Origin of the sequence: Coleofasciculus sp. B1-GNL1-01 (assembly GCF_040220235.1) — a bacterium.
Taxonomy (GTDB): domain Bacteria; phylum Cyanobacteriota; class Cyanobacteriia; order Cyanobacteriales; family Coleofasciculaceae; genus Coleofasciculus.
This window is the reverse complement of the sequence record NZ_JAVJTO010000060.1, coordinates 1-57,671: the sequence shown is the minus strand read 5'-3', so window position 1 is coordinate 57,671 and position 57,671 is coordinate 1. Positions and strand designations below refer to the sequence as shown.

Below are 57,671 nucleotides of genomic sequence, written 5' to 3'. Positions count from 1 at the left end.
TCGGTTATGGTTATTGGCATCAACGGGAAGAGACCGAAAAAACATTCCGCGCCTATTTATCCGATACAGGTCAAGGACCTTTTTTGCGGACAGGAGACTTGGGGTTTTTGCAGAATGGGGAACTCTTTATTACGGGTCGATTGAAGGATTTAATTATTATTCGCGGTCGTAATCTTTACCCCCAGGATATTGAACGGACAGTAGAACGTAGTCATCCGTCCCTGAGAACAGGAAGTGGTGCAGCGTTTACGGTAGAGGTTGACAATGAAGAACGATTGGTTGTGGTTCAAGAACTGGAGTTTCGCGCCAAACCTAATATTGAGGAAGTAACCGCCGCCATTCGTCAGGCTGTGACTGAAGACCATGAAGTGCAAGTTTATGGAGTGGTTTTAATTAAACCTGGGAGTATACCCAAGACGTCTAGTGGTAAGATTCAACGTCGTGCTTGTAAAGCTAAGTTCTTGGCAGGCAATCTGATTGTCATAGAACGTAGTATCCTGAACGTTGCTGGTTTTGTAGAAACAATTCCTAGTCTTAATCGCGATGCTCTCCTATCTCTTCCACCGGGTGAGGGTCAGTTACTTCTAGAATCTTATCTTCAGAAGTTGGTGGCTCAGGTGATGCAAATAATACCGTCTAAAATCAACCTCCAGCACTCCTTAAGCAGTTTAGGATTGGATTCTTTAAGAGTCTTCGAGTTAAAAAATCGAATTGAAGTTGACCTGGAAGTAACGGTATCGATAGGGGACTTTTTTGAAGGATCAAGTATTACCCAATGGGCGATCAAGATACTAGAACAACTGAAATCTGCCGATTGTATACCATCACTTCCCCTTGAAAAAGCCACGACAGCCACTAATATTCATCCTCTCTCTTTTGCCCAGCAGAGGCTGTGGGTTATTGACCAATTAGAGCCTGGTAATCCGGCTTACAATATTTCATTTGCCATTCGCTTAGAAGGTTCGCTAAAGGTGACGTTATTAGAACGCAGCCTTAATGAAATTGTGCGTCGTCACGAGATTCTACGAACTACCTTTTCTATCGTCAATGGTCAACCCGTTCAAATTATCGCTCCTTCTTTAAGGGTAATTCTGTCGGTCGTTGATTACCAAGAACTTCCGGAATTAGAGCGTGAGTCTGAGGCACAGCGGGTCGCGACTCAAGAGAGTCAGCAACCTTTTGACCTAACCCACGGACCGCTACTGCGTGCCAAACTCGTGCGTTTAGGTCAACAAAAATACAGGCTTCTGCTAACCATGCATCACATTATTTTGGATGGATTGTCGGCAGAGGTGTTCATTCAGGAGATGGTAACGCTTTACAAAGCATTTTTGACCGAAAGTTCTTTGCCTTTACCTGAACTGTCCATTCAGTATAAAGACTTTGTTTACTGGCAACGGCAATGGCTTCAGGGAGAGCAGCTAGAAACCCAGCTTAACTATTGGAAACAACAACTAGAAGGTGTTCCCGCTGTTTTGCAACTGCCTACAGACCATCCACGACCGGCAGTTCAGACTTTTCGGGGTGCAAGCCAATCTTTAGAGTTACCCCAAACCCTAACTGATAAGCTGAAGGCGCTCTCGCGTCAAGAGGGTGTCACCCTATTTATGGTGCTGTTAGCGACATTTCAGACTTTTCTCTACCGCTACACAGGGCAAAATGACATTCCTGTAGGCTCACCCATTGCTAACCGCAATCACAGCGAACTCAAAGAGCTGATTGGTTTTTTTGTCAACACCTTAGTATTGCGTACTAACTTAGGAGGAAACCCCAGTTTTCGAGAACTGCTGGGTAGGGTACGTCAGGTGGCACTGGGGGCTTATACTCATCATGATTTACCATTCGAGCAGTTGGTGGAGACACTTCGACCCCAGCGGGATGTTAGTTATAATCCTCTATTCCAAGTATCTTTTACTCTCCAGAATGCTCCACAACTTGAGGAAATTCCGGGGTTAACCTTAAACCAGTTAAAGGTAGAAAGCCTGACCTCGCAGTTTGATTTAAGCCTGTTTGTTGAAATCAAACCCGGAGAATTGACTGCTTCCTTTGAGTACAATACTGATTTATTTGAGAATGCCACAATTACCCGGATGCTGGGACATTTTAGTAACTTATTAGAGGGTATTGTCGCCAATCCCGACCAACGCCTTTCGGACTTGCCCCTCTTGTCAAAAGCAGAGCAGCATCAACAGCTCGTGGTTTGGAATGATACACAGACAGAATATCCCAAAGATTTCTGTATCCATCAGCTTTTTGAAGCTCAAGTAAAGCGAACACCAGATGCAACTGCTGTAGTTTTTGAGAACCAGCAACTGACTTACCGAGAGTTAAACAACCGCGCAAATCAGTTGGCGCACTATCTGCAAAAGCTGGGCATGGCACCAGAGGTACTGGTGGGAATATGCGTGGAGCGATCGCTGGAAATGGTGATTGGACTCTTAGGTATTCTCAAAGCTGGAGGAGCTTATGTACCATTAGACCCCACCTATCCTCAAGAGCGTCTAGCGTTCATGCTGGAAGATGCTTGCCTGTCCGTACTCCTAACTCAAACCAAGTTCGCGAACGTACTGCCTCAACACAACGCTAAGGTGGTGTGCCTAGATGCCGACGGGCAAGTGCTAGCTCATCAGAGTCAGGACAATCCGAGCAGTGGTATAACCCTTGAAAACCTAGCATATCTTATTTATACCTCTGGCTCCACGGGTCAACCGAAAGGGGCGATGAATACCCACCAAGGCTTATGTAACCGCTTGCTGTGGATGCAGGATACCTATCCATTAACAGCCACAGACAGGGTTTTACAGAAGACACCGTTCAGTTTTGATGTGTCGGTTTGGGAATTCTTCTGGCCCCTGATTGTAGGTGCTCATCTAGTGTTAGCAAAGCCCGAAGGTCATCGAGATAGTACTTATCTTGTCGAACTCATTGCCAAAGAGCAAATCACTACCCTGCACTTTGTTCCCTCAATGTTGCAACTCTTTCTAGAGGAACCCTCTCTGAATGCCTGTAGTAGCATCAAGCGGGTTATTTGTAGTGGCGAAACACTCTCGGTTGACCTGCAAGAACGATTCTTTGCTCGTCTGAATGCAGAACTGCATAATCTTTACGGACCAACGGAAGCCGCAATTGATGTTACCTTCTGGGTTTGCCAGCCGGGTAGCAAAGAGCGAATTGTGCCGATTGGTCGTCCCATTGCCAACACCCAAATTTATTTACTGGATCAGCACTTACAGCCTGTTCCCGTTGGAGTTCCCGGTGAGTTGCACATTGGCGGTATTGGTTTGGCGCGAGGTTATCTCAACCGTCCGGAGTTGACAGCCGAGAAGTTTATTCCGAACCCCTTTGAACATTCAAAATTCAATCGTCTGTACAAAACTGGTGATTTAGCTCGCTACTTACCCGATGGAACGATCGAATTTCTCGGACGTATTGACAACCAAGTGAAGATTCGCGGCTTCCGCATCGAACTCGGAGAAGTTGAGGCGGTATTGGTTAAACATCCAAGGGTGCGAGAAGTCGTGGTTCTCGCACAGGAGGAGGACAGTGATGCAATGCAACTGGTAGCCTATGTCGTTTCCAATAGTGCTGACACTCCTACAACGGACGAACTGCGAAGCTATCTCAAGGAATGGCTGCCTGATTATATGGTGCCTTCTATATTCGTCTTGCTGGAGGCTCTACCGCTCTTGCCCAATGGCAAAGTCGATCGCCATGCCTTGCCTGCGTCTGAAGGTTTACGCCCAATGTTGACAGCGACTTATGAGGCGCCTCGTTCGGAAGTGGAACGTGCGATCGCGACGATTTGGCGAGACGTATTACACCTGGAAAAAGTGGGCATTAATGACAATTTCTTTGACCTCGGCGGTCATTCCTTGTTAATCATTCAGGTTCACAGCCAACTCCGGGAGCGTTTTAACTGGAATTTGTCAATTATAGAAATGTTCCAAAATCCAACGATCAAAACATTGGTGCAATACTTAAGCCAAAAGCAAAAGCAACAGCCTTTTTTTGGGGCAATGCGCGACCGAGTTCAGAAGCAACTAGAAGTCAGCCAGCGACGTAAACCCTTTCACAGATGAAATCTGAAGCCCAAACCCTGATACTAAAGAAAATTTGCCATGATTCAATCTTCATTCTTAAAGACCCAAGAGACTAAAATCATCAAAAATGAGCATAATCTGGGGCTTTTGGGACTCTCAACCGCACAAATCCTAGAAGAGTTTAAGTCCTGTGGATTCATTCTGTTTCGAGGATTTGAGGTTGACGCTCAAAAAATGAAAGCCTTTGCCGAACAATTTAGTTCTAGATTTGTTCGAGATGAAACGAGAAGACGTGTTGATTCTAGAGATGGGTTTGTTGGTTTGGTAGATGGAGGAACCCATTACATTAGTCCCCACTGTGAACACGCTAATTCTCCCTTTCGACCCGATGTTATTTGGTTTTGCTGTGTCGTACCCGTAGCACAAGGGGGTGAAACACTGGTTTGGGATGGCGTGCGGGTGTGGCAGGAAATGAGGGAAGAGTTAAGGACGTTGTTTATTGACAAGAAAATAAGGTTTTTTCAAAAATTCCCTGCTGCCGCTTGGAGACATTTTCTAGGAACAGGCTCTACGCTTGTTGATGTAAAGAGGACTCTTGATGGTCTTGAGGGAGTAAGTTATCAGATTAACCGCGATCAATCCGTTTCTCTTGACTATGTTTGCTCGGCTGTGGTAAAAACTAAATATGGGAATCATGAGGCATTTGCGAATAGCTTAATTTCAGAGTATAAAAATCCCAGGGGAGTCGTAACATTTGAAGATGGTTCACCGATTCCTGAGACAGTTATCAATGGAATTAAGGAAATCATGAATAGGTTAACGGAAAGGATACCGTGGCAATCCGGTGACCTAGCTATGATTGATAATTCAAGATTTTTGCATGGTCGTAGAGCCTTTAAAGATACGAGAAGACGAATTTTGACTACTTTGAGTTACCTTAAGTAAAACGTTAATTCCAGAAAAATCGTTGATTGGCTCAACCCGATAAATAAGAAAAAGAGAGTATGGAAGCTTACGGAACAGTGGAAGAAATAGCCATTATCGGTATGGCAGGTCGTTTTCCTGGAGCGAAAAACCTTGAAGAGTTTTGGAAAAACCTGCAAGCCGGATTAGAATCAATCTCAATTTTAACGGATGCTGAATTGATAGCATCGGGAATAGATCAGGCAGTTTTAAACAAATTAAATTATGTAAAAACTGGTGCAATAGTAGAAGATGTTGAATTATTTGATGCTTCCTTCTTTGACTTTAACCCTAAAGAAGCTGAAACAACCGATCCGCAACACCGCCTGTTCTTAGAGTGTGCTTGGGAAGCTCTTGAAAAGGCGGGCTATGATTCCCAAAGGTGTAAGAGTCGGATTGGAGTTTATGCAGGTGCAAGTCTCAATAATTATCTGTCTTTTGATGTAAACCATGACAAAGTAGGCTCAGCGAAATGCTACCAGACCTTGATTGGTAATGATAAAGATTTCCTCACGACTCGTGTTTCTTACAAATTAAATCTGACCGGACCCAGTATTACTGTTCAAACCGCCTGTTCTACATCATTAGTGGCGACAACACTGGCTTGCCAAAGTTTGCTCAATTACCAATGTGATATGGCGTTGGTTGGTGGGGTGTCAATCCGAGTACCCCAAAAAACTGGCTATCTCTATGAAGAAGGAGGAACGTTATCTCCCGATGGTCACTGCCGTGCTTTTGATGCCAAAGCACAGGGAATCATCATTGGTAATGGCGTGGGAGTTGTTGTTTTAAAGCGACTGGCAGATGCGATCGCTGATGGTGATTGTATTCAGGCTGTGATTAAAGGTGCAGCCATTAACAACGACGGTTCTTTGAAAGTTGGCTACACAGCGCCTAGCGTGAATGGTCAAGCCGAGGCGATCGCAGAAGCAATGATGCTGGCAAGAGTGGAGCCTGAAACCATTAACTATATTGAAGCCCACGGCACAGGAACAGCCCTGGGCGATCCCATTGAAATTGCCGCACTGACCAATGTTTTTCGTGCCAACACTGAGAAAAAGGGCTTCTGTGCCATTGGTTCAGTTAAAACCAATATCGGTCATTTAGATGCAGCCGCAGGCATAGCAGGACTGATCAAAACCGTTCTAGCTCTCCAACACCAGTCAATACCACCCAGCCTGAATTTCAACGAACCCAATCCCCAGATTGATTTTGCCAATAGTCCTTTTTACGTCAATACTACGCTAACCGAATGGAAAGCAGGATTAACCCCTCGCCGTGCTGGCGTTAGTTCTTTGGGTATAGGTGGAACAAACGCCCATCTGGTTCTCGAAGAAGCCCCAGTGTTGCCACCGTCTAGTCCGTCTCGCCCTTGGCAGTTGTTACTCCTGTGTGCCAAAACGGAATCGGCACTGGAAACTGCCACAGAGAATCTCGCCCAACACCTCAGGCAGAATCCTCACCTCAAGCTAGGGGATGTGGCTTATACCCTGCAAGTGGGACGCCGGGAATTCAACCATCGTCGCATGTTGGTGGGTCAGACGATTGACGATACAGTCAAGTTGCTCGAATCCCTAGAACCCCAGCAAGTTTTGACCCATTACCAAGAACCAGGCGATCGCCCTGTTGTGTTCATGTTTCCTGGACAGGGTACTCAGTATGTGGACATGGGTAAAGAACTATACCAAAGTGAGCCACAATTTCAGCAACAGGTTGACTACTGCTGTGAAGTACTCAAACCGCACTTGGGGCTGGATTTGCGATCGCAAATCTATCCGAACGAATCAGAAGCACTAGCAGCAGCCAAGACACTGAAACAAACTGACATTACTCAACCCGCCTTGTTTGTCATTGAGTATGCCCTAGCTCAGTTGTGGATGTCATGGGGTATTTCCCCCCAAGCCATGATTGGTCACAGTATTGGGGAATATGTTGCGGCTTGCCTTGCTGGTGTAATGTCTCTTGAAGAGGCTTTAGCACTAGTGGCTACCCGTGGGCGATTGATGCAGCAGCTACCCACTGGTGCTATGCTCTCCATTCCACGATCCCAGACAGAGATTAACACTTTACTCAGTGAAGGGTTATCCTTAGCTGCTACCAACGACCCCGCCTCCTGTGTCGTTTCGGGTTCCCATGAATTAATAGATGCGTTTCAAGAAAAACTCGCGGCTAAAGGCATAGACTGTGGTCGTCTTCATACCTCCCATGCCTTTCACTCCTCAATGATGGACTCTATTCTGGAGTCTTATAAGGAACAAGTCAAAAAAGTCAAGCTCAATCCTCCCAATATTCCCTTTATTTCCAACGTCACAGGGCAATGGATTACAGCCACAGAAGCCACCGATCCCAATTACTGGGCTAGACATCTACGACAAACTGTGAAGTTTTCGGCTGGCATTACCCATTTGCTCTGTGAACCCAATCACATCTTCCTAGAAGTGGGTGCTGGACGTACCCTGTCTACTTTGGTGAAAAAGCATTTCAATCGGGCAGATGAACCGATGATACTCTCTTCACTACGTCATCCTAAGCAGGAATACTCCGATGTAAAATTCTTGCTGAGTACACTGGGTAAGCTCTGGTTAAGGGGAGTTCCAGTAGACTGGTCTGGATTTTACGCTTCGGAATACCGCCACCGACTTCCTTTACCCACCTATCCCTTTGAGCGTCAACGTTACTGGATTGAACCCCAGAAAAAATCAAGGGATTCTGCTTCAGCAGACTATAAAAAGCCAGATATTGCAGACTGGTTCTATGTCCCCGTCTGGAAACAAGCGATTACACCGATTCGAGAACAGATAGAGCCAAAAAAATACTGGCTAGTCTTCGTCGATACGGGTCAAATCGGCTCACAAATTGTCAAACATCTAGAACTTGGCAATCAAGATGTCATCACTGTAGTCCCAGGAGAGCGGTTTAGCAAACTTGGCGAAGGCAAATATACTATCAATCCTCAGCAGCCGAATGACTACGACACCTTGCTCGAAGATTTGCAACTATTAGACCAAGTTCCTGACGAGATTATCCATTTATGGAGTCTCACACCGAATGAGCAGAGACAATCGGGAATCGAGTTTTTTGAAAGTTGTCAAAATTTAGGTTTTTACAGTCTGCTGTTTCTGGCACAAGCGATTGGTAAACAAGACATTACTTCTTCCATCAATATCCTGGTCGTCACTAACGATATTCACGACCTTACAGGTGTTGAACGATTAACTCCAGAAAAAGCCACTGTGTTAGGAATGGGCAAAGTTATTCCCCAAGAGTTTCCTAACATCACCTGTCGAAGTATTGATGTTGATCTTCCCGCTTCAGGAACTTCCCAGGAAAATCAACTGATAGACAAACTAATAGCAGAATTGACGGCTAAAGCATCTGAGTTAGTGGTTGCCCACCGTGGACATCATCGCTGGGTACAAACCTTTGAGCCAGTTCATTTGGATGAGAAGGTGGATGGATCAAAAACTCAGTTGAGGGAAGGAGGAGTCTACCTAATTACTGGTGGATTAGGAGGTATTGGTCTTGAGTTTGCCCAATATTTAGCTCAGACAGTGCGAGCCAAATTAATACTCCTAGGACGTTCGGCTTTTCCCAGTAGAGATGAATGGGAGACATGGCTAACAACTCATGATGAACAAGACCCAGTGAGTCGGAAAATACAAAAACTTCAGGTACTTGAAGACGTAGGGGCAGAAGTTCTCGTTCTCAGCGCTGATGTTGCTAGTGAGTCACAAATGCAAGCAGCGATCGCGCAATCTCTCGAACGCTTTGGTCAAATTGATGGAGTCATCCACGCCGCCGGACTTAAATTATTGAGTACGATTAGGGAACTCAATAGAATTGAGTCTGATCAGCAACTGAGAGCCAATGGACATGGACTGTTTGTCTTAGAAAAGGTTTTGCAGGGAATCGAGCTAGATTTCTGCTTACTTATTTCTTCCATATCCTCTGTTGTGGGGGTGTTAGGTATGGCAGCTTATCCGGCAGCACACCTATTCACCGATGCGTTTGTTTACAAGCATAATCAGGAAAACTCTGTTCGCTGGATTAGTGTTAATTGGGATAATTGGTTAACAAGGGAATTAGCCGAGCAATTAACGACTAGACCAGAGATATCAACTGAATTGTTCATGACACCTGAAGAAGGATTGGAGGTATTTAAACGTGTATTATCCTTAGATACAGTGACTCAAGTTGTAACCTCTACTGTCGATATCAACGCGAGAATCGAGCAGTGGACTAAGGGTAAATCTGTAGACGATAATCAAATCAATTCTCCTTCACTTTACTCAAGACCCAGTTTACAGAGTACATACATTGCTCCCAGAAATGAAGTTGAGCAAACTCTTGCCAATATTTGGCAAGAAATCCTGGGTATTGAGCAAATCGGCATCTACGACAACTTTTTGGAGTTGGGTGGGGATTCTCTGCTCAGCATTCAGATTACTGCCAGAGCCAATAAAATGAATCTGCGTCTGACTAATCAGCAGATATTTGAATATCCCACGATCGCTGAGTTGGCAGAGGTAGCCAGCAAAACCGAGACAATTTTAGCCGAACAGGGCATAATCCAAGGACGAGTCCCTCTAACACCGACCCAGCACTGGTTTTTTGAACAGAATCGACTTGACGCCCACCATTGGAACCAGGCAATTTTGCTGGAGGTGCAACAACCTCTGAATCTAGAGCGATTGGAGCAGGTGGTTCAGCATTTGCTCATACACCATGATGCGCTCCGTCTACGTTTTTTACCAGAGGAATCAAGCTGGAAGCAGGTTAATGCCAGTCCTAACGGCGTTGTCCCTTTCTCCAAAATAGATTTGTCAGCCCTATCACCTGAGTTGCAAGAACAGGCTTTTGAGGCAGCCGCTAGCGAGTTACAAGGGAGTTTTAACCTTGGATCAGAACCATTAGTAAGAGTTGCCTTTTTTGACCTGGGGTTGCACAAGCCAAGTCGCCTGCTGTTCATAATCCACCATCTGCTTGTGGATGTTGGCTCTTGGCGAATTTTGCTGGAGGATCTGGAAACAGCCTACCAACAGCTCAGCCAGGGTCAAGCGATTCAGCTTGCGCCTAAGACGACTTCATTCAAACAGTGGGCTGAACGGCTCACGGAGTACGCCCAGTCAACGGAATTGCAACGGGAGCAAGTCTATTGGTTGGCAGCCTCTCGTGAATGGGTATCACCACTGCCAGTGGATGATCCAAGGGGTGATAACACTGTAGCATCAGTTCAGACTGTGTCAGTAAGCCTGAGTGTGGAAGAGACACAGACGTTACTAGAGACAGTCTCAGCCGCCTATCGAGTGCAGATAGAGGACGTGCTGCTTGCCGCCTTAGCACAGGCTTTTGCCAAGTGGACTGGAGTGCGATCTGCGCTTCTCCCAAGGGGAGACGCCAAGGGCGAACGCAGCAGCGCTTCGCTATCGCTGTTGGTTGACTTAGAAGGAAATGGACGGGACGTCATCTTTGATTGTGTGGATGTGTCACGGACAGTAGGCTGGTTTACCACTATTGCCCCCGTGCTTTTGGACATTGGGGAAGAGGCTCAACCCCAAGAAGCCTTGAAGCAGGTGAAAGAGCAACTCCGTAACTTTCCGAATCAAGGCATTGGCTACGGTGCGCTGCGCTACCTGAATGAGGATGAGATCATTACCGAACAATTGCGATCGCTCCCAGAAGCAGAGGTTCTGTTCCTCTATCTCGGTCAATTCGATCAAACTTTACCTGAGTCTTCGTTATTCGAGATGTCTCAACAATTTAGCGGCTCAACTTGCAGTCCCCGTGCCAAGCGAAGCCATCTGTTCGAGATTAATGGGTCGATTGCCCAGAGTCAGCTAAGAGTGGATTGGAGTTATAGCGGGAATGTACATCAAAGGGAAACAGTTGAGGGATTATCTCAAGAGTTTGTAGGAGTGTTGCGATCGCTGATTACCTCCTGTCAATCATCTTCAGTAGAAAACTATACGCCTTCTGACTTTGCACAGTTTAAGTCCAGCCAATGGAACCAAGCTGACCTCGACAACATTCTGGCAGCTATTAATCAATCTGAAGAATTAGATGCTCCCTAGTATCTATATAAATCCTCATTCATCTGTTCAATCATTCTCCTTCATTCAGTTCAGCTAAATTTACCCATAGATCAGACAAGCATGAACAATAGTTTAGAAGAAGCCCTATTAAAGGGAATTAGTCCTCAGACTCAAGAATTTTATCATCTCTATATCCGTCACCTGAATGGACGGATATTCCCCGATAAGTTTCATGAGTATATTCAATCCGCCTATAAAGCGCTTAAAAATCGAGAGTCTTTCAAAACGATAAATAAATATTGCACGTTCATTGGGTCAACGAGAAGTGGTCACAGTCTAATTGCTTCCTTAATAGATGCTCATCCAGAAATGGTCATCTCTGACGAATTAAATGCCATACGATACCTAAAGGATGGATTTAGTCAACAGCAACATTACTCGTTAATTATAAAACTGTCCCAAATCAATGCCCAAGAAAATCGAGAAATGGGAGGATATTCTTATGGGATTTCTAACCAATGGCAAGGACGATTTAGAGAACTTAAGGTCATTGGAGATAAACAGGGACCCGGTGCAACGCTGTGGTTGTATCTAAATCCCAATTTATTCAAGTCTTTATGCACTAAATCCAAACCCTCATCTCAGTTTATTCATGTCATCAGAAACCCTTATGACACCATTACTACATTGATGAAAAAAACCAATCTTCTTAAAAAAGAATCTCTCAACCTCAAATATCCATTCTATCGATATTTAAATAAAAAAACGTTAGATCTGGAAACCACAATAGAGCTATATTTTTTGCTATACAAAGCAGTTGCAGGACTTAAAGAAAAACTCAATTCTAGTAAGTGTTTGGACATTTATTACGAATCATTTATTGAAAATCCAAAAGACCACTTAATAAAAATTTGTAATTTTTTAGAAGTTGAACATCCGAGCGACTACTTAAAAGATTGTGCAGATTTTGTTTATAAATCTCCCCCTAAAAGCAGGCATGGGGCAGATTGGACTCCTAAATTAATTGACCGCGTGAGAATAAATATGGAGTTTTACCCATTTTTTAGTCGCTATTCTTATCAAAACTAATGAACCATTTTTTTAACTAAGTAATCCGTGCAAAGTCTACCCAAGCCGTTAAGTCAATTTGAAAACTCTTGTTCCTAGGCTTAGAAAAACAATGAAAAACGTCGAAGATATCTACCCACTTTCACCCATGCAGCAGGGGATACTGTTTCACACCCTCTATGCCCCAAAATCGGGAATGTATTGTGAACAGTTCCACTTCACCATCCATGGAGACTTGAATATCTCAGCATTCAAGCAGGCTTGGCAGCAGTTGATAGATCGGCATCAGGTTTTACGAACCTTCTTCATTTGGGAAAATGTCAAAGAACCTATTCAAGTAGTGCAGAAACAAACAAAGCTACCCTGGGAACAGCAAGATTGGCGAAGGTTAGCAACACTCGAACAACAAAAGCGCTTAGAGGATTTGCTTAAGGAAGATCGAGAGGGGGACTTTAAACTTTCTCAGGCACCACTGATTAGGTTAGCTTTAATCCAGTTAGCTGAAGATGAATATCAATTCATCTGGAACCGCCACCACCTGTTAATGGATGGATGGTCTACACCTCTAATTTTCCAGGAACTCTTTGCTTTTTATAAAGCCTTTAGCCAAGGTCAAACTTTGCACCTAGAGCAACCCCGTCCTTACCGGGACTATGTAGCCTGGGTACAGCAGCAGGATTTATCTCAGGCTGAAAAGTTCTGGCGGCAACGGCTCAAGGGCTTTACTACAGCAACTTCTCTGAGGGTCGATCGCAAGCCGAGCAGCTCGGTTCGCCAAGGCAACCATTATGACAATCAAAACATTCAACTATCGATAGCAACAACAGCAGCATTGCGCTCTTTTGCTCAGCAGCAACAGCTAACGCTGAACACGTTGATGCAAGGAGTTTGGGCGTTGCTTCTGAGCCGTTACAGTGGCGAGAGCGATGTGGTCTTTGGAGCTGTCATGTCCGGGCGTCCGCCCACTCTAGCAGGAGCTAATTCAATGGTGGGGGTGTTTATTAATACCCTGCCAGTGCGAGCGTACATCAATTCAGATGAATTGCTCTTACCTTGGCTAAAGCAGCTTCAAAAACAGCAAAATGAGGTGCGTCAGTACGAATATAGCCCACTAATAGAAGTGATTAAATGGAGTGATATAGCCCCTGGGTTGCCTCTGTTTGAGAACATATTGAACATTCAGACGTACCCCAGTGATTTTGCCTCGCAACAGCTAAGCGGTAATCTAGAAATTTCTGAAATTCGTACTTTTGGGCAAACCCATTATCCCCTAACGGTGTCGGTGGAAGTGAATTCAGAGTTATCCCTAGAGATTTTCTATGATCGCGATCGCTTCGACAGCGACACAATATCTCGGATGCTGGGGCATTTTCAAACTTTGCTAGAAGGTATTGTTGCCAACCCTGAGCAGTGTCTGGCAGACTTGCCTATCTTGACAGAGGCAGAACGGCAGCAACTCCTGGTGGAGTGGAATGCTACACAGGCGGATTATCCCCAAGATTTGTGCATCCATCAGCTATTTGAAACTCAGGTGGAGCGGATGCCTGATGCCATTGCCGTAGTATTTGAAGACCAACAGTTAACCTACCGAGAACTCAACACCCAAGCTAATCAGCTAGCGCACTATCTACAAAAGCTGGGCGTAAGGTCAGAGGTACTGGTGGGTATCTGTGTAGAGCGCTCCTTGGAAATGGTCGTCGGACTGCTGGGTATCCTCAAAGCCGGGGGAGCTTACGTGCCGCTCGACCCAACCTATCCATCGGAGCGGCTAGCCTTCATGTTATCGGATTCCCAAACACCGTTACTGCTGACCCAAAAGCAGTTACTTCAACGACTGCCTGAACATCAGGGGCATATCATCTGTTTAGATGCAAAAGGGGAAGCTTGGGAAATAATTAGCCAAGAAAATCCTGTGAGCAACGTCACACCGGAAAACTTGGCTTACGTCATTTACACATCAGGTTCTACAGGGAAACCCAAAGGGGTGCAAATTTCTCACAATGCCGTCGTCAACTTCTTGAAGTCGATGGAGTGTAAGCCAGGATTAACAGAGTCTGACACCCTCTTAGCGGTTACTTCCATATCATTTGATATAGCTGCCCTAGAACTGTACCTGACCCTAATGGTTGGTGCACGGCTTGTATTGGTCAGCCGCGAAGTAGCCACGGATGGTAAAAAGCTTAGTGCAAGGCTGACTGCTGCTGGTGCTACTGTTATGCAAGCTACTCCAGCTACTTGGCGAATGCTTCTGGCTGCTGAGTGGCAAGGTAGTTCTCAGTTGAAAATCCTTAGTGGTGGAGAAGCTTTACCCAGTGATCTGGCGAAGCAGTTACTAAAAAAAGGTGCTTCCGTTTGGAATCTTTATGGTCCGACGGAGACGACTATTTGGTCAACGGTTCATAAGGTAGAAGCGACAGAACGATCGGGTGCCTTAGCGAGCATCGGACGACCAATTGCCAACACCCAGATTTATTTGCTCGACTCCCAAGGACAATCTGTACCTATTGGTATTCCTGGTGAGTTACACATCAGCGGTGCTGGACTAGCACGAGGCTACCTCAAACGCCCAAATCTGACCGCTGATAAATTTATTCCCAACTCCTTTGCGTATCTTGATGACCAACCGACGAGAGTTTACAAGACGGGTGACTTAGCTCGTTATCTCCCAGATGGAACAATTGAGTACCTTGGTCGCATCGACCATCAGGTAAAAATTCGCGGCTGCCGCATTGAGCTAGGAGAGATTGAAGCTGTACTGAGCCAACACCAAGCCGTGCAACAAGCTGTGGTTATAGCTAGGGAAGATGAACCTGGCAACCAGCGCTTGGTAGCGTATTTGCTGGCTCAGGCATCGTTAGATGGCATCATTCACGAACTGCGTAACTTATTAGAGGAAAAGCTACCGAATTATATGATGCCGTCGGTCTTTATGCAGTTAGAGGTGCTACCGCTGACACCCAACGGCAAGATAGATCGTAGTGTTCTGCCCGCACCTGATATCGCTAGCTCCTATCTGAAAAGCTCTTTTGTCGCACCTCGCGATTCCCTTGAACAAGAGCTAGCTAGGATTTGGACTCAAGTTCTTGGTCTCAAGCAGGTAGGGGTCTACGACAATTTCTTTGAGTTAGGTGGACATTCACTCTTGGCTACTCAGGTGATTTCTCTCCTACGAAAAACCTTCAAGGTAGAACTGCCGCTACGCTGCTTGTTTGAGTCACCGACCATAGCTGGACTGGCTAAGGGCATCCAAGAGCTAATGAAGGCAGAACTAGAACACAAAGCTTATACCATTGAGCGTGTCTCCCGACAAGCCAAGCAACCCCTGTCCTTTGCTCAACAGCGACTGTGGTTACTAGAGCAACTACAGCCAAACAGTGGTATTTACAATACTCCTGCTGCCGTGCGCCTAGTTGGGGAACTCAATGTCACTGTACTAGAACAGAGTTTCAATGAAATCGTGCGTCGTCACGAAGGTCTACGAACGACCTTTTCCCAAACTGATGGGCAACCCGTTCAAGTGATAACCCCAGCCCTCAATCTGAGCCTGCCCATAATAGATATTTGCGATTGGCCAGAAGCTGCACGAGAAGCTGAGGTTCAGCGCCTAGCTCGTCAAGAAGCCCAACGCCCTTTCAACCTGGTTCAAGGACCACTTCTGCGATACACTCTCCTACGCCTTGACGAGAAAGAGCATGTCCTATTGTTCACAATTCATCACATTGTTTCAGATGGTTGGTCAATAGGCGTGTTGGTACGAGAGTTCGCCGCACTTTACGAAGCCTTTTGTGACGGTCAGCCCTCTCCACTACCAGAACTGCCTATCCAGTACGCAGACTTTGCCGTTTGGCAACGACAGTGGTTGCAAGGAGAGGTACTGGAAGCCCAACTCGCTTACTGGAAGCAGCAATTGGGTGGTAATCTACCTGTGCTGCAATTGCCTACAGTTCGTCCTAGAGAAGAAGTAAAAACCAACCGAGGTGCTACTCAATCGTTCCTAATTCCCGCCAACCTATCCAAAGCGCTCCAAGCACTCTCGCACCAAGAGGGAGTTACCTTATTCATGACTCTGCTGGCAGGTTTTCAGGTACTGCTACAACGCTACACCCATCAAGATGACATTGTTGTCGGTACTGATGTTGCCAATCGTAATCGGGCTGAGATAGAGCCATTGATTGGTTTTTTTGTCAACTTGCTAGTCTTGCGTACCGACTTGAGTGGAAACCCCAGTTTCCGAGAGTTGCTTAAACGAGTACGGGAGGTAGCCTTAGGAGCTTATGCTCATCAAGATTTACCCTTCGACAAATTAGTAGACGCTCTACAGCCTAAGCGAAAATCGAGCCACACCCCTCTATTTCAGGTGTTGTTTGTACTTCAAAATGCCCCGATGCCGCCTTTGGAGTTACCAGGACTAACGCTAAGCCTTCTGGAGGTCGATAACGAAATAGCAAGGTTTGATTTGGTTTTATTTCTGACAGAAACGGATCAAGGGATTGAAGGAAAGTGGCAGTACAATGCTGACTTGTTTGAAGCCGCCACGATCAACCGTATGTCAGGTCAGTTAGAGACGCTACTCAAGACCATTGTGGCGCAACCTGATGCCAGAATAAATACTCTAGACATGAGTACGGAAACTGAAAAAGAACAACAAGCTGTGAAAAAACAGAATAAAATCACAAAACTCAAGCAGTTTTTGGCAGTTCAACCTCAAGCTGTAGACTTATCACAAGAGAAACTGATAAAGACGGGTTATTTACCGACCAAGGAAACATTGCCTTTTGTAATTAAACCGAATATTGAAGAGGTTTGTGTAATACAATGGGTTAAGAGTAATCGGGAATTAATAGAGAGCAAACTCTTAAAGCATGGCGCTATTCTTTTCCGAGAATTTGATATTAACTCAATCTTTGAGTTTGAAAGGTTAGCTGAAGCTATTTGTCCAAGTTTATTTGGAGAATACGGTGATTTACCGCGTGAAGGAGTTTCTGGAAAAGTTTATGGCTCGACCCCCTATCCTTCCGACCAGGCTATCTTATTTCACAACGAAAGTTCTCATCTGCACTGCTGGCCCCAAAAAATCTGGTTTTTCTGTGTGCAACCGTCTCAATCAGGGGGAGAAACGCCGATAGTTGACTGTCGGAAAATCTTTCAATTACTCGATCCAAAACTGCTAGAAATATTTGATAAAAAGCAGTTAATGTATGTCCGAAACTATACCAATGGTTTGGATGTAAGCTGGCAAGACTTTTTTCATACCACTGATAAGAAGAAAGTGGAGGACTATTGTCGCAAAGCATCAATTCATGTTGAGTGGAAACCAGATGGAGGCTTAAGAACTCGTCAGGTGCGTCCGGCAATTATCCAGCATCCTCAGACGGGTGAGTCGGTATTTTTTAATCAAATCCAGTTACACCATGCCTCTTGCCTAAAACCAGAAGTTAGGGAATCCTTACTCTCTACTTTCAGTGAAGATAATCTTCCACGGCATGTTTACTATGGTGATCACTCGCCAATTGAAGATTCTGTCATTGAAGAAATTATGGCAGTTTACCAAAACGCTCAAGTGAGCTTTCCTTGGCAGAGAGGAGATGTGTTAATGCTAGATAATATGCTGGCTGCTCACGGACGCAATCCTTACGTAGGCGATCGTAAGATTGTGGTGACAATGGGTGAAATGGTTCAAGGGGCTTAATTTACATGAGTATTAGGTAAAGAGGATCAAGAGCCTGCTTTATAGATCGTAAACAGCTAAATGAGTAGATGTGTATAAATGCAAAATCAAATTACTAAAGGCTTTCGACTTTCTCCTCAACAGAAGCGTGTTTGGTCATTACAGCAAAATAGTTCAGCTTACTGTGTCCAAGGCGCCCTTCTGCTAGAAGGTCATCTCAAACCAGAGATATTGAACTGTGCTTTACAGAACGTTGTCAATCGGCAGAGAATTCTACGTACAAATTTTAGCCGCCTACCTGGGATAAAAATGCCAGTCATGGTTATAACTGATAGCAGTAGCTGGTCGTGGCACAACATCAATTTGAGTGATTTGGAAGCGGAGGAACAAGATGCTAAAATTGAGTCCCTTTTTCTGGAACAGAGACTCCAAGGCTTTGACTTAGAGCAAGGAGCGATTTTGCGTTCATTTCTACTCAAGCTCTCAGCCACTAAGCACGTTTTGATAGTTAGCTTACCTTCCCTTTGTGGCGATGCTTGGACTCTCAAGAATTTGGTCGCTGAAATTAGTAAGGCTTACTCGGCTTACCTACAAGGTGAGGAAGTGTCCGATCCAGTGGTGCAATATGTTCAATTTTCAGAGTGGCATAATCAGTTACTCGAAGACGACGATGCTGAAGCAGGGAAAGAGTATTGGGAGCAGCAAGATTTCTCAAATGCAAACAGATTAAAGCTGCCTTTTGAGAGCGAATCTTTACCACAGTCAAAATTTAATCCTAGCTGTCTGAGCGTGACGCTTGGCTCTGATGTACTCGAAAAAATTGAGGCGCTGGTGCAGCAGTATGAGACTTCAGCGTCTGTCGTGCTACTCACCTGTTGGCAAATCCTGCTTTGGCGAGTTACAGGACAGTCAGATATTGTCGTCGGCACAATCTACGATCGCAGAGACGGAGAATATGAACCCCTGCATAACGTACTAGGGCTACTTGCTACTTGGCTGCCGATTAAAATTCACGTTGTACCAGATTTGCACTTCACAGAAGCCTTAGAACTCGTTAAAAAAGCGACGGTTGATGCTGAAGAATGGCAAGATTATTTTTGCTGGAATGAGGATAGAATAACGTCTCAAATTGGTTTTGAATGGGTTGAATGGTCGGACCAATGGTTGAGTGCTGGTGTTTCATTCTCTCTTTACAAGCAGTACACCTGTATTGAACCGTTCAAGGTTAAACTGACCTGTATTAGTAGCAACAACTCTCTGAGTGTAGACGTTCATTACGATACTAATTTATTCTCTGTAGATGCCATTCAACGCCTGTCTAGACAGTTTCAGACTCTATTAACCAGTGCGATTGAAAATCCAGAGGCGCTCATTAGTCACTTAGAGATGCTCACGCCTAGTGATCGCCAACAACTTCTGGTCGAGTTTAACCACACCCAGATTGATTACCCTCTAGATCAATGTATTCACCAACGCTTTGAAGAACAGGTAAAAAAGACACCGAATACTATTGCTGTTGTGTTTGAAGACCAACAGTTAACCTATGCCCAGCTTAACCAAAAAGCCAATCAACTGGCTCACACCTTGCAGCAACGGGGAGTCAAGCCAGAAGTGCTAGTGGGATTGTGGGTAGAGCGTTCCCTAGACATGATTGTCGGACTCCTGGGTATCCTCAAAGCCGGAGGCGCCTACTTACCCATCGATCCAGCCTTACCCATTGAGGCTCTAACCTTCCGGTTGCAGGATGCTCAAGTTCCCATCCTCTTAACCCAACAGTCGTTAGTCGAAACTTGTCCAACTCTTGCCGCACAGGTAATCTGTTTAGATACAGACTGGGATACTATGGCTCAACAGAGTGATACCAATCCCAGTAGTGAAGTCACCCGTGAAAATCTAGTCTACGTTATTTATACATCAGGTTCTACAGGCAAACCCAAGGGTGTCGCCGTTGAGCATCGGCAACTACTTAATTATCTGAACGGAATTATCAACCAACTCGACTTACCCAGAGGTGCTAGTTTCGCAACGGTTTCTACCTTCGCCGCCGATTTAGGTAACACTGCCATCTTCTCAGCATTGTGTACCGGGGGATCTCTGTCTATTATCTCCCAGGAGCGGTCAACGAATCCAGAAGCCTTAGCCGATTACTGCAACCATCATCCCATTGATTGTCTCAAAATTGTCCCGTCTCACCTAAAAGCGCTTTTAAGTGCATCTCACCCGGAGAAGATTTTACCCAAAAAGCACCTGATTCTGGGGGGCGAGGCGCTGAGTTGGATATTAGTGGAGAAACTCCAGCAGTATGCACCAACTTGCCAAATTGTCAATCACTATGGACCAACAGAAACGACAATTGGAGTCCTAACTTATTCCATCGAAGATAGAGCAATTTGGGAGCGATCGCAGACTGTCCCCATTGGGCGTCCTCTTGCTAATACTCAGGTTTACATTCTGGACGAGCATTTACAACCTGTCCCGATAGGTGTAGGCGGCGAACTTTATATCGGTGGAGATAATCTGGCGCGGGGGTATCTGAACCAACCCGACTTAACAAACGAGAGATTTATTCCCAACCCCTTTAGCCATGAGTCGGGATCACGGTTATACAAAACGGGAGACGTGGCGCGTTATCTGCCTGATGGCACAATTGAGTTTCTGGGGCGAATTGACCATCAACTGAAGATTCGCGGCTTCCGCATTGAACCGGGAGAGATTGAATCAACACTCGCACTTCATCCGGAAATTGAGCAAGCGATCACCCTAGGGCGGCATGACGAATCCGGAAACCAGCGTCTCATTGCTTACATTGTCCCCCATTCTCAGTCAGATATTTCGGTCAGTGACCTCCGGAACTTCCTCAACGAAAAGCTGCCGGAGTATATGATACCCTCCACGTTTGTACAGCTCAAAGCATTACCGCTCACCCTCAATGGCAAGGTCAATCGCCAAGCGTTACCCGCCCCAGACAACGTTAGACCGGAGTTAGAAGCGAAATTCGTTCCTCCCCGCACCCCCATCGAAGACACGATCGCCAGGATTTGGGCGCAGGTACTGGAAATTGAGCGAGTCGGTATTCATGACAACTTTTTTGAGTTAGGCGGCGATTCGATTATGAGCATTCAAATCATCGCCAGAGTTAACCAGGCGGGTTTACAGGCGACACCCAAGCAGCTATTTGAGTACCCAACTGTAGCGGGGTTAGCCGCCGTTGTCGGTACAACGCCAACCTTCGACGCGGAACAAGGTATGGTAACGGGTTCACTGCCTTTGACACCGAATCAATACGAGTTCTTTGAGCAGAAGCCTGATAATCCGCATCATTGGAGTCAAGGGTTACTCTTAGAAGTCCATGACGCCATGGTTCCGGCTCTCCTAGAGCAAACAGTGCAGGATTTGCTAGAACACCATGACGCCCTGCGCCTGCGGTTTATCCCCACAGAATCCGGGTGGCAACTGGTTAATTCTGGATGGGATGCCGACGAAACCGTGCCTTTCTCCTACATTGATTTGTCGGGTCAATCGGCAGCAGACCAAGACACTGCCATTGACACCACCATTTCCCAACTGCAAGCTAGCCTAAACCTGACGGAGGGTTCCCTATTGCAGGTGGCTCTATTTAATCTAGGTGAGAACCAGCCGCACCGCCTGCTACTCGTGATGCATCATTTAGTGGTGGATAGCGTTTCTTGGGGAATTTTGCTGGCAGATCTTCAGCAAGTCTACCAGCAACTCAGCCAAGGGCAGCTCGTTCAACTGTCTCCAAAAACAACCTCTTTCAAGCAATGGTCTGAGTATTTACACTATGCGCGATCCGCTCAACTCCAGCAAGAGCGCGACTACTGGCTACAAGCATCCCATCAATCTATCTCTCCCCTGCCTGTGGATGATCCAAACGGGGCGAATACAACGGACTGGGTTCAGACTATTGTAGTTTCTCTGAGTGTTCAAGAAACTCATGCCTTGTTACAGGACGTGCCAGCCGCGTATCGTACCCAAATCAACGATGTACTGCTCACCGCATTAGTACAAACCTTTAACCAGTGGACACAGGGACACTCCCTGCTGGTGGATTTGGAAGGACAAGGACGAGACGCGATCGCTAACGATATTGATCTATCCCGCACAGTGGGCAGATTTACAACCCGCTTCCCAGCACTGCTGACCTTAGAAGGGATTCTAGAGCCAGGGGAGGCACTCAAAGCCATTAAAGAACAACTTCGGAGTATTCCGAATCAGGGTATTGACTATGGTGTGCTGCGCTATCTGAACGAGGACAGGTCGATAGTTGCGTCCCTACCCCAAGCGGAGGTGAGATTCAGCTATTTAGACTCGTTTGAGACGGTGTTATCTGAATCCTCATGGTTTGAACCAATCAAGCCGATTCCTGGCATCAACCCCAGCACTAATCGACGCTATCTATTAGAAATCAACGGATTTGTGCTGGAGGAGCAACTCCAACTGGAGTGGACTTACAACGCCAAAATCCATCACCCGGAAACCATCCAACAACTCACGACACGATTTGTCGAGACATTGCGATCGCTCATCACCCATTGTCAATCTGCCAACGCTAGAGATTATACACCCTCTGACTTTCCCAAAGCGAATTTAAACCAAAAAGATCTAGATCAGTTCCTCGCCAAACTCAACCAAAGGACAAATAAAACAAGTTAACCCACATTCGATACCCTTAAGCCACTACTCAGCACTATTTTCAGGAGAGAAACGATGAAAACCGAAAACATCGAAGATATCTACGAACTTACCCCGATACAGAAAGGAATTCTCTTTCATAGTTTGTACGCTCCCGAGTTTGGGCAATATTTTTTCCAAACAAGATTTGCGCTCCAGGGCAATCTTAATTCTGTCGCCTTTGAGCAGGCGTGGCAGCAAGTCGTTTCTCGGCACACCATCTTGCGAAGTGGTTTTTATTGGGAAGACGTTGATAACCCCTTACAAGTGGTGTATAAACAAGTTAACCTGCCCCTAGAACAGCAGGATTGGCGAGGACTAGATCCCGTTGAACAAGACAAACGCTTAACGGCTTTTTTGAAATGCGATCGCCAACAAGGTTTTGATCTATCCCAAGAATGCCAAATGCGTCTAACCTTGTTTCGCTGCGCTGACCAGTATTACCAATTTATCTGGAGCCGACACTTTTTAATCGTGGATGGGTGGTCAGCCCCCATGGTACTGGATGAAGTGGTTCAGTTTTACGAAGCGTTTTGTCAAGGTCAAACGTTATCGTTAGCACCTAGCATTCCTTTCCAAAACTACATCGATTGGTTACAGCAACAGGACTTATCCAAGGCTGAGGTATTTTGGCGGCGGGTACTCCAGGGAGTAAAAGCGCCCACGCCGCTAACCCACTTATATGCTGACGATGTTGGCAGCTTGGCTAACCAAGATGAACAATATAATGATCAACAAATCATCCTATCCGAAGCCAAGACAGCCGCACTACAGTCCCTAGCAAAGCAGCATCAACTAACACTAAATACTTTAATTCAAGGAGCCTGGGCTATACTGCTCAGTCGTTATAGTGGCGAAAAGGATGTGGTCTATGGGTGTACTGTTTCTGGTCGTCCAGCCGATTTGGTCGGGGCAGAATCAATTGTAGGGATGTTGGTGAACACCTTGCCTGTACGAGTCAAGATAAATCCTGAACAGTCTCTGTTATCTTGGCTCAAACAGCTTCAGGCTCAACTGGTAGAAATGCGTCAGTATGAATATAGCCCTCTGGTAGACGTTCAAGGATGGAGTGATGTGCCACGAGGTATGCCTTTGTTTGAGAGCATCGTGGTCTTTGAAAACCTACCTGTACCTCCAAGTTTACGGGAGGGAAACAGAAGTATAGAAGTATCCAAATTTACCAACTTTTACAAAATAAACTATTCCATAACTGTGGTCATTATGCCTGGGTCTTCGTTAGTGTTGGGAATTAATTATGATTTCAGTTGTATTGATGTTGCTACGATTAACGGAATTCTTACCCACTTCGAGATAATACTTCATTGTATGGCAACTCATCCTGAAATCCCGATTAAAGACTTATCGATATTAACCCAAACGGAGCAGCGCCTCGCCTTAGAGTGGGAAAAGGAAATCACCTTCGATTTTGATTTTAAGGAAACATCCCCCATAGACCAAAACCAAGTACAGGTCAGTGTATAAAGCCGACTTCTCTATTGCATCCATTACACCATACGAAAACCGTGAGTAATACCATGAATATTTTTACCCAGCGTGAGTCAAATGTTAGAAGTTATTGTCGGAGTTTTCCTACCGTATTCCATAGAGCAAAAGGGTCTATGGTCTACTCAGAATCCGGAGTAGAGTATATTGATTTCCTATCGGGTGCGGGGGCGTTGAACTATGGACACAACAATGATTATATTAAACAACAAGTGATGTCCTATTTAGAAGCCGACTCTATTGCCCATGGCTTAGATTTATACACATCCGCCAAAGAAAACTTTTTAATTAAATTTTCCGAGAAAGTCCTCATGCCCAAAAACCTAGATTATCAAATCCAGTTTTGTGGTTCCACTGGCACTAATGCTGTGGAGGCAGCTTTAAAATTAGCCAGAAAAGTCAAAAAAAGAACAGGCATATTCTCCTTTATGGGAGCCTATCATGGCATGACCTTGGGCAGTTTAGCGGTTACGGGAAATACAGCAATCCGTTCAGGGACAATTGGCACATCAAATAATGTCACCTTTATGCCCTATCCCTATGGATTTATGAACAATTTTGATACGATAGGATATATTGAATCAGTCCTCAATGATGTCAGTTCTGGAATTAAGAAACCCGCCGCAATCATCTTTGAAACTGTACAAGCGGAAGGGGGAGTTGTTGTCGCACCGATTGAGTGGATGCAAAAACTCAGAGCGTTGTGTGACAAGCATGATATTTTATTGATTTGCGATGATATTCAAGTAGGTTGTGGTAGAATTGGTTCATTCTTTTCCTTTGAACGAGCGAATATCGTTCCTGATATTGTTGTCCTCTCAAAATCTATCAGTGGTTACGGATTTCCCATGTCCCTTTTATTAATTAAGCCAGAGTTAGATATTTGGAAACCTGGTGAGCATACGGGGACTTTTAGAGGAAATCAACTCGCCTTCGTTGGTGGAACAGCCGCTTTAGAATATCGAGAAATTACCAATCTTGAACAAGAGGTTAACATTAAAGAGACTTTTCTAAAAAAGTTTTTAAATGAGCAAATCGCATCAATTCATAACAAAATAGAAATACGTGGTATTGGTATGATTTGGGGAATCGATCTTGCCCAGTTTGAAGATGCCAGTTTGACCAAGCAGATAACTTCCCGATGTTTTGAACGAGGACTAATTGCTGAACGAGTGGGAAGAAATGATACCGTAATTAAAATCTTGCCCCCCTTGACTATTGAAATGTCTACTTTGCAAAAGGGGTGTTCAATTTTAAAAGAAGTATTTGATGAGTGCCTGATTTCAAAAGGGAATGAGCGACCAGTAACAGTGGTATAGTTAAAAATGGCACATTGAAATGACCAATTAAAAATGACCGATGATAGTCCTGAAACCCCAAAATCAATCCATGTTAACTCCTGAAGAATTATTTCACGAAAAAATCTACTGGTTAAACCAATTATCCGGAGAACTGCCGGAAACAAATCTCATACTGGATTATGTCAGACCATTACGGGATGAGGGCAATACTAAAAGTCTCAGTTTTGATTTATCCAAGGAATTATCAGCAGCCATCTTCAACTTCACTCAAGGATCTAACCTGTCCATTTACATAGTGCTGGTGTCTGCTTTAAAGTTAGTTCTACATAAGTACACGGGTAATAATGACATTATTGTCGGCTCACCTCTCTATAAACAAGCTAGTCATAGTGGTTTAACCAAGACAGTGGTTCCATTGCGGACTCTGGTAACCACTCAACTGACATTTAGAGAGTTTCTTCTTCACGTCAAAGATACCGTTGTTGCGGCTTATAGTCATCCCCACTATCCCTTGAGTGAATTAGTTCGCTTATTAAATCTGCCCCAGAGTCAAAATCGCTGTCCACTTTTTGATATCGTGGTTTTATGGGACAGGATTCATAGCACGAGTGATCTGGAAACGCTGAACAATGATATCACCGTTTCTGGTTTAGTCAAGGGTGAAAATATTCGTCTGACAATAGACTACAACGGTTCTCTTTTTAGAGAAAAAACGATCAAATTAATGAGTCAAAATTATAAGAATATCTTTGAATGCATTTTTGAGGATATCCACATTAAGTTACAAGATATTCTTTTCTTGAAAGAGTCTGACAGACACCAGTTATTAGAAGAATTTAATAATAATTCTAGAACCTATCCTTTAGATCAGACGATTAATCAATTATTTGAACAACAAGTTAAGCGAGCATCCAAGAGTAGAGCAGTAGTTGACAATACTCGCCACTTAACCTATCAAGACCTCAATAAGAAAGCCAATCAACTGGCTAAGTTATTACGAAACTTAGGCATCCAAGCCGGAGAGTTTGTCGGCATTTTAAAAGACCGGGATATCAATTTTGCGATCGCTATCCTGGCGATCTACAAGGCGGGTGGAGCCTATGTCCCCATTGATAGTACTTATCCCACCGATAGAATCAAGTATATGCTATGCCATAGTGAGGTGAGATTCCTGCTCACAGACTCCTCATTTTTACATCACTGGGCTGATCTAAGTGAACAGTGTTCGCACTTGAAATCTCTGATCTGCTTAGATGCTAAACCTGATCCTAGATTGAGGGATAAATTAGCAGGAATAAGTCTATACGACCCCCGGGATTTTGATCAGTTTACGACAGAAAATCTAGAAGCAGTCAATCGAGGAATTGACCCAGCTTATATGCTCTATACATCGGGTTCAACCGGATTACCGAAGGGAGCCATTATTAGACAGGATGGAGCAATTAATCATATCTATGCCCAATTTGAGGCGTTAGGCTTTACGGAAACGTTTAATTTCTTGCAAACAGCACCCGCTTCATCGGATATTTCAGTCTGGCAATTTCTAGCCCCCCTTCTGATTGGTGGAACAACAGTCATCGCTGACCGGGAAACAGTGTTTAATCCCGAAAAATTGTTCAAGGTGCTCAAATCAGAAAAAATTGCGATCGCAGAACTTGTTCCCGTTGTTCTCAGCAGTTTACTCAACTATATCTCCCGCTTACCGACTCAACAACGAGGGCTACCTGACCTGAAATGGATGATGGTAACTGGAGAATCGGTGTCTGTTGAGTTAATTAATCAGTGGCTGCATTTGTACCCTTCCATCCACGTCGTTAATGCTTACGGTCCCACCGAAGCAGCAGATGATATCACTCAGTTAATCGTTGAAAAGCCCTTACCCGCAAACCAACGCACAGTTCCGATTGGTAAACCTTTGGCAAACTTAACCCTCTACATCCTTAACCCTCAGATGCAGTTAGTCCCAATTGGGGTTCCTGGAGAAATTTGTGTATCAGGCGTTGGCGTTGGTAATGGATATTGGAAAGACCCAGAGAAAACAAATTTAAGCTTTGTTCCCAACCCCTTTTCTAATCCCAAAAAGACTAACCACGATTTACTCTACAAAACTGGAGATTTAGGCAGATGGTTACCTGATGGGACTATTGAGTTTCTAGGACGCATCGGTTCCCAAGTCAAGATTCGTGGCTTCCGGGTTGAACTGGGCGAAATTGAGGCAGTACTAAGTCAGCATCCGGCTGTGCAGGAGGGGGTTGTGGTGGTTAGAGAGGACAATCTTGGCGACAAGCGTTTGGTTGCCTATGTTGTTCCGAATTTTCATGGTCGATTGCTGCATGGAGATGGGGACAGCTCACGGTCAATTGAAGACTCAGCAATCACTAGTGAACTGTTGCCACAGTTACGGAACTTCCTGAAAGATAAGCTGCCGGATTACATGGTGCCATCAGTTTTTGTTCTGCTGGAGGCGCTGCCGCTAACCCCCAGTGGCAAATTGGATCGCAGGGCTCTACCTAAGCCAGATAATCTTCGCCCTGAATTGGAAGTTGCTTATTTGCCACCAGTAACTGAAGCAGAACGGATGATTGCCAGTATTTGGCAGAAAGTACTTAATGTCGAGAGGGTAGGTATCGAAGATAACTTCTTTGATATTGGCGGTCATTCATTAAGCATTCTTCAGGTTTATAGTCAATTGCGTGAAAAGTTTACAACTCATTTATCTCTTGTCGATCTATTTCAATATCCGACAATAAGTTCTTTAGCACAATGTTTAATCTCAGAAGGAAACAAATCATCTTACGAGGAAGATGTTGAGCGAATTCAGCAAATAGAAAGTGGAAAGTTGCGACTCAAGAAACGTTTGCAAAAAAGTCAAAATAGTTTATAGTTAAACTAGCTATTTTTTTAGGTAATTTATCAATGATTAATCCCAAAAAATCCAGTAAGACCACGGGTTTAGAAATAGCCATAATTGGCATGGTTGGTCGTTTTCCTGGAGCTAAAAACCTTGATGAATTTTGGCAAAATCTCCGAGGCGGCGTAGAATCGATTTCTTCTTTGACTGACCAGCAATTAAAGGATTTAGTTATAGATCCTAAGTTAGTCAGCGATCCTAATTATGTTAAGGCAGGTGGCGTAGTCAAAAATGTAGATTTGTTTGATGCGTCATTCTTTGGATTTACTCCCAGAGAAGCTGAAATCATGGATCCCCAACACCGTATTTTCTTAGAGTCTGCTTGGGAGGCTCTTGAAAGCGCTGGCTACAATTCAGAAACTTATAAGAAGTCGATTGGGGTTTTCGGAGGTCTAAGCGTAAATAGTTACTTATTTAATATTTATTCAAATCCGGAAATTATTAACAACGTAAGTCATTTACAAGTTTCTATTGCTAATAATCCAGACTTTGTAACCACACGAGTATCTTACAAATTAAACCTGGATGGACCAAGTTATGCAGTTCAAACTACCTGCTCAACTTCGTTGGTCGCTGTTCATTTGGCATGCCAAAGTCTGCTGAGTGGCGAATGTGATATGGCTTTGGCCGGTGGCGTTTCAATATCAAAATATGCTGGTTATTTGTATCAAAAGGGAGGAATTTATTCTCCTGACGGACGTTGCCGTGCCTTTGATGCCAAAGCAGAGGGAACTGGGATAGGCAAGGGGATAGGTCTTGTGGTGTTGAAGCGGTTAGAGGAGGCAATAGCAGATGGAGACTGTATCCATGCTGTGATCAAAGGTTCGGCGATCAATAACGATGGGTCTTCCAAAGTTAGCTACACTGCACCCAGCATAAATGGTCAAGTGAAGGTGATTAGATCAGCTCAAGTTATGGCTGAAGTTGAACCTGAAACAATTACCTACATCGAGACCCACGGTACAGGAACATCCCTAGGAGACCCTATTGAAATCGCAGCGCTCACAAAAGCTTTTCACACCAGTACGCAGAAGTGTGGCTTCTGTGCCATCGGTTCGCTTAAAACAAATGTAGGGCATTTAGATAATGCCGCTGGAGTGGGAGGTCTTATCAAGACTGTTCTAGCACTCAAGCATCAGCAAATACCACCCAGTTTGCATTTTGAGGAACCCAATCCCAAGATAGATTTTGCAAATAGTCCTTTTTACGTCAACACAACGCTGTCTGAATGGAAAAACAACGACATCCCTCGTCGCGCTGGAGTTAGTTCCTTCGGTTTTGGTGGCACTAATGCCCATCTGATTCTCGAAGAAGCTCCGGCAATTGAACCCTCTAGTCCTTCTCGTCCCTGGCAGTTGTTGTTGCTCTCGACCAAGACAAGTACGGCACTGGAAACCGCCACAGTGAATTTGGCGAATTGCCTCCAGCAACATCCCGATTTGAATCTTGCCGATGTTGCTCATACACTTCAGGTTGGTCGCCGAGATTTCGAGCATCGCCGGATGTTAGTGTGTCAAACTCTGGATGATGCAGTGCAGGCGCTGACAAATCTAGATTCGCAACGAGTTTTCACCCACTACCAAGAAGCCGGTAATCGCCCCGTGGTGTTTATGTTTTCCGGGCAGGGTTCGCAGTACGTCAATATGGCACTGGAACTCTACCAGCATGAGCCAATTTTTACTGAACACGTTGATGACTGCTGTGAACGGATCAAACCTCACCTCGGGCTAGATTTGCGTCATTTACTCTACCCCAGTACAACCCAGGAGCAAGAGGCGACACAACAACTTCAACAAACTCACATTACCCAACCTGCGTTGTTTGTAATTGAGTATGCGCTAGCTAAGTTATGGATGGCGTGGGGTGTGTATCCCGAAGTGATGATCGGTCACAGCATTGGGGAATATGTAGCAGCGTGTCTAGCGGGAGTTTTCTCCCTAGAAGATGCCTTAGCAATAGTAGCAACTAGAGGACGATTGATGCAGCAACTGCCCTCTGGCGCGATGCTGTCCGTTCAACTACCAGAACCAGAAGTGCAACCGTTACTGGGAGAAGACCTGGCGCTGGCAGGAAGCAATAGCCCTACTTCATCTGTGGTGTCTGGTTCAGCAGAGGCGATCGCACAATTGCAACAGACCTTACAAGAAAAAAGCATACCCTGTCGAAGGCTTCATACCTCTCATGCTTTTCATTCTCCGATGATGGAGCCAATGATTGAGCCATTTACAGAGTTATTACATCAAATCACCTTCAATCCTCCCCAAATTCCTTTTGTCTCGAATCTCACTGGAACTTGGATTACCCCATCAGAAGCAACAGATCCGAATTACTGGGCAAGACATCTACGACAACCTGTGCGTTTCAGTGCAGGAGTGACTGAGTTGCTCAAAACACCTGAGCGAGTTTTGCTGGAAGTTGGTCCTGGACGGACGTTGAGTACGTTTGCCAAGCAGCATCAGATCAATAATAACGGGGTGCTAACCTCGCTACGCCATCCCCAGGAGCAACAGTCAGATATCGCCTTTTTACTGAATAGCTTAGGTCGTCTCTGGTTAGCAGGTGTCAAAGTCGATTGGTCAGGTTTTTATGCCTATGAACGACGTCATCATATTCCCTTACCTACCTATCCCTTTGAGCGTCAGCGTTACTGGATTGAACCAAACCAGTCAACCTTCCTAGCAACGGCGCGTCAAGATCCGTTACACAAGAAACCAAATATTGCCGACTGGTTCTACATGCCAGTTTGGAAACAATCTATGCTTCTTGACTTCTACCAAGAAAGAGAGCTGGTAGAGTTAAAGTCATGCTGGCTAGTCTTTGTCGATGCCTATGGAGTCGGCTCAGAAATAGCAAAACGGCTGGAACAGCAGAACCATGATGTCATCACTGTGAGAGTGGGAGATCAGTTTAGCAAACTCAGTGAGTACGCATACACAATTAATCCCCAACAACGGGATGACTATGATGCCCTGGTTCAAGAACTTCAGAGTCGGGATTTAACCCCACAAGGGATTGCGCATTTTTGGAGTATCACAGCCAGCAATACTTTTCCTAGCAACAAGCTAGGCGAACAGACACAATCACCACATCAGTTCTTTGAAGATTGTCAAAATCTCGGTTTCTACAGTCTGCTCTTTCTGGCACAAGCACTAGGAGAACAGAAGGTTACTGAGCCTCTTCAACTCATGGTCGTAACCAGCAATGTACATGAAGTGACTGGCGACGAGAAGTTATTTCCAGAGAAAGCGACTGTGTTAGGTCCGTGCAAGGTAATTCCACAGGAATATCCAAACATAACATGCTGTAGCTTTGATGTAGTGATTCCTGAATCTGGGACAAAGCAAGCACAGAAACTGATAGACCACTTAATAAGGGAATTTACCGTACAGCCAAGTGATTTAGTAGTTGCCTACCGTGGTAATCATCGTTGGGTTCAGACCTTTGAAGCTGTCCGTTTAAATGATAGCAGTACAAGCAGAACACGTTTGAGGGAAGGAGGAGTCTACCTAATCACTGGTGGACTGGGTGGCATCGGTTTGGTATTGGCAGAATATCTAGCGAAGACAGTACGGGCTAAGTTGATCCTAATCGGACGAAAGGGGCTGCCTGAGCGCTCCCAGTGGGAGCAATGGCTAGCGACTCACGATCGGCAGGATAAAGTCAGCCAAAAGATACAGAAAGTGCGGACAATCGAGGAGCTAGGAGTCGAGGTTCTGGTCATTAGTGCCGATGTGACAAGCGAGCAACAAATGCAGACAGCAATTTCCCACACATATGAGCGCTTTGGTGAAATTCATGGTGTCATCCACGCTGCTGGGAATCTCGAAAATACACATTGTGCTATTCAAGAAACTTCTCAAACCGATAGTCATTTGCAATTTCAGCCCAAAGTGTATGGACTATTTGTCTTGGAAAAAGTTTTGCAAGGAAGAAATCTTGATTTTGTTCTATTAACATCCTCTTTAGCATCTATTTTGGGAGGCTTAGGATTCGTTTCCTATTCCGCAGCGAACATCTTTATGGATGCCTTTGCTTTCAAGCACGACCAGGCAGACTCTTGTCCCTGGATTAGCGTGAACTGGGATAACTGGGGGCTTAGGGAAGAAGAAAAGCAAGAAGCAGGGATTGGAGCCACCTTGTCTAAATTAGCTATGTCCCCAAAGGGAGGTGTGGAGGCATTTAGGCGTGTGTTATCAATGGCTGAACTCCCTCAAGTTGTTGTCTCGGCTGGAGACTTGCACACGAGGATTGACCAATGGCTTAAGCTTGAATCTTTACGAGATACAGAATACTCAAAAAAGAAAGATTCATTATCACTCCACTCGAGATCAAACTTGCGGAATGCCTATGTTGCTCCCTGCAACGAGGTCGAACAAACTATTGCGAATACCTGGCGACAAGCTGTTGGGATCGAGCAAGTAGGTATCCATGATGACTTCTTTGAACTGGGGGGAGATTCTCTAATGGCTATTCAAGTTATCTCTCAGTTGCGTAAAGAATTTCAAATAGAGCTGTCCCTACATAGTTTCTTTGAGAGACCAACCACCGTAGCTGGTTTAGCTGAGCGCGTTGAAGCAATTCGTTTGACTCTCGCCCAAGCATCAGGCTCTCCCATTGCTGCCGGAGAAGGAAGAAAGGAAATAGAGCTATGACTACGATTATAGCCTGAATGTAAAGCTTGGAAAGGAAGAAAGGAAATAGAGCTATGACGACGATTTATAAATTTTTATCTTACCTTTATAGTCTGGATGTAAAGCTTTGGGTTGAAAGCGATCACTTGCGTTGTAATGCCCCTGAAGAAGCACTAACACCAGATCTAATCGCTCAGATCTCTGAACGCAAAGCCGAAATTATTGCATTTCTCAACCAGGCTAATCTTGCCTCAAACAGTACGTCTCAGGCTATTCAACCTGTTTCGAGAGAGAGAAATCTATCTTTATCCTTTGCCCAGCAGCGGCTATGGTTTCTCCAACAGTTGGAACCCGGCAACCCTTTTTACAATGAACACGTAGCAATACAGCTAACAGGTTTGCTTGACGTGGCGTCATTGGAGCAGAGTCTCAACGAGATGGTGCAACGCCACGAAGCTCTGCGCACCACTTTCAAGATGGTGGAGGCGCAACCCGTTCAAATCATTGCCCCAAACCTGACCTTGACACTGCCCGTGGTAGATCTGCGCCAGTTGCCAAAAGCGGTGCAGAAAATGGAAGTCCAGGGCCTCGCGACTGAGCAAAGTCAACGTCCCTTCGACTTGCTTCAAGGTCCTCTGCTGCGCTGGATGCTGGTACAGCTAAGCGAACAGGAACATGTGCTGCTATTCAATATCCACCACATTGTCTTTGATGGCTGGTCATTGGGCATAATCATTCGTGAATTGTCAGCCCTTTACCAAGCCTTTTCTACCGGAAAACCTTCGCCGTTGCCTAAACTGCCAATTCAATATGCCGACTTCGCCGTCTGGCAGCGACAACAGTTGCAGGGAGAAAAACTACACTCCCAACTCTCTTACTGGAAGCAGCAACTGGAAAAAGCTCCACCCCTGCTGCCACTGCCAACAGACCGACCCCGACCACCAGTTCAGACTTATCGGGGGGAAAAGGAATCATTTCGGTTGCCCAAGAGTTTGACTGAGACCCTTAAGACTGTTGGCAAAAAAGCCGAGGCTACCCTGTTCATGACCCTGCTGGCAGTCTTCAAAATCTTGCTCTACCGCTACAGTGGGCAAGAAGATATCATCGTTGGTTCACCTATCGCTAACCGTAACCGAGCTGAAATTGAAGGACTCATTGGCTTTTTCCTCAACACCCTAGTACTACGTACCGATTTTTCAGGCAACCCGACCTTTGAGGAACTCTTAGGTCGAGTGCGGCAGGTGACGATGGAAGCTTATGATCACCAGGATTTGCCCTTTGAAAAGCTGGTGGAGGAACTACAGCCAGAACGGAATGCCAACTACAATCCGCTGTTCCAGGTGTCGTTTGTCTTACAAAATACTCCAAAAGTGAAATGTGAACTGCCTTGGCTGACCTTAACACCTGTTAAGGTTAAACGCACCAGGGCTTTGTTGGATTTGCGCTTGGATATTACAGAAACGGATTCGGGGCTAGAGGGTTTCTGGGAATACAACACCGATTTGTTTGATGCTGCCACAATAAGCCGGATGAGTGGGTACTTGCAAACCTTGCTCGAAGCGATCGCGGCTAATCCACAACAGCGAGTTGACCAATTGCCCCTGTTGAGTGAAGCAGAACGCCATCAGTTGTTGACCGAGTGGAATGATACCGAGAGTGAATATCCCTCAGATAAATGTATTCATCAGTTATTTGAAGAGCAGGTGAAACGCACTCCAGATGCGATCGCACTCGTTCTTGAAAACCAGCAGCTAACTTATCGGCAGTTGAACCAACGAGCCAATCAACTAGCGCATTATTTACGGTCTCTCTCTGTTGGTTCGGGAGTGCTGGTGGGAATCTGTATTGAGCCATCTCTTGATCTAGTAGTGAGTTTGCTGGGTGTTCTCAAAGCCGGTGGCGTATATGTGCCGTTAGATCCGAATTATCCGCAAGAACGACTGGTGTTCATGCTCGAAGACGCCAATGTGCATGTCCTATTGACCCAGGAGCCTTTGACTGAAAAAATTTCCCTTCAACACGCCCATATCGTCTGTCTAGACAGGGATAGGGATGCCATTGCTAAAGAAAGCGTCGAAAATCTAGATTGTCAAGCAACACTGGATGACCTGGCATACGCAATCTATACGTCCGGTTCTACTGGAAGACCCAAAGCCGTTCTAGGTAAAAATCGTGGTATCGTCAATCGCTTGCATTGGATGTGGGAAACCCTACCATTTGGGGCAGATGAGATTTGCTGTCAGAAAACGTCCATCAATTTTGTCGATCATGTTGCGGAAATATTTTCTCCCCTTCTCAAAGGGATTCCGCTCGTGGTTGTTCCAGATAATATACGAGGCGATATTCCCAGGCTAATGAGCCTGTTGAGCGATAACAAGATAACTAGAATTGTTCTGGTTCCCTCCCTGCTCAAAGCGATGCTGGACAATGCGCCCCAACAACTGACACAACTTCGATATCTCAAATATGTCTTTTGCAGCGGTGAAGCCCTACCACTAACGTTGGCTGAGGCATTTCACCAGAAACTCAGTTCTGCCAGATTGTTCAATATCTACGGCTCTTCAGAAGTTGCTGCTGACGTGACCTGCTTTGAAGTCAATTTTTGGGAAACACGGCAACGAATACTGCAATATTTCAAGCCAGAAGTTGTTCGTGGTGCAACCGAAAACCAGGTTCTTGGGGTTCACCAGAAACCGTTTACGAAGCCTGGCGTGAGTCCAGAAATGCTAGCTACAAAGTTTCAACGGAGCGAGTTGCCCTCATATCCTTTAACCGTTGACGACTATTACGATAAATTGTCCGAGGAGGTGCTTCCATATGCGATCGATACAGGCTCTCCTACATTCATCGGGCATATGACATCGGCTTTGCCCGATTTTATGCATGATATGAGCAAGATGATTTCGCGATTGAACCAAAATTTGGTGAAAATCGAGACATCAAAGTCTTTGATGTTTTTGGAACGGGAAGCGATCGCCATATTGCATCGTCTTGTTTATAACTTTTCAGGTGAATTTTACGAGGAAAATATTCAGCAAAAAAATAGAAACCTGGGTATTATAACAACCGGCGGTACAACGGCAAACATCAGTGCTTTATTGTGTGCGCGAAATTCGGGATTGTTAAACACAAAAAAATCCGGCAATTTATCAAAAGAAAGCCTTTATAAAGTTCTGAGTAAAAAAGGATATGACGATATCGTTATCATTGGCTCTCGGCTAATGCATTATTCTTTCAATAAGGCAGCTTCAATGTTAGGTTTGGGGACAGACAACATTGTTTTTATTGACAGTAATGATGACGGAAAATTAGACCTAAATTTGCTCAAAGAAAGAATCCGCGAATGTAGTAGAAATAAGCTATACATTCTGGCGCTTGTAGGCATCGCTGGAACAACAGAAACTGGTGAAATCGATCCTTTATTTGAACTGGGCGATATCGCGCAGGAATTCGGTATTCATTTTCATGTGGATGCTGCTTGGGGTGGTGCGACGATATTTTCCGAGAAGCATAAAGGAAAATTGAAGGGAATCAACAAAGCTGATTCGATAACTATTTGTGGGCATAAACAGTTATACCTACCTCAGGGTATTAGTGTTTGTCTGTTTAAAGATCCGCAGATGTTAAACTTTGCCGAGACCACAGCCCGTTACCAGGCTCAGCGAGATACATTTGACGTGGGACGATTCACGATTGAAGGGTCACGTTCGGCACTATCGTTATGCTTACACGGGGCACTTCATATTATCGGTAAAAGGGGATACGAGATTCTGATTGACAATGGCATAGAGAAAGCCCAATATTTTTCTAGACTGATTGAGCTATTGGAACCATTCGATCTCGTCATGGAACCAGGGTTGAATATCGTTAATTATCGATATATTCCTGAGAATTTAAGAGCGAAATCACAACAAAACTCCTTGAGTGACGATGACATCCAAAGAATTAATCAACTCAATACACAGATACAAAGAGAACAATTTGAACAAGGACTAACCTTTGTCTCTAAGAGCACTCTGATGGACACTGCCTATGGTAAAGACAAAGAAATCATTGTATTTCGGGCTGTTTTGTCTAATCCGAATACAACCGCTACAGATTTACAGAGTGTTCTTGAGGATCAACTGAGAATCGCCAATCAAATTGAAGCAAGAAGTCAAGGGAAACTTGATGGTATAAAAAATCTTCCCGTACAAAGAAGTGACTCAAGTGGTACAGAAACTGCTATCGTGAAAGAAGCGATACATTTGCAGTTGGCGGACGATCCAAAAGCAGATTTAGGAGAAGCTCTAGAAGACTATATGAAGAAAAATACGATTCCGATTGGAAAACCGATTTCAAACACACAAATTTACATACTGGACAAGTATGGCAATCTTTTACCACCAGGTGTTACGGGTGAGCTATATGTAGGAGGAGATGGACTAGCACAAGGGTATTTGAATCTGCCTGAGTTAACGCAGGAAAAGTTTATTCCCAACCCGTTTGCGAAGGAAATCGGGAAAAGTCAAAAGGCAGAAGAAGAAAGATTGTATAGGACTGGAGACCTAGCTCGCTGGCTGCCGGATGGCAATATCGAATTCCTCGGTCGCATTGACCATCAAGTAAAGATTCGCGGCTTCCGCATCGAACTCGGAGAAATTGAAGCCGTTCTCAACACCCACCCCCAAATCCAACAAGCTGTAGTCATTGCGACAGAAGACACTGCTGGTAACAAACGCTTAGTTACCTATATCGTTACTAGAGATGAATCACTCACCAGCAAGCAACTGCGTGAATTCCTCTTTTCAAAGCTACCCGAATACATGGTGCCTTCTGCCTTTGTCACCTTAGACACTCTCCCCCTAACACCTAACGGCAAAGTAGACAGAAAAGCACTGCCAGCACCAGATGGAGAAATCAGCCGAGAACATGAATACGTAGCACCCCGCACGGCAAGTGAAGAAATAATCGCCAACATCTTTGCTTCAGTTATAGGCGTACAAAAGGTAGGAATCCACGACAACTTCTTTGAATTGGGAGGACATTCTCTACTAGCCACTCAAATTATTTCTCGCATGCGCGAGGCGTTCCTGATGGAGTTGTCCCTACGCAGCCTGTTCGAGAAACCGACTGTGGCCGGTATATCTGAGCAAGTTGAAAATATACGTTTGACAACCCAAAAACAGCAAAGTTTTACAACTGCTGCTTTTGGTGTTCGAGAGGAGGGAATACTATGAAACCCATTGATGAATTCTTATCTTGCTTTCAAAGTCTAGACGTAAGGTTCTGGGTTGATGGTGAGCAGCTACATTATAATGCCCCTGAAGGAACGCTGACACCGACTCTGAAGTCTCAGCTACGAGAGCGCAAATCAGAAATAATCGAATTTTTGAAAAAAACTGATTTTGCCTCAAGTTTTAGTATTAAGCCAATTCTGCCTGTCCCAAGGGATACAGATTTACCCCTGTCCTTTGCCCAGCAGCGACTGTGGTTCCTCAACCAACTGGAAGGGTCAAGTGCCACTTACAACATACCAGGGGCAGTCCGCCTCAGTGGTAACTTGGATGTTAATGCCCTGCAACAAGCCTTATCAGAAATAGTACGCCGCCACGAAGTACTACGCACTAGCTTCCAAACTGTTAACGGCACACCCATACAGGTAATTCACTCAGAAGCCACCCTGAAGATAAATGTGGTGGACTTAGAGCCACTAGAAGTAACAGAACGAGAAACTGTCCTACACCAACAAGCACAACAAGAAGCCATTACCCCCTTTAACTTGGAGATAGCACCCTTAATTAGGTGCAGTTTGTTGCAGCTATCAGCAACAGAATCTGTAGTGTTACTGACAATGCACCATATTATCTCTGATGGTTGGTCGATGGGTGTATTTATCCAAGAACTGTCTAGTTTATATCAAGCTTTTGGTGCAGGAGAACCATCTCCCTTAGCCGAATTACCAATCCAGTATGCCGACTTTGCCATTTGGCAAAGACAGTGGTTGAGTGGAGAGGTACTAGAAGCTCAACTCAATTACTGGCTTTCTCAATTGCAGGGTGCGCCAGAATTGTTACAATTACCGACTGACCACCCTCGTCCAACTGTGCAAACTTACCGAGGGACGACTCACAGTTTTACTTTAAATACTGATTTAACCCAAAAGTTGCAAACCCTGTCTCGGGAGTCGGGGACAACTTTATTTATGACCCTGTTGGCGGCGTTTGCCACTTTACTCTATCGCTATAGCGGTCAATCAGATATTTTAATGGGTTCTCCTATAGCCAATCGCCACCGCCGTGAAATTGAATCTTTGATTGGCTTTTTTGTGAATACTTTGGTGTTGAGAACCCGTTTTGAAGATAATCCCAGGATCAAGGACTTACTGGCACAAGTTAGGGAAACCACACTCAAAGCCTACGAACATCAGGACGTGCCTTTTGAGCAAGTAGTAGAAGCCTTGCAACCCCAACGCTCCTTGAGTCATTCTCCTCTGTTTCAGGTGATGTTTATCTTGCAGAATGCACCGATGGGGGAAGTAGAGTTACCCGGTGTGACGTTGACTCCCTTAGAGCGGGAAAGCACAATTGCTCAGTTTGATTTAACCCTGTCAATGACTGAAACGACTCAGGGATTAGTGGGCGAATGGGAATACAATACTGACTTGTTTGATGGGTCAACCATTGAGCGCATGACAGCTCATTTTCAGAACTTGTTATCAGCCATTGTAGAAAATCCTCAACAAACTGTAGCTGAATTACCCTTGTTGAGTGAAGCAGAACGTCATCAGTTGTTGGTGAAGTGGAATGAGACCGAGAGTGAATATCCCTTAGAGAAATGTATTCATCAGTTATTTGAGAAGCAGGTAGAGAGAACACCGGATGCAGTAGCGGTAGTATTTGAAGAGCAACAGCTAACCTACCGAGAACTAAACGTCAGAGCCAATCAGCTAGCGCATCATTTGCAAAAGCTTGGCGTAAAACCAGAGGTACTGGTGGGAATCTGTGTAGAACGTTCCTTAGAGATGGTCGTGGGATTGCTAGGAATTCTCAAAGCAGGAGGAGCCTATCTGCCTGTAGACCCAGCCTATCCTCAAGAGCGTCAACGATTTCTTTTATCAGATTCACAGGTGTCGGTTCTGCTCACTCAGGAGGCTTTAGTCGCAAGGCTTCCCGATCTCAAATCGTCTGTGGTTTGCTTGGATGCAGACTGGACGTTGATTGCACAGGAAAGCCGCAAAAATCCAGTTAGCCACACTCGACCTGAGAACCTGGCTTATGCGATCTATACGTCTGGTTCCACCGGCAAACCCAAGGGAGTCATGATTCAACACCAGTCGTTGGTGAATTATACTCAGGCGGCGATGGCTGAATACGCGATTTCTTCTAGCGATCGCATTTTGCAATTTGCGTCCATCAGCTTCGATGCTGCTGCTGAAGAAATTTTTCCCTGTCTGGCACGAGGAGCAATGCTAGTCTTGCGAACCGACGAAATGTTGAGTTCCATCCCAGCATTTCTCCGATGTTGCGACGATTGGCAACTGACGGTACTCGACTTACCCACTGCATTCTGGCATCAAATGGTTGCTGAATTGCCAGCCCTGAATTTGACCTTACCGGATTGTGTGCGCTTGGTCATTATTGGCGGTGAAAAAGCGTTGCCAAAGCGACTCACTACCTGGCAGCAGCAGGTCGATCGAAGGGTACGCCTGGTCAATACCTACGGTCTTACAGAAGCAACCATCGTGACGACCGCTGTTGACTTGTCAGATCTTACAGATGTCGATATTTCAGGGCAAGAACTGCCCATCGGCAAAGCAATTAGCCATGCCAAGACTTACATCCTCGACCCATACTTACAGCCAGTGCCAGTAGGTGTTCCAGGAGAACTTTACATCGGAGGAGTTGGTGTCGCTAGAGGTTATTTAAACCGACCGGAACTCACAGCACTGGCGTTTATTCCCGATCCATTTAGTGAAACACCAGGAGCGCGTCTTTACAAAACGGGTGATCGCGTGCGTTACCGAACGGACGGAACAATTGAGTTTCTTGGTCGCCTCGATCGCCTGGTGAAAGTTCGGGGTTTCCGCATCGAACTCAGAGAAATCGAATCCTTCCTCAACACTCACTCCCAAATCCAACAAGCTGTAGTTATTGCCAGAGAAGATCTTCCTGGTAACAAACGTTTAGTTGCCTATATCGTTACTAGAGATGAATCACTCACTACTAAGCAACTGCGTGAATTTCTCTTTTTAAAGCTACCCGAATACATGGTGCCAAATGCCTTTGTCACCTTAGACACCTTACCCTTAACACCCAACGGCAAAGTAGACCGAAAAGCACTACCAGCACCCGATCTAACCAGATCTGAGGAGGAAGAAACTTTTGTAGCACCTCGTACTACTGTTGAGAAAGTCCTAGCTGAAATTTGGGCTAAGGTTCTCAGACTCGAAAAGATAGGAGTACACGATAATTTCTTTGACTTAGGTGGGGATTCCATCCTCAGTATCCAGATCGTCGCTAGAGCAAACCAGACTGGTCTGAATCTGACAATCAAGCAGATGTTTGAACACCAGACAATTGCCGAACTAGCAGCAGTGGCTGCCACGAACCGAGTTATTCAAGCTCAACAGGGGTTGGTGACAGGTAAAGTGCCTATAACTCCTATTCAGCACTGGTTCTTTGAGCAAAATCTTCCTGAGTCTCATCATTGGAATCAATCAATTTTACTGGAAGTTCGGCAAGCACTTGACCCGGCACTGTTGGAGCAGACAGTGCAGAAACTGCTCGAACACCACGATGCTCTGCGCCTGTGCTTTGTTCACCAGGAAACAGACTGGCAGCAGCTTGAGGTTAACCCTGATGAGTTAACGCCATTTACTCTGCTAGATTTGTCAACGGTTTCAGAGACAGAACGAGGGCTAGCCATATCGAAAGCTGCGACTGAACTACAAGCCAGCCTCAATCTATCCTCAGGACCACTGGTGCGGGTAGCCTACTTTAACTTAGGTGCCAACAAGCCTGACCGCTTGCTGTTGGTCATCCACCACCTAGCCGTTGATGGTGTCTCTTGGCGGATTTTGTTAGAAGACCTCCAGAGTGCCTACCAACAACTCAGTCAGGGCAAAGAGATTCAGTTGTCACCTAAAACAACCTCGTTCAAGTATTGGGCGGAAAGATTAAGGGAGTACGCCCAATCTGAAGCACTACAACAAGAGTTGGATTACTGGCTGAGGGAGTCTCGTCGGCAAATTGCCCACATCCCAGTAGACTTTCCTGAAGGCGATAATACTGTGGCTAAAGCGAGGAATGTGTCGGTAGCTCTGAGCAAGGAAGAAACTCAAGCATTGCTACAGGAAGTACCGGCAGCTTATCAGACTCAAATTAATGATGTACTGCTTACAGCGCTGGTACAAGCTTTTGCCCAGTGGACAGGGGTGTACTCACTGCTAATTGACCTTGAGGGTCACGGACGGGAGGAAATCTTTGATGATGTAGACCTATCACGTACTGTGGGCTGGTTCACTACTATCTTCCCCGTTTTGCTGGATATCGAGGAATCTGCTAGTCCGGGAGATGCTTTAAAGACGATTAAAGAACAGCTCAGAAGTATTCCAAATCGAGGAATTGGCTATGGCGTTTTACGCTATCTCAAGGGTGAGGAGACAACGTCTTGGCAGCATCAGCCTCAAGCTGAAATCGCGTTTAATTATCTGGGCCAGACTGACCAGGTATTCCAGGAGTCATCTCTGTTTGTACCAGCTCGAGAACCTAGCGGACAAGCACTTAGCTTGCGGGGAAGTCGCAGCCATCTATTAGATATTAACGGGATTGTTGCTGGAGGTCAGCTACGACTCGATTGGACTTACAGTGAGGCAATTCATCAGCGAGCTACGATTGAGAACCTGGCACAGAGTTTTATCGAAGCGTTGCGATCGCTTATCGCTCATTGCCAATCTCCAGAAGTTGGAGGCTATCCCCCTTCTAACTTCCAGACAACAAAAGTGCTCCAGAAAGACTTCGAGCAATCCATCAAGCGCGTCTCACGAAATGGCAAATTACCCCTGTCTTTTGCTCAGCAGCGGCTGTGGTTTCTAGAGCAACTAGACTCAGGTAGCTATAACGAACTAGACGCTGTAAGTCTAGTTGGTTTACTCAATGTAGCAGCACTGGAGCAGGCCTTCAACGAAATTGTGCGTCGTCATGAAGTCTTTCGCACTACATTTCCTGTTGTTGAGGGACAACCCATTCAGCGGATCGCCCCATCCTTAGATATTAGTTTGTCGGTAGTGAACTTGTGCCAGTTGCCAGAAGCTGAGCAGAAGAGTGAAGTCCAGCGGTTAGCCAATGAGTGGAGTCAAAAATTATTCGACTTAGCTCAAGACCCGTTGCTGAGAGTAAAGCTGCTAAAACTAAATGAGCAGGAACATGTGCTACTGTTCAGTACAAACCACATTATTTTTGATAGATGGTCTATGGGAGTGTTGATAACAGAACTGGCAACACTCTATGAGGCATTCTCTCAAGGTCAGCCCTCTCCGCTACCAGAGCTTCCCATCCAGTATACAGACTTTGCAGTCTGGCAGCGTCAGTGGCTACAAGGAGAAGTACTGGAAAACCAGCTTTCTTACTGGCGGCAACAACTGGCGGGTGCTCCCGCTACACTGAATTTACAGAAAATAGCAGACCCTCCCCCTCTAACTACCAGAAAACAGGAGTCTGTAGCTCAATCCTTCCTAATATCAACTCACCTGTCTCAACAACTCAAAACACTGAGTCGCAAACAAAGGGTAACCCTGTTTATGACTTTACTGGCAGCTTTTCAGACACTACTGTACCGCTACACCAATCAGGATGACATTATAGTTGGTACTGATGTTGCCGGTCGCCATCGAGCTGAAATAGAACCCCTAATAGGATTTTTTATCAACCTCCTGTTATTGCGCAGTGACTTGTCTGGTAACCCCACCTTCCGAGAACTACTAAAAAGAGTGCAGGAAGTCTGCTTAGGAGCTTATGCTCATCAAGATTTGCCTTTCGCCAAATTGGTAGAAAGTTTGCGTCCAGACCGGGCTACAAGTAAAACCCCCCTATTTCAGGTGTTATTTGTCCTCCAGAATACTCCTATGCCTGCTGTGGAGTTTTCAGGTCTGACTCTCACCTCAATAGAAGTCAATAGCGATAAAGCCAGATTTGATTTAGCTCTCTTTATGCAAGACACAGAGCAAGGAATCGTTGGCAATTGGAAATACCGCACTGACCTATTTGAAGCTGAGGCGATTACCCGTCTGTCAGCTCACTTTCAGACGCTGCTACACAGCATTGCCCAACACCCCGATACCAGAATTAATACCTTAGAAATGCTTAGTGAATCTGAAAAGCAGCAACAAATTGCTGAAACAAATCAGCGTGAAAAAGCGCAGTTCAAGAAATTCAAAACTATCAAGCCTAAGACTGTTAGCCTACCCCAAAAAGAGTTAATCAAAACAGATTATCTCCAGCCTGGACAAAACCTCCCTTATGTTATTCAACCCGATGGAGATGATATTGACCTAGCTGACTGGGCAACTAACAAACGCGAATTCATTGAAACTAATTTGCTGCAACACGGTGCAATTCTCTTCCGAGGATTCAATGTCAAGTCAGTACCTGAATTTGAAAAAGTAGCCAGTGCTATTTGTCCCAAGTTGTTTGGTGAGTATGGTGACTTACCTAGGGAAGGCATCAGTGGCAGAGTCTATGGTTCTACCCCTTATCCTTCTAACCAAGCCATTCTCTTCCATAACGAAAGTTCCCACATGCACCAGTGGCCCCTTAAAATTTGGTTTTTCTGCGTGCAGCCAGCGCACCAAGGTGGAGAAACTCCGATTGTTGACTGCCGCAAAGTCTATCAACGTCTCAATCCAAAACTACGAGAAAGATTCAAGCAAAAACAATTAATGTATGTCCGCAACTACATCGAAGGTCTAGATGTAAGTTGGCAAGATTTCTTTCACACCACTGACAAAATAGCTGTCGAAAATTATTGTCGTCAGTCTGGCATTGATTTCGAGTGGCTCTCAGGTAATAGCCTAAGAATCCGCAAAGTGCGACCAGCAATTTCTCAACATCCCAAAACAGGAGAGTCATTATTTTTTAATCAAGTGCAATTACACCATATATCATGCCTAGAGCCAGCTATTAAGGCATCTCTACTATCAACGCTTGGGGAAGAAAATCTACCGCGCAATGTCTATTACGGTGATGGTTCTCCCATTGAAGACTCAGTCATGGCAGAAATTGGAGAAGTTTATCAAGAAGCTAAAGTCAGCTTCCCTTGGCAGCAAGGAGACATATTGATGCTAGATAATATGTTAATTGCTCATGGGCGAAATCCCTACGTTGGTTCACGCAAAATTGTAGTGGCAATGGGAGAAATGATTTCTAGTAAAAACATTTAAAGGATTTGAACAAAAAATGCAAAATCAAACAATGCAAAATCAAACTATTCAAGGCTTTCGACTCTCCCCACAGCAAAAACATCTGTGGTCATTACAACACAATAATCTCGTTTACCGTGCCCAGTGTGTTCTTCGGATTGAAGGTAAACTCAAAACAGAAGTACTAGAAGACGCTTTACAGCAAGTCGTCAATCGCCATGAAATCCTTCGCACAACATTCTATCGGCAACCTGGGATAAAACTCCCTATTCAAGTCATACACAATAGCGGCATCCCATTATGGAATTACTTCAATCTGAGTGATTCAGATCCAAAGGAACAGCAAGCAAAAATTGAGGAACTGTTTCAGAAAGAAAAGTGCTTTATTTTCAATTTTGAGCAAGATTCTATTCTACGCTCATCCCTAATTAGCCTGTCAGCCACTCAACATATTTTGCTCATTACCCTGCCATCACTGTGTGCAGATAGCTGGACGCTAAAAAATCTGGTTAAAGAACTGAGTTACATCTACAGCAAAGGCTTGAAAAATGAGAAATTGACTGATGAACCAGTACAATATATTCAATTTTCTGAATGGCAGAATGAATTATTAGAAGAAGATGCCGAACTCGGAAAAGCGTACTGGCACAAGCAAAACTTAGGTTCACTTCCAGCGCTAACCCTTCCTTTTGAGCGCAAGCCTAGTGGAAAAACGGGATTTGAACCCGATGTTTATGCCCTGAGGATTGAGCCAGAAGTAGTGGCGAAGCTCGAAAAAATCGCCACTCTACACCAAACCACAGTTGCTGAATTCTTATTCGCCTGTTGGCAGACGCTAATTTGGCGAATTACAGGACAGTCAGAGATTATCGTCAGCACTGTCTTCAGTGGCAGAAAATATGAAGAATTGCAAGATGTACTAGGGCTGTCGGCAAAATGGTTGCCTGTCCATTGTTCTTTCCAGAAGGACTTTAAGTTTACTGAAGTCTTATTGCAAATCAGTGAACCTTTACGTAACCACGAAAAATGGCAAGAATATTTCCTCTGGGAAGATAGTACAGGATCAAAAGATAATCTTGTAAACTTGCCCATAAGTTTTGAATTTGAAGAAGGGTTTTATAAATATGATGCAGGTGAGGTTTCATTTTCAATTGAGAAGCAGTATGTCTGCTTTGAGCGATTCAAAGTAAAGCTCACCTGTATGCGTAGAGAAGAGTCCATTACAGCAGAGTTTCACTACGATCCTGAACTAATCGATGTAGAAAGTATAAAGTGTTTAGCGGGACAGTTTCAGACCTTGCTAGAAAATCTTTTAAAGAACCCAGACGCTAAAGTTAATGAGTTAGAAATTCTGAGCGATCGCCAACGACAACAACTGCTGGTCGAGTTCAACCAAACGCAGACTAATTATCCACAAGACAAGTGTATCCACCACCTCTTTGAAGCACAGGTAGAAAAAACCCCCAATAATATTGCTGTCTTATTTGAAGACCAACACTTGACTTATGCTAAACTCAACCAGCGTGCCAATCAACTAGCCCATTATCTACAAAATTTGGGTGTTGAATCAGAAGTGTTAGTGGGAATTTATTTAGAGCGAACCCTTGATATAATCATCGCCATACTCGGTATTCTCAAAGCAGGTGGAGCCTACTTACCCCTAGATACAGCTTTGCCGAAAGAAGGTTTAGCTTTCCGGTTGCAAGATGCTCAGACACCAATATTGTTGACACAACAGTCGCTAGTCGAGAAGCTGCCTGAGAACTCAGCGAAGGTAGTATACTTGGACACAGACTCAGACGTTATTGCTCAGGAAAGTTCCGAGAATCCGACCAGCAAGGTGACAGGTGAAAATTTAGTCTATGTGTTGTTTACCTCTGGTTCTACAGGTAAACCTAAAGCAGTCGCGATCGAGCATCGGCAACTTCTCAACTACCTCTACAGCATCCAAGGCGTACTCAGTTTGCCAGCAGGCTCCAGCTTTGCTCATGTTTCTACCTTTGCCGCTGATTTAGGTAACACTGTTATCTACCCTTCCCTCTGTAGTGGAGGGTGTCTGCATGTGGTTTCTTCTGAGCGAGTTGCCGATCCCCAAGCTCTAGCCGATTACTTCCAGCGCCATCCTATTGACTGTCTCAAAATTACTCCCTCCCACCTTGCTGTCCTTTTGGCAAACTCGTCATCTAGGTCTATTCTGCCCCGTCAGCGATTAGTTCTTGGAGGGGAAGTGGCTAGTTGGGATTTGATCGAGCAGACACAACAGCACAATCCAGACTGCCAGATTATCAATCATTACGGTCCAACAGAAGCGACTGTCGGTGTGACGACTTTTGAGGTTGAGAGCAACTCAACGGGTTTAGAATCAGCTACAGTGCCGATTGGGCGTCCCATTGCTAATACGCAAATCTACCTCCTAGATGCCGAGGGGCAGCCCGTCCCCATTGGAGTAGCAGGAGAACTGCATATTGGTGGTGCTGGGTTATCAAGAGGCTACCTCAACAGCCCCGAACTAACCCAAGAAAAATTCATCCCCAACCCCTTCTCGAACTCCAAATCAGAACGCCTTTACAAAACGGGCGACCTAGCCCGCTACTTGAGTGATGGTAACATCGAATTCCTCGATCGCATTGACCATCAAGTGAAGATTCGCGGCTTCCGCATCGAACTCGGAGAAATTGAAGCCGTCCTGAACACCCACTCCCAAATCCAACAAGCTGTAGTTATCGCAACAGAGGACATTGCTGGTAACAAACGCTTAGTTGCCTATATAGTTACCAGAGATGAATCACTCACTAACAACCAACTGCGTGAATTCCTCTTTTCAAAGCTACCAGAATACATGGTGCCTTCTGCCTTTGTCACCTTAGACATCCTACCCTTAACACCTAACGGCAAAGTAGATAGAAAAGCCTTACCAGCACCAGATGAAGAAATTAGCCGAGAACGTGAATACGTGGCACCACGCACGCCAGGTGAAGAAATAATCGCCAACATCTTTGCTTCCGTTCTCGGTGTGCAAAAGGTAGGAATCCACGACAACTTCTTTGAATTGGGAGGACATTCTCTACTAGCCACCCAAGTTATTTCTCACTTGCGCGAAGCATTCCAGATGGAGTTGCCCCTACGCAGTCTGTTCGAGAAACCGACTGTGGCGCTTTTGAGCCATCGCATTGAAACAATGCGTTTAGCTCTCGCCCAAGTTTCTCACCCTTCCGTTGCTGAAGGAAAAGGTCGAAAGGAAATAGAGTTATGAAAACAATTGATGAATTTCTATCTTACCTTTATAGTCTGGATGTCAAGCTTTGGGTTGAAAGCGTTAGCGGAGCGCCTCTGAAAGAGGTTCGCCTGCGTTGTAATGCTCCTGAGGAGGTGTTAACACCAGACCTCAGCGCTCAGATCTCCGATCGCAAAGCCGAAATTATTGCATTTCTCAACCAGGCTAATCTTGCCTCAAACACTACGTCTCAGGCTATTCAACCTGTTTCGAGAGAGGGGAACCTCCCCCTATCCTTTGCCCAACAGCGGTTATGGTTTCTCGACCAAATGGAACCCGGCAACCCCCTTTACAACATTCCTAGGGCTGTGCGTCTCGAGGGTTCGCTCAATGTAGCCGCCTTGGAGCAGAGTTTTAATGAAATCGTGCGCCGCCATGAAGCCTTACGCACTACCTTTAAGACGGTAGACGGTCAGCCAGTTCAGGTGATTGCCCCGACCCCAAGGTTGACGCTGCCTATACTAGACTGGCGGCAGCTAAGGGACGACGAGCGAGAAGCTGAAGTTTTGCGATTGGCTGATGAGGAGCGAGAGCGACCTTTCGATTTAGACAAGGATCCACTTCTACGAATTACTCTAGTACGCTTAGATGAAGCCGAATATGTGGCGCTGTTGACGATGCACCACATCGTCTCCGATGCTTGGTCTACAGGTATTCTCATTCGAGAACTGAGTACGCTCTACGAAGCCTTTTCCACGGGGCAGCCGTCCCCACTGCCGGAGTTGCCCATCCAGTATGCTGACTTTGCTGCTTGGCAGCGCCAGTGGCTTCAGGGAGAGGTACTCGATAACCAACTAAGCTACTGGCGGCAGCAACTCAAAGGTGCCCCCCCGATCTTGGAACTTCCCACAGACAGAACCCGACCAGCAGTTCAAACCTTCCGGGGTACAACGCAATCTTTCATAATACCTCAGGCTTTGACTGAAGCTCTTAAAGATTTGAGTAAGCGGGAGGATGTCACCCTCTTCATGACCCTGCTGGCAGCATTCAATACGTTGCTCTACCGTTATACAGGGCAGGAAGATATTCTGGTGGGTTCGCCCATTGCTAACCGAAATCGGCGCGAAATTGATGGACTGATTGGGTTCTTTGTCAATACCCTGGTCATGCGTACCCACCTTGGAGATAGTCCCAGTTTCCGGGAGCTTTTGAGCCGAGTGCGTAACGTCGCGCTGGAAGCCTATGCTCACCAGGACTTGCCCTTTGAGCGCCTTGTCAATGAACTGCAACTAGAGCGGGATCTGAGCCACACGCCGCTGCTCCAGGTGATGTTCGAGTTCGGCAACACGCCAGTATCGGCTTTAGAGTTACCCGGTCTGACCCTGAGTCTTTTGGAAACGGACAGCAGTACGGCAAAGTTTGATTTGACCCTGTCGATGAGGGAAACCAAGCAGGGGCTGATTGGGAGCCTAGAGTACAATACCGATTTATTCGACGCAGGTACGATCGCTAGAATGCTAGGACATTTCCAGACCTTATTGGCAAGCATTCTCTCCAATTCTGACCAGCGTCTGCAAGACTTACAGCTCCTAACAGAAGCTGAAAAACAACAATTGCTAGTGGAATGGAATGACACTGGGGCGGATTATCCCCAGAATCAATGCATTCATCAGTTGTTTGAAGCTCAAGTGGAGAAGACACCGGATGCAGTAGCGGTAGTCTTTGAAGAGCAACAGTTGACCTACCGAGAACTGAACGTCAGGGCGAATCAACTCGCACACCACCTACAAAAACTGGGGGTGGAACCAGAGGTACTGGTGGGAATCTGTGTAGAGCGCTCCTTGGAAATGGTCGTCGGTATCTTGGGTATTCTCAAGGCAGGTGGTGCGTATGTGCCACTCGAACCGAGTTGGCCAATGGAACGACTCCGGCAAATTTTATCACCTATTGAGGTTCGCTATATTATTACCCAATACTGGCAACTGCCGACTGTGCGCGAACTTCAATGGAAACTCCCCAGACTAACAGACATAATTTGTCTGGATATCAGTACGCCGAAACCACCGCCAGAACCCCTTGAAGCCAATGTAGTTCGATCGCTTTGGGATCGTATCGCAGAACAAGCTGTTGATGATATTACTGCCGGCGGCTTCGTTAGCAGTTATACGGGAGTTCCTTTCTCTGAAACAGAAGTTAACGAATACAAGAACCACGTAGTCAAACTAGCACAGCCATACCTAGAGCCAGGTAAGCGAGTTCTAGAAATTGGATGTGGTTCTGGACTTATCATGTTTGCGATCGCTCCCCATGTCTCTCACTACATCGGAGTTGACCCCTCAGAAGTTACCCAGACACGCAACCTTCAAAAAGCTCAAAAACAGGGTTATTCTAATATCGAACTGCGAACAGGATTCGCCCACGAAATTACCGCTTTTGCATCCGATTCTTTCGATCTAATTATTCTGGCAAGCACCGTTCAATTTTTTCCTGGAGTTATCTATTTAAGTCAAGTATTAGAAACCGCCCTTAAATTATTAAATCCAGAGGGAATAATTTTGATTGCTGATGTCATGGATGCACGGCAGAAAAAGGAATTCCAAAAATCCCTAGAAGATTTTAAAAATCAACATCACCAAGATGTTGGTATCAAGACCAAAATTCAATTAGACAGTGAACTCTATCTCGATGAAGCTTTCTTTTCTTATTTAAGAGAAGAATTAGACCAAATTTCCGAAATTTCAATACTTCATCGAGAAGATAAATTTGAAAATGAACTGCAATACCGATATGACGTTATTATCAAAAAGTCCCGTTTACAGAGTCAATCAATCAAGTCTTTCAGTCCAGAAAAACAGAAGAAAATAATTTGGACAAATTGGCATTTAAACCAAAGGCAAAAGAGTAATCCACCTGGTACAATAATTTCAGATAACCTGGCTTATATAATTCATACCTCTGGCTCGACTGGGAAACCAAAAGGGGTTGCTGTCTGCCATAAGTCCGTAGTTAATCTAATTGATTGGGTGAATAAGGCGTACCAAATACAAGCAAGCGATCGCATCCTCTTCATTACTTCACTATGTTTCGATTTGTCGGTGTACGATATTTTTGGTCTGTTGGCAGCGGGAGGTTCTATCCGAGTTGCCTCTGAATCCGAAATTCACGATCCAGAACAGTTGGTGCATATACTCGGTCATGAACCAATCACCTTCTGGGATTCTGCTCCAGCAGCACTTCAGCAACTAGTACCTTTTTTGCCTTCGGCAAGTTCTATTGACCGACAAAATCAACTCAGATTGGTCTTTTTAAGTGGTGATTGGATACCCACAACACTGCCAGATTCAATCAGAACGACATACCCTGGCGTTCAAGTAATCGCTCTTGGTGGAGCGACCGAAGCAACGGTTTGGTCTAATCACTATTCTATTGGTGAGGTGGATCCAAGCTGGGTGAGCATTCCCTACGGTAAACCCATCCAGAACAGCCAATATTACATTCTTGACTCTCAATTTAACCTCTGTCCAATTGGTATTCCTGGAAATCTTTACATTGGTGGAGAATGTTTAGCTTGCGGTTACTTCAACAATCCGGTTCAAACTGCCGAAAAGTTCATTCCCAATCCCTACTCTTTAGAGTGCAGCAGCAAATTAGGATCGCGTCTTTATCAGACTGGGGATTTAGCTCGTTATCAAGCGGATGGCAATATTGAGTTTCTCGGACGTATCGACCACCAAGTCAAAATTCGCGGCTTCCGCATTGAATGTGGAGAAATTGAGGCTGTATTGAGCCGACACCCAGAAGTGCAGCAGGCTACAGTGATAGCGCGAGAGGATATACCTGGCAACAAACAGTTAGTAGCCTATGTCGTTCCCCGACAGCAATCTGCTCCTTCTATTAGACAACTGCGCCTCTTTCTCAAAGAAAATCTGCCCAATTACATGATGCCTGAAGCTTTGGTGTTACTGGAAGAAATACCTTTAACACCTAACGGCAAGGTAGACCGTAAAGCACTGCCAGAACCTGACAGGACTGGGGTTCACCTAGAAACAATCTACATACCACCACGTACACCAATTGAAACTTCACTAGCAAAGATTTGGAGGGAGGTACTTAGAGTTGAACGAGTAGGGATTCATGACAACTTCTTTGATTTGGGCGGACATTCCTTGCTGGTTACTCAACTCCTGATCAGGGTGCGAGAAACATTCAAAGTAGAACTCCCCTTACAAACTCTTTTTGAACTACCTATTTTAGCAGATTTAGCTGAAAAAATTGAGATAGCTTGCCAGACAAAAACTCATAGTATTGAACCTAATGCTCTTCTAGATCTCAAGAACGAAATTTTTCTTGACCCCGCAATCCGTCCTGAATCTATCTTGATTCGTCATACCCCACAACCTGCTTGTATTTTTCTAACTGGATCTACAGGCTTTGTCGGTGCTTTTTTACTCAATGAACTACTCCAGCAAACCCAAGCAGATATATGGTGCTTAGTTCGTTCTCCTAACCGGAAAGAGGGTAAAAATAGAATCCAGAGTAGTCTTGAATCTTACTTACTTTGGGATGAATCTTTAAGCACCAGAATCATTCCGGTTGTTGGTGATTTGTCTCGACCGCTTTTGGGACTTTCGGAGGAGGAATTCCAAGCGCTCTCTCGTAAAGTCGATGTTATTTACCATAATGGTGCATGGGTACATCATACTTCCCCCTACTCCACTCTCAAGGCAGCTAATGTGTTAGGAACTCAGGAAGTTTTGAGATTAGCTAGTCAAATCAAAGTGAAGCCCGTACATTTTATTTCAACTACCAGTGTATTCTCCTCGGTTGCAGGTGCTGACATTCAAGTTGTTCGAGAGCAAGATTCTCTAGAGGATCGACGAGTACCATCAGGCGGTTATTCTCAGAGTAAATGGGTTGCAGAAAAGTTAGTAAAAATTGCACAGGATCGAGGACTGCCTGTTTGTATTTACAGATTAGGACGTGTATCCGGACATAGTAAAACTGGTGTTTTCAACCCAAATGACCGTCTATATAGGCTGATAATCGGTTGTATTCAACTTGGTTATGTACCTGATGAAGACACGATCGAAGACATGACTCCTATAGATTATGTTAGCAGGGCAATAATCCATTTATCGAAGCAAGAAACTTCTCTCGGAAAAGCGTTTCATCTCGTAAACTACCAACCTTTTCATTCAAAAATGTTGCTGAATATACTTTCCAAAATGGGTTATTCAATTCAACCATTATCTTATAAGGACTGGCGCTCTCAGTTAGTTCAACTTGCTAAGTTTTCTCCCGAACATGTTTTGTCTTCACTGTTGCCATTTTTCCCAGAAATAAGTTCTCAAGATCGAGGACATAATCCCACACCAATGAAATTTGATTGCCAAAATACTCAAGAGGGTTTGAAAGGTACATCTATTGAATGTCCTCCCGTAAATGAGAAGTTACTTCATACTTATCTGACCTATCTAATTGATCGGGGTTTTGTCTAATTTAATACCAACTCAAAAAATTAACTAGCATCAGTTTCATGAACATCGAAAAAACAGAATCACAACAAAAATACTTACAAATTTTAATTGAACGCTATACCAAGCGGACAAAATCCTCAAAAGAGCTTACCCAACTTTATCGTTCAGTTCTAGCAGATCGTCGGGTTTCAGAAGGGTTTAATTTGCCTCTCAAGGAGATGTGCTATCCGATTGTTGGGAGGCGTTCTCTCGGTTCTCGAATTTGGGATGTAGACGGTAACGAATATGTAGACCTAATCATGGGGTTGGGAATAAACCTATTCGGTCATAATCCACCGTTCTTGAGAGAAGCACTGCAAGAACAATTGGAAAAGGGAATACAAATTGGTCCGCAGGCGGAGTTGGCTGGAGAAGTTGCCGAGTTAATCGGTGAACTGACAGGAATGGAGCGTGTGGCTTTGAGTAATACAGGCACAGAGGCGATGATGGCAGCAATCCGTTTAGCCCGAGCCACAACAGGTCGCAATAAAATTGCCATGTTTTCAGGCTCCTATCACGGTCATTTTGATGCAGTACTCGTTAAAAAACAGACAGTCAACGGACATCCACAGGTAGTTCCTGTTGCTCCAGGGATACCGACTAGTATTCTTGAAGATGTGTTGGTTTTAGATTATGGAAATCCTCATGCACTGGATATTATCAAAGATTACCAGCAAGATTTAGCCGCTGTTCTGGTTGAACCTGTACAGAGTAGCCGACCTAACTTGCAACCTAAAGTATTTCTCCAGCAACTGAGGCAATTAACTAAAGAATTAGGGATAGCTTTAATCTTTGATGAAATGATTACTGGTTTCCGCATCCATCCCGGCGGAGCACAAGCTTGGTTTGGCGTTGAAGCAGACATCGCTGCCTATGGCAAGGTTGTTGGTGGCGGTATACCCATTGGCATAATTGCTGGCAAAGCTATCTATATGGACAGAATTGACGGTGGTCTGTGGAATTATGGTGATACATCTTCACCCCAGGTAGAAAAAACAATGTTTGCAGGTACTTACTGTAAACATCCACTAGCTATGGCAGCAGCCAATGCCGTACTCAAATATTTGAAGGTTCAAGGGCCAGCTCTACAGCAGCAATTAAATCAACGAACGTCTGAATTTGTCCAAACACTGAATACTTACTTTGAAGCAGAAAAAATGCCTATCCGATTAGTAAATTTTGGCTCGATATTCAGTCCATTTTCCTCAAGTAATTCCGCTCATTCAGAAAATTCAGATTCCTCGATGGGTATGAATTTGTTATCTTATCATTTGCTCGATAGAGGAGTTCTGCTCCGAGTTGGAGGAGGAGCAAGCTTTTTATCGACTGCCCATACAGATGAAGATATTAGCAATATTATTAACGCAGTCAAAGATAGTGTAAAAGAACTGCAAGAAGGAGGTTTTTTGTAAATTCATTCTGTCAATTTGTTCGATCTATCTCATGTCGTTATAAGGAGAGACAAGAAAACGTTATGTTTTTAGATATTACCGCTTCTGACTATGATAACTTTGGTCAGATATACAACGACTCATGGGGACTACCATACTGTCAAAAAATTCTCCCAATTTTGGAAGAATTACTACTACAGCATCTCTCTCCAAGAGCGCATATTCTTGACTTAGGTTGTGGAACAGGTCAAGTCGTACAACAACTACTAATCAAGGGATATCAAGTTACTGGATTGGATGCGTCTGAGGGGATGTTGCGTTATGCTCGCCAAAATGCACCCGATGGTCAATTTATTCTAGGTGATGCACGACTCTTGAAGTTGCCGACGACCTTCGATGCCGTTGTTTCAACCAATGCTGTCTTAAACCATTTCTTAAACCTTGAGGAACTGACAGGTATTTTCCACAATGTTTACGAGACCCTGAAGGAAGAAGGTCTGTTTGTCTTTGATATGGATATGGAAGAATACTATCAGTCGCAGCGATGGCAAGGTGCTGTTGTTCAAGGTGATATCAGAGACGAATATGCTTGGGCTTTTAGGGGGAATTATAGCCCAGAAAATAAAATCGGTCAGTACCAAATGACGTTATTCCAATTAGTTGAAAAAACTTGGCGGCGTTCAGACAGTAGTTGGAAAGTAAAGGCATACACTAGAGAAGAAATTCAGTTAGCTCTGAAAAGTGCGGGTTTTGTAGAAATTAGTATTGGCAAGACCAACAGTAAACTTGAGACGCCTCTAAATGCTGGCACTATCTTTTTTGTAGCCCGTAAATCCTCGAAAAAATAGGTAGGGGGAATCCTAAGTAAGGTTGAGACCTAAACCGATCGTTTGCATTGATTCTTTGTTTGATTCAGTTAATTCAAGGAGTAATCTTTAATGTCTTCAGTAAATCTTTATCCCAACTATGATCCTTTTGCTCGCATGTACAATGAATCTTGGGGACCACATTCATGTCAAACTAAGCTGCCACAGGTAGAAAAGTTGTTGATACAGCATCATCTTCCTAAAGGAGCACATATTCTCGACCTGTGTTGTGGTACGGGGCAAGCGGTACAACAGTTAGTACTTAAAGGATATCAAGTAACTGGACTGGATAGTTCTGAAGGAATGTTGTACTATGCTCGCAAAAATGCACCCACTGCTGAATTTATCCTAGGTGATGCACGTTTCTTTGAGCTACCAACTACCTACCATGCAGTTGTTTCGACCAATATTGGTCTTAACCACATCATGAGTATAGAGGAACTAAAAGCCGTTTTCAAAAAAGTCTATGACGCACTACAAAATAATGGCTTGTTCGTATTCGATCTAATTTTTAAAGGAAAGTTTAAGTCCTACGGATCTGACACTTTCCTAACTGACGGTGAGGTCAAAGATGATTATGCTTGGGCTTGTCGCGAGAGCTACGATCCAAAAGAAAAAATTAACCCGAATATAATGACTATTTTTGAGTTGATCGAGGAGCAATGGCAGCGTTCAGATATTACTTGGATCTACAAAGCTTATACCGAGGATGAAGTTAAGTCTACATTGGATAATGTAGGTTTTACAGGAGTTACTCTCTACGATCGCGAAGGTAATTTAGCAAAACCTGAAGGGAATAGCTATGGAATCTTTGTGGGTCGTAAACAGATTGATCGCTAGAATGAAGCTTTAAGGAGAAAACGATGAGTCAAGACGAAGACACCACAATTTACAGAGTTGTAGTCAATCAGGAAGAGCAATATTCTATCTGGCTAGCTAACCGGGAAATTCCCCTAGGCTGGCGAGATGTAGAAAAAAGTGGTCTTAAACAAGAATGCCTTGCATACATCAAGGAAGTATGGACAGATATGCGACCACTGAGTTTAAGAAAGAAAATGGTAGAGTCTGCTAGGGAATAGGGAATTCGGCATCTAACATGCATAAATCACGGTGTCTCGCGACATCTCCGGACTGCCACAATTACTGCAACTCAGTGCAGGTTTCTCGTAAATCATCAAACTTGCCTCGTGCCTCTACCTGACCACCTCTGAGTACAATAATTTGGTCGGCACGGCGTTTGCCGTTTCAATTTTTCGGCTCTTTGAACTTCAGTAAGAAGGAACGTATCGCTCAGAGTAAAAGCAATAGAAAATAAATTTTTGACTTTTTCCAAAAATTAACAAGAAATGGGTTGGTTTTGTGGTAAAAAAGAGCGGTCTATGTTTATTCCAATCAACCGCTCAATCAATAATGCTACCCAAATTCTATCACAGTTGCCTTAAGAATTATCTAAGTGAGTCTCAACTTCTCACCCTAGA

Annotated in this window: 18 protein-coding genes (1 of these 18 running past the window's edge); all 18 read left to right on the top strand. The window is 44.8% G+C overall.

Annotated features, from left to right (window positions below; genetic code table 11):
- Positions 1 to 4,079 carry the 3' portion of an amino acid adenylation domain-containing protein gene (locus tag RID53_RS15195; protein WP_446388904.1) on the top strand. The gene continues 1,264 nt to the left of window position 1, outside the view, so the window shows 4,079 of its 5,343 coding nt (coding positions 1,265-5,343); the start codon falls outside the window, past its left edge; its stop codon occupies positions 4,077 to 4,079.
- Positions 4,080 to 4,118: 39 nt separating this feature from the next.
- The gene (locus tag RID53_RS15190; protein ID WP_446388903.1) at positions 4,119 to 4,985 is read left to right on the top strand and encodes a TauD/TfdA family dioxygenase; all 867 of its coding nucleotides are present in this window, start codon (positions 4,119 to 4,121) and stop codon (positions 4,983 to 4,985) included.
- Positions 4,986 to 5,044: 59 nt separating this feature from the next.
- On the top strand, positions 5,045 to 11,074 hold the full coding sequence (locus tag RID53_RS15185) for an SDR family NAD(P)-dependent oxidoreductase (protein WP_446388902.1): 6,030 nt from the start codon (positions 5,045 to 5,047) through the stop codon (positions 11,072 to 11,074).
- Positions 11,075 to 11,155: 81 nt separating this feature from the next.
- Complete coding sequence (locus RID53_RS15180) at positions 11,156 to 12,124, top strand: sulfotransferase family protein (RefSeq protein ID WP_446388901.1); 969 nt, start codon at positions 11,156 to 11,158, stop codon at positions 12,122 to 12,124.
- A gap of 91 nt (positions 12,125 to 12,215) precedes the next feature.
- On the top strand, positions 12,216 to 17,792 hold the full coding sequence (locus tag RID53_RS15175; RefSeq protein ID WP_446388900.1) for an amino acid adenylation domain-containing protein: 5,577 nt from the start codon (positions 12,216 to 12,218) through the stop codon (positions 17,790 to 17,792).
- A 78-nt stretch (positions 17,793 to 17,870) separates the two neighbouring features.
- Positions 17,871 to 22,445 carry an amino acid adenylation domain-containing protein gene (locus RID53_RS15170; RefSeq protein ID WP_446388899.1) on the top strand — a complete coding sequence of 1,525 codons (4,575 nt, stop codon included), beginning with the start codon at positions 17,871 to 17,873 and terminating at the stop codon, positions 22,443 to 22,445.
- Between the two features lie 54 nt (positions 22,446 to 22,499).
- Entirely contained in the window at positions 22,500 to 23,945 is a 1,446-nt protein-coding gene (locus tag RID53_RS15165) for a condensation domain-containing protein (RefSeq protein ID WP_446388898.1), read from the top strand.
- A 53-nt stretch (positions 23,946 to 23,998) separates the two neighbouring features.
- On the top strand, positions 23,999 to 25,285 hold the full coding sequence (gene ectB, locus RID53_RS15160) for a diaminobutyrate--2-oxoglutarate transaminase (RefSeq protein ID WP_446388897.1): 1,287 nt from the start codon (positions 23,999 to 24,001) through the stop codon (positions 25,283 to 25,285).
- Between the two features lie 40 nt (positions 25,286 to 25,325).
- Positions 25,326 to 28,151, top strand: a complete 2,826-nt coding sequence (locus tag RID53_RS15155) for a non-ribosomal peptide synthetase (RefSeq protein ID WP_446388896.1) — start codon at positions 25,326 to 25,328, stop codon at positions 28,149 to 28,151.
- A gap of 32 nt (positions 28,152 to 28,183) precedes the next feature.
- Positions 28,184 to 32,830 carry an SDR family oxidoreductase gene (locus RID53_RS15150; protein ID WP_446388895.1) on the top strand — a complete coding sequence of 1,549 codons (4,647 nt, stop codon included), beginning with the start codon at positions 28,184 to 28,186 and terminating at the stop codon, positions 32,828 to 32,830.
- 53 nt (positions 32,831 to 32,883) lie between these two features.
- Positions 32,884 to 38,028, top strand: a complete 5,145-nt coding sequence (locus RID53_RS15145; RefSeq protein WP_446388894.1) for an aminotransferase class V-fold PLP-dependent enzyme — start codon at positions 32,884 to 32,886, stop codon at positions 38,026 to 38,028.
- Positions 38,025 to 45,227: an amino acid adenylation domain-containing protein gene (locus tag RID53_RS15140; protein ID WP_446388893.1), complete on the top strand. Its 7,203-nt coding sequence runs from the start codon at positions 38,025 to 38,027 to the stop codon at positions 45,225 to 45,227. Before RID53_RS15145 ends, RID53_RS15140 begins: the two co-directional genes overlap by 4 nt.
- 16 nt (positions 45,228 to 45,243) lie before the next feature.
- Positions 45,244 to 48,459 (top strand): non-ribosomal peptide synthetase, encoded by a 3,216-nt coding sequence (locus RID53_RS15135; RefSeq protein WP_446388892.1) that lies wholly within the window; start codon positions 45,244 to 45,246, stop codon positions 48,457 to 48,459.
- On the top strand, positions 48,456 to 53,918 hold the full coding sequence (locus RID53_RS15130; RefSeq protein WP_446388891.1) for an amino acid adenylation domain-containing protein: 5,463 nt from the start codon (positions 48,456 to 48,458) through the stop codon (positions 53,916 to 53,918). Before RID53_RS15135 ends, RID53_RS15130 begins: the two co-directional genes overlap by 4 nt.
- A gap of 38 nt (positions 53,919 to 53,956) precedes the next feature.
- Positions 53,957 to 55,348 carry an aspartate aminotransferase family protein gene (locus RID53_RS15125; RefSeq protein ID WP_446388890.1) on the top strand — a complete coding sequence of 464 codons (1,392 nt, stop codon included), beginning with the start codon at positions 53,957 to 53,959 and terminating at the stop codon, positions 55,346 to 55,348.
- A 62-nt stretch (positions 55,349 to 55,410) separates the two neighbouring features.
- Complete coding sequence (locus RID53_RS15120; RefSeq protein WP_446388889.1) at positions 55,411 to 56,175, top strand: class I SAM-dependent methyltransferase; 765 nt, start codon at positions 55,411 to 55,413, stop codon at positions 56,173 to 56,175.
- Between the two features lie 90 nt (positions 56,176 to 56,265).
- Entirely contained in the window at positions 56,266 to 57,033 is a 768-nt protein-coding gene (locus RID53_RS15115) for a class I SAM-dependent DNA methyltransferase (RefSeq protein ID WP_446388888.1), read from the top strand.
- Positions 57,034 to 57,056: 23 nt separating this feature from the next.
- Positions 57,057 to 57,272: an MbtH family protein gene (locus RID53_RS15110; RefSeq protein WP_446388887.1), complete on the top strand. Its 216-nt coding sequence runs from the start codon at positions 57,057 to 57,059 to the stop codon at positions 57,270 to 57,272.
- Positions 57,273 to 57,671: the final 399 nt, after the last annotated feature.

What these genes read in the sequence shown, in the direction of transcription:
- RID53_RS15110 (WP_446388887.1), top strand. Translation starts at nt 57,057, where the DNA reads ATGAGTCAAGACGAAGACACCACAATTTACAGAGTTGTAGTCAATCAG.
- RID53_RS15135 (WP_446388892.1), top strand. Translation starts at nt 45,244, where the DNA reads ATGCAAAATCAAACAATGCAAAATCAAACTATTCAAGGCTTTCGACTC.
- RID53_RS15155 (WP_446388896.1), top strand. Translation starts at nt 25,326, where the DNA reads ATGATAGTCCTGAAACCCCAAAATCAATCCATGTTAACTCCTGAAGAA.
- RID53_RS15120 (WP_446388889.1), top strand. Translation starts at nt 55,411, where the DNA reads ATGTTTTTAGATATTACCGCTTCTGACTATGATAACTTTGGTCAGATA.
- ectB (WP_446388897.1), top strand. Translation starts at nt 23,999, where the DNA reads ATGAATATTTTTACCCAGCGTGAGTCAAATGTTAGAAGTTATTGTCGG.
- RID53_RS15165 (WP_446388898.1), top strand. Translation starts at nt 22,500, where the DNA reads ATGAAAACCGAAAACATCGAAGATATCTACGAACTTACCCCGATACAG.
- RID53_RS15115 (WP_446388888.1), top strand. Translation starts at nt 56,266, where the DNA reads ATGTCTTCAGTAAATCTTTATCCCAACTATGATCCTTTTGCTCGCATG.
- RID53_RS15145 (WP_446388894.1), top strand. Translation starts at nt 32,884, where the DNA reads ATGACGACGATTTATAAATTTTTATCTTACCTTTATAGTCTGGATGTA.
- RID53_RS15175 (WP_446388900.1), top strand. Translation starts at nt 12,216, where the DNA reads ATGAAAAACGTCGAAGATATCTACCCACTTTCACCCATGCAGCAGGGG.
- RID53_RS15185 (WP_446388902.1), top strand. Translation starts at nt 5,045, where the DNA reads ATGGAAGCTTACGGAACAGTGGAAGAAATAGCCATTATCGGTATGGCA.
- RID53_RS15125 (WP_446388890.1), top strand. Translation starts at nt 53,957, where the DNA reads ATGAACATCGAAAAAACAGAATCACAACAAAAATACTTACAAATTTTA.
- RID53_RS15130 (WP_446388891.1), top strand. Translation starts at nt 48,456, where the DNA reads ATGAAAACAATTGATGAATTTCTATCTTACCTTTATAGTCTGGATGTC.
- RID53_RS15170 (WP_446388899.1), top strand. Translation starts at nt 17,871, where the DNA reads ATGCAAAATCAAATTACTAAAGGCTTTCGACTTTCTCCTCAACAGAAG.
- RID53_RS15190 (WP_446388903.1), top strand. Translation starts at nt 4,119, where the DNA reads ATGATTCAATCTTCATTCTTAAAGACCCAAGAGACTAAAATCATCAAA.
- RID53_RS15180 (WP_446388901.1), top strand. Translation starts at nt 11,156, where the DNA reads ATGAACAATAGTTTAGAAGAAGCCCTATTAAAGGGAATTAGTCCTCAG.
- RID53_RS15150 (WP_446388895.1), top strand. Translation starts at nt 28,184, where the DNA reads ATGATTAATCCCAAAAAATCCAGTAAGACCACGGGTTTAGAAATAGCC.
- RID53_RS15140 (WP_446388893.1), top strand. Translation starts at nt 38,025, where the DNA reads ATGAAACCCATTGATGAATTCTTATCTTGCTTTCAAAGTCTAGACGTA.